Source organism: Geodermatophilus siccatus, from assembly GCF_900103785.1.
Classification (GTDB): Bacteria; Actinomycetota; Actinomycetes; order Mycobacteriales; family Geodermatophilaceae; genus Geodermatophilus; species Geodermatophilus siccatus.
On sequence record NZ_FNHE01000018.1, the window covers coordinates 1 to 56,633 of the forward strand.

Annotated in this window: 59 protein-coding genes and 1 pseudogene; 28 read left to right on the forward strand and 32 right to left on the reverse strand. The window is 75.3% G+C overall.

Annotated features, from left to right (window positions below; all coding sequences use genetic code 11):
- Positions 1-695: IS481 family transposase (locus tag BLS21_RS22985; RefSeq protein WP_139177267.1), on the forward strand; the 695-nt coding region annotated here is incomplete at its 5' end.
- Between the two features lie 81 nt (positions 696-776).
- On the opposite strand, the gene BLS21_RS22990 is transcribed toward BLS21_RS22985, so the two are convergent.
- The 5 genes from BLS21_RS22990 to mshA all read right to left on the reverse strand — a co-directional run bounded on the left by BLS21_RS22990 (position 777) and on the right by mshA (position 5,455).
- Positions 777-1,544: a phosphoglyceromutase gene (locus BLS21_RS22990; RefSeq protein WP_091224018.1), complete on the reverse strand. Its 768-nt coding sequence runs from the start codon at positions 1,542-1,544 to the stop codon at positions 777-779.
- Between the two features lie 40 nt (positions 1,545-1,584).
- Positions 1,585-1,887 (reverse strand): hypothetical protein, encoded by a 303-nt coding sequence (locus tag BLS21_RS22995; protein WP_139177268.1) that lies wholly within the window; start codon positions 1,885-1,887, stop codon positions 1,585-1,587.
- Between the two features lie 10 nt (positions 1,888-1,897).
- Positions 1,898-3,487: an MFS transporter gene (locus BLS21_RS23000; protein ID WP_091223919.1), complete on the reverse strand. Its 1,590-nt coding sequence runs from the start codon at positions 3,485-3,487 to the stop codon at positions 1,898-1,900.
- Positions 3,484-4,026: a type III secretion system chaperone family protein gene (locus tag BLS21_RS23005; protein ID WP_175479717.1), complete on the reverse strand. Its 543-nt coding sequence runs from the start codon at positions 4,024-4,026 to the stop codon at positions 3,484-3,486. The genes BLS21_RS23000 and BLS21_RS23005 overlap by 4 nt, the downstream gene beginning before the upstream one ends.
- A gap of 76 nt (positions 4,027-4,102) precedes the next feature.
- Positions 4,103-5,455: a D-inositol-3-phosphate glycosyltransferase gene (mshA, locus tag BLS21_RS23010; RefSeq protein WP_091223921.1), complete on the reverse strand. Its 1,353-nt coding sequence runs from the start codon at positions 5,453-5,455 to the stop codon at positions 4,103-4,105.
- Between the two features lie 82 nt (positions 5,456-5,537).
- Here mshA and BLS21_RS23015 point away from each other — a divergent pair, with 82 nt between their 5' ends.
- Positions 5,538-6,323: an SDR family oxidoreductase gene (locus BLS21_RS23015; RefSeq protein WP_091223922.1), complete on the forward strand. Its 786-nt coding sequence runs from the start codon at positions 5,538-5,540 to the stop codon at positions 6,321-6,323.
- A 96-nt stretch (positions 6,324-6,419) separates the two neighbouring features.
- Positions 6,420-6,887 (forward strand): nuclear transport factor 2 family protein, encoded by a 468-nt coding sequence (locus BLS21_RS26495; RefSeq protein WP_139177269.1) that lies wholly within the window; start codon positions 6,420-6,422, stop codon positions 6,885-6,887.
- On the opposite strand, the gene BLS21_RS23025 is transcribed toward BLS21_RS26495, so the two are convergent.
- On the reverse strand, positions 6,820-7,827 hold the full coding sequence (locus BLS21_RS23025; RefSeq protein ID WP_091223927.1) for a UDP-N-acetylmuramate dehydrogenase: 1,008 nt from the start codon (positions 7,825-7,827) through the stop codon (positions 6,820-6,822). The two genes, BLS21_RS26495 and BLS21_RS23025, sit on opposite strands and share 68 nt — an antisense overlap.
- A gap of 34 nt (positions 7,828-7,861) precedes the next feature.
- Between BLS21_RS23025 and BLS21_RS23030 the strand changes: the two genes are divergently transcribed.
- The 5 genes from BLS21_RS23030 (at position 7,862) to BLS21_RS23050 (ending at position 12,025) form a co-directional block, all read left to right on the forward strand.
- Entirely contained in the window at positions 7,862-8,734 is an 873-nt protein-coding gene (locus tag BLS21_RS23030) for a class I SAM-dependent methyltransferase (protein ID WP_091223929.1), read from the forward strand.
- 230 nt (positions 8,735-8,964) lie between these two features.
- Positions 8,965-10,101, forward strand: coding sequence for an EAL domain-containing protein (locus tag BLS21_RS23035; protein WP_091223931.1), 1,137 nt, complete (start codon positions 8,965-8,967; stop codon positions 10,099-10,101).
- Positions 10,102-10,146: 45 nt separating this feature from the next.
- Complete coding sequence (locus tag BLS21_RS23040) at positions 10,147-10,323, forward strand: DUF1059 domain-containing protein (protein WP_091223933.1); 177 nt, start codon at positions 10,147-10,149, stop codon at positions 10,321-10,323.
- Positions 10,324-10,356: 33 nt separating this feature from the next.
- Positions 10,357-11,115, forward strand: coding sequence for a maleylpyruvate isomerase N-terminal domain-containing protein (locus BLS21_RS23045; protein ID WP_175479718.1), 759 nt, complete (start codon positions 10,357-10,359; stop codon positions 11,113-11,115).
- 46 nt (positions 11,116-11,161) lie between these two features.
- Positions 11,162-12,025 (forward strand): spermidine synthase, encoded by an 864-nt coding sequence (locus tag BLS21_RS23050; RefSeq protein WP_091223937.1) that lies wholly within the window; start codon positions 11,162-11,164, stop codon positions 12,023-12,025.
- Here the strand turns inward: BLS21_RS23050 and BLS21_RS23055 are convergent.
- Positions 12,015-12,527, reverse strand: coding sequence for an O-acetyl-ADP-ribose deacetylase (locus BLS21_RS23055; RefSeq protein WP_091223939.1), 513 nt, complete (start codon positions 12,525-12,527; stop codon positions 12,015-12,017). The genes BLS21_RS23050 and BLS21_RS23055 overlap by 11 nt on opposite strands.
- Before the next feature lie 23 nt (positions 12,528-12,550).
- On the opposite strand from BLS21_RS23055, the gene BLS21_RS23060 reads away from it, so the two are divergent.
- Positions 12,551-12,757: a PspC domain-containing protein gene (locus tag BLS21_RS23060; RefSeq protein ID WP_091223941.1), complete on the forward strand. Its 207-nt coding sequence runs from the start codon at positions 12,551-12,553 to the stop codon at positions 12,755-12,757.
- A gap of 10 nt (positions 12,758-12,767) precedes the next feature.
- Here BLS21_RS23060 and BLS21_RS23065 read toward each other — a convergent pair whose 3' ends face one another.
- From BLS21_RS23065 to murD, 10 genes are all read right to left on the reverse strand, one after another.
- Complete coding sequence (locus BLS21_RS23065; protein ID WP_091223943.1) at positions 12,768-13,058, reverse strand: DUF2516 family protein; 291 nt, start codon at positions 13,056-13,058, stop codon at positions 12,768-12,770.
- 178 nt (positions 13,059-13,236) lie between these two features.
- Positions 13,237-13,974, reverse strand: a complete 738-nt coding sequence (locus BLS21_RS23070; RefSeq protein ID WP_091223945.1) for a hypothetical protein — start codon at positions 13,972-13,974, stop codon at positions 13,237-13,239.
- Positions 13,971-14,483: a helix-turn-helix domain-containing protein gene (locus tag BLS21_RS23075; protein ID WP_091223947.1), complete on the reverse strand. Its 513-nt coding sequence runs from the start codon at positions 14,481-14,483 to the stop codon at positions 13,971-13,973. Before BLS21_RS23075 ends, BLS21_RS23070 begins: the two co-directional genes overlap by 4 nt.
- An 86-nt stretch (positions 14,484-14,569) precedes the next feature.
- Positions 14,570-15,598, reverse strand: a complete 1,029-nt coding sequence (locus BLS21_RS23080) for an asparaginase (RefSeq protein ID WP_245700698.1) — start codon at positions 15,596-15,598, stop codon at positions 14,570-14,572.
- A gap of 8 nt (positions 15,599-15,606) precedes the next feature.
- The gene (locus BLS21_RS23085) at positions 15,607-16,197 is read right to left on the reverse strand and encodes an RsiG family protein (RefSeq protein WP_245700700.1); all 591 of its coding nucleotides are present in this window, start codon (positions 16,195-16,197) and stop codon (positions 15,607-15,609) included.
- Entirely contained in the window at positions 16,194-17,300 is a 1,107-nt protein-coding gene (gene ygfZ, locus BLS21_RS23090; RefSeq protein ID WP_091224024.1) for a CAF17-like 4Fe-4S cluster assembly/insertion protein YgfZ, read from the reverse strand. The genes BLS21_RS23085 and ygfZ overlap by 4 nt, the downstream gene beginning before the upstream one ends.
- A complete protein-coding gene (locus BLS21_RS23095) occupies positions 17,300-17,779 on the reverse strand; it encodes a Fur family transcriptional regulator (protein ID WP_245700701.1) in 480 nt (159 codons plus the stop codon). The genes ygfZ and BLS21_RS23095 overlap by 1 nt, the downstream gene beginning before the upstream one ends.
- Before the next feature lie 10 nt (positions 17,780-17,789).
- Positions 17,790-18,677, reverse strand: a complete 888-nt coding sequence (locus tag BLS21_RS23100; RefSeq protein ID WP_091223951.1) for a glutamate cyclase domain-containing protein — start codon at positions 18,675-18,677, stop codon at positions 17,790-17,792.
- Positions 18,674-19,993, reverse strand: coding sequence for a MurL-like N-terminal domain-containing (locus BLS21_RS23105; protein ID WP_091223953.1), 1,320 nt, complete (start codon positions 19,991-19,993; stop codon positions 18,674-18,676). The genes BLS21_RS23100 and BLS21_RS23105 overlap by 4 nt, the downstream gene beginning before the upstream one ends.
- A gap of 10 nt (positions 19,994-20,003) precedes the next feature.
- A complete protein-coding gene (gene murD / locus BLS21_RS23110) occupies positions 20,004-21,332 on the reverse strand; it encodes a UDP-N-acetylmuramoyl-L-alanine--D-glutamate ligase (RefSeq protein WP_175479719.1) in 1,329 nt (442 codons plus the stop codon).
- Between the two features lie 168 nt (positions 21,333-21,500).
- Between murD and nhaA the strand changes: the two genes are divergently transcribed.
- Both nhaA and BLS21_RS23120 read left to right on the forward strand, forming a co-directional pair.
- A complete protein-coding gene (gene nhaA / locus BLS21_RS23115; protein WP_091223957.1) occupies positions 21,501-22,886 on the forward strand; it encodes a Na+/H+ antiporter NhaA in 1,386 nt (461 codons plus the stop codon).
- Positions 22,887-23,290: 404 nt separating this feature from the next.
- Positions 23,291-23,902 (forward strand): hypothetical protein, encoded by a 612-nt coding sequence (locus tag BLS21_RS23120; RefSeq protein WP_245700702.1) that lies wholly within the window; start codon positions 23,291-23,293, stop codon positions 23,900-23,902.
- Positions 23,903-24,001: 99 nt separating this feature from the next.
- Here BLS21_RS23120 and BLS21_RS23125 read toward each other — a convergent pair whose 3' ends face one another.
- From BLS21_RS23125 to BLS21_RS23140, 3 genes are all read right to left on the reverse strand, one after another.
- Positions 24,002-25,720: a DUF885 domain-containing protein gene (locus BLS21_RS23125; protein WP_091223961.1), complete on the reverse strand. Its 1,719-nt coding sequence runs from the start codon at positions 25,718-25,720 to the stop codon at positions 24,002-24,004.
- Complete coding sequence (locus BLS21_RS23130; RefSeq protein WP_091223962.1) at positions 25,717-26,250, reverse strand: heme-binding beta-barrel domain-containing protein; 534 nt, start codon at positions 26,248-26,250, stop codon at positions 25,717-25,719. The genes BLS21_RS23125 and BLS21_RS23130 overlap by 4 nt, the downstream gene beginning before the upstream one ends.
- A 178-nt stretch (positions 26,251-26,428) precedes the next feature.
- Positions 26,429-27,358, reverse strand: coding sequence for an NAD-dependent epimerase/dehydratase family protein (locus tag BLS21_RS23140; RefSeq protein ID WP_091223966.1), 930 nt, complete (start codon positions 27,356-27,358; stop codon positions 26,429-26,431).
- Between the two features lie 127 nt (positions 27,359-27,485).
- Here BLS21_RS23140 and BLS21_RS23145 point away from each other — a divergent pair, with 127 nt between their 5' ends.
- Together BLS21_RS23145 and BLS21_RS23150 are read left to right on the forward strand one after the other, a co-directional pair.
- Positions 27,486-28,169, forward strand: a complete 684-nt coding sequence (locus tag BLS21_RS23145) for a TetR/AcrR family transcriptional regulator (protein WP_091223967.1) — start codon at positions 27,486-27,488, stop codon at positions 28,167-28,169.
- A 243-nt stretch (positions 28,170-28,412) separates the two neighbouring features.
- Positions 28,413-29,645 (forward strand): PP2C family protein-serine/threonine phosphatase, encoded by a 1,233-nt coding sequence (locus tag BLS21_RS23150; RefSeq protein WP_245700703.1) that lies wholly within the window; start codon positions 28,413-28,415, stop codon positions 29,643-29,645.
- Between the two features lie 162 nt (positions 29,646-29,807).
- On the opposite strand, the gene BLS21_RS23155 is transcribed toward BLS21_RS23150, so the two are convergent.
- The 6 genes from BLS21_RS23155 to BLS21_RS23180 all read right to left on the reverse strand — a co-directional run bounded on the left by BLS21_RS23155 (position 29,808) and on the right by BLS21_RS23180 (position 33,613).
- Entirely contained in the window at positions 29,808-30,101 is a 294-nt protein-coding gene (locus BLS21_RS23155) for a DUF1416 domain-containing protein (RefSeq protein ID WP_091223969.1), read from the reverse strand.
- Positions 30,102-30,103: 2 nt separating this feature from the next.
- A complete protein-coding gene (locus BLS21_RS26325; RefSeq protein WP_091223970.1) occupies positions 30,104-30,937 on the reverse strand; it encodes a sulfurtransferase in 834 nt (277 codons plus the stop codon).
- Positions 30,938-30,969: 32 nt separating this feature from the next.
- Positions 30,970-31,416: a DUF4395 domain-containing protein gene (locus BLS21_RS23165; RefSeq protein ID WP_091223972.1), complete on the reverse strand. Its 447-nt coding sequence runs from the start codon at positions 31,414-31,416 to the stop codon at positions 30,970-30,972.
- Positions 31,417-31,566: 150 nt separating this feature from the next.
- Entirely contained in the window at positions 31,567-32,028 is a 462-nt protein-coding gene (locus BLS21_RS23170; RefSeq protein WP_245700704.1) for a TlpA family protein disulfide reductase, read from the reverse strand.
- Positions 32,029-32,096: 68 nt separating this feature from the next.
- Positions 32,097-32,783: an LmeA family phospholipid-binding protein gene (locus BLS21_RS23175; RefSeq protein ID WP_091223974.1), complete on the reverse strand. Its 687-nt coding sequence runs from the start codon at positions 32,781-32,783 to the stop codon at positions 32,097-32,099.
- A gap of 11 nt (positions 32,784-32,794) precedes the next feature.
- A complete protein-coding gene (locus tag BLS21_RS23180; RefSeq protein WP_091223976.1) occupies positions 32,795-33,613 on the reverse strand; it encodes a hypothetical protein in 819 nt (272 codons plus the stop codon).
- Positions 33,614-33,836: 223 nt separating this feature from the next.
- On the opposite strand from BLS21_RS23180, the gene BLS21_RS23185 reads away from it, so the two are divergent.
- The 6 genes from BLS21_RS23185 (at position 33,837) to pstB (ending at position 39,892) form a co-directional block, all read left to right on the forward strand.
- A complete protein-coding gene (locus BLS21_RS23185) occupies positions 33,837-34,586 on the forward strand; it encodes a winged helix-turn-helix transcriptional regulator (RefSeq protein ID WP_091223978.1) in 750 nt (249 codons plus the stop codon).
- An 8-nt stretch (positions 34,587-34,594) separates the two neighbouring features.
- Positions 34,595-35,521, forward strand: coding sequence for a mycothiol synthase (mshD, locus tag BLS21_RS23190; protein WP_091224030.1), 927 nt, complete (start codon positions 34,595-34,597; stop codon positions 35,519-35,521).
- A 279-nt stretch (positions 35,522-35,800) separates the two neighbouring features.
- Complete coding sequence (pstS, locus tag BLS21_RS23195; protein WP_091223980.1) at positions 35,801-36,916, forward strand: phosphate ABC transporter substrate-binding protein PstS; 1,116 nt, start codon at positions 35,801-35,803, stop codon at positions 36,914-36,916.
- Between the two features lie 131 nt (positions 36,917-37,047).
- On the forward strand, positions 37,048-38,004 hold the full coding sequence (pstC, locus tag BLS21_RS23200; RefSeq protein ID WP_091223982.1) for a phosphate ABC transporter permease subunit PstC: 957 nt from the start codon (positions 37,048-37,050) through the stop codon (positions 38,002-38,004).
- Positions 38,004-39,089, forward strand: a complete 1,086-nt coding sequence (gene pstA / locus BLS21_RS23205; RefSeq protein WP_091223984.1) for a phosphate ABC transporter permease PstA — start codon at positions 38,004-38,006, stop codon at positions 39,087-39,089. The genes pstC and pstA overlap by 1 nt, the downstream gene beginning before the upstream one ends.
- 23 nt (positions 39,090-39,112) lie before the next feature.
- Positions 39,113-39,892, forward strand: a complete 780-nt coding sequence (gene pstB / locus BLS21_RS23210; protein ID WP_091223986.1) for a phosphate ABC transporter ATP-binding protein PstB — start codon at positions 39,113-39,115, stop codon at positions 39,890-39,892.
- A 233-nt stretch (positions 39,893-40,125) separates the two neighbouring features.
- Here the strand turns inward: pstB and BLS21_RS23215 are convergent, their stop codons facing one another.
- The gene (locus BLS21_RS23215) at positions 40,126-42,264 is read right to left on the reverse strand and encodes an LCP family protein (RefSeq protein WP_245700706.1); all 2,139 of its coding nucleotides are present in this window, start codon (positions 42,262-42,264) and stop codon (positions 40,126-40,128) included.
- 169 nt (positions 42,265-42,433) lie between these two features.
- Here BLS21_RS23215 and BLS21_RS23220 point away from each other — a divergent pair, with 169 nt between their 5' ends.
- Positions 42,434-43,510, forward strand: a complete 1,077-nt coding sequence (locus tag BLS21_RS23220; protein WP_175479720.1) for a hypothetical protein — start codon at positions 42,434-42,436, stop codon at positions 43,508-43,510.
- Between the two features lie 40 nt (positions 43,511-43,550).
- On the opposite strand, the gene BLS21_RS23225 is transcribed toward BLS21_RS23220, so the two are convergent.
- Both BLS21_RS23225 and BLS21_RS23230 read right to left on the reverse strand, forming a co-directional pair.
- Positions 43,551-43,982, reverse strand: a complete 432-nt coding sequence (locus tag BLS21_RS23225; RefSeq protein WP_091223990.1) for a DUF2795 domain-containing protein — start codon at positions 43,980-43,982, stop codon at positions 43,551-43,553.
- A gap of 40 nt (positions 43,983-44,022) precedes the next feature.
- Positions 44,023-44,232, reverse strand: a complete 210-nt coding sequence (locus BLS21_RS23230) for a hypervirulence associated TUDOR domain-containing protein (RefSeq protein ID WP_091223992.1) — start codon at positions 44,230-44,232, stop codon at positions 44,023-44,025.
- 278 nt (positions 44,233-44,510) lie between these two features.
- Here BLS21_RS23230 and BLS21_RS23235 point away from each other — a divergent pair, with 278 nt between their 5' ends.
- The 7 genes from BLS21_RS23235 to BLS21_RS23265 all read left to right on the forward strand — a co-directional run bounded on the left by BLS21_RS23235 (position 44,511) and on the right by BLS21_RS23265 (position 51,505).
- Positions 44,511-45,281, forward strand: a complete 771-nt coding sequence (locus BLS21_RS23235; protein ID WP_091223994.1) for a siderophore-interacting protein — start codon at positions 44,511-44,513, stop codon at positions 45,279-45,281.
- A gap of 99 nt (positions 45,282-45,380) precedes the next feature.
- On the forward strand, positions 45,381-46,103 hold the full coding sequence (locus BLS21_RS23240) for a response regulator transcription factor (protein ID WP_281241970.1): 723 nt from the start codon (positions 45,381-45,383) through the stop codon (positions 46,101-46,103).
- 65 nt (positions 46,104-46,168) lie between these two features.
- Positions 46,169-47,668 carry a sensor histidine kinase gene (locus BLS21_RS23245; RefSeq protein WP_245700707.1) on the forward strand — a complete coding sequence of 500 codons (1,500 nt, stop codon included), beginning with the start codon at positions 46,169-46,171 and terminating at the stop codon, positions 47,666-47,668.
- A gap of 30 nt (positions 47,669-47,698) precedes the next feature.
- Positions 47,699-48,412, forward strand: a complete 714-nt coding sequence (locus tag BLS21_RS23250) for a PaaI family thioesterase (RefSeq protein WP_091223998.1) — start codon at positions 47,699-47,701, stop codon at positions 48,410-48,412.
- Positions 48,409-49,158, forward strand: coding sequence for an inositol monophosphatase family protein (locus tag BLS21_RS23255; protein WP_091224000.1), 750 nt, complete (start codon positions 48,409-48,411; stop codon positions 49,156-49,158). The genes BLS21_RS23250 and BLS21_RS23255 overlap by 4 nt, the downstream gene beginning before the upstream one ends.
- 95 nt (positions 49,159-49,253) lie before the next feature.
- Positions 49,254-50,162: a sulfate adenylyltransferase subunit CysD gene (gene cysD / locus BLS21_RS23260; RefSeq protein WP_091224002.1), complete on the forward strand. Its 909-nt coding sequence runs from the start codon at positions 49,254-49,256 to the stop codon at positions 50,160-50,162.
- Positions 50,162-51,505, forward strand: coding sequence for a sulfate adenylyltransferase subunit 1 (locus BLS21_RS23265; RefSeq protein ID WP_245700708.1), 1,344 nt, complete (start codon positions 50,162-50,164; stop codon positions 51,503-51,505). The genes cysD and BLS21_RS23265 overlap by 1 nt, the downstream gene beginning before the upstream one ends.
- Positions 51,506-51,567: 62 nt before the next feature.
- Here BLS21_RS23265 and BLS21_RS23270 read toward each other — a convergent pair whose 3' ends face one another.
- The 3 genes from BLS21_RS23270 to BLS21_RS23280 form a co-directional block, all read right to left on the reverse strand.
- Complete coding sequence (locus BLS21_RS23270) at positions 51,568-52,425, reverse strand: FAD binding domain-containing protein (RefSeq protein WP_091224039.1); 858 nt, start codon at positions 52,423-52,425, stop codon at positions 51,568-51,570.
- Positions 52,426-52,498: 73 nt separating this feature from the next.
- On the reverse strand, positions 52,499-53,002 hold the full coding sequence (locus tag BLS21_RS23275) for a (2Fe-2S)-binding protein (RefSeq protein ID WP_091224004.1): 504 nt from the start codon (positions 53,000-53,002) through the stop codon (positions 52,499-52,501).
- Positions 53,002-55,278: a xanthine dehydrogenase family protein molybdopterin-binding subunit gene (locus tag BLS21_RS23280; RefSeq protein ID WP_091224006.1), complete on the reverse strand. Its 2,277-nt coding sequence runs from the start codon at positions 55,276-55,278 to the stop codon at positions 53,002-53,004. Before BLS21_RS23280 ends, BLS21_RS23275 begins: the two co-directional genes overlap by 1 nt.
- A 130-nt stretch (positions 55,279-55,408) precedes the next feature.
- Here BLS21_RS23280 and BLS21_RS26355 point away from each other — a divergent pair.
- Positions 55,409-56,449 (forward strand): annotated as a pseudogene (locus tag BLS21_RS26355) (MFS transporter); the annotation flags it as partial.
- Positions 56,450-56,633: the final 184 nt, after the last annotated feature.

Here is a 56,633-nt window from a genome sequence, read left to right on the forward strand (position 1 = left end):
CCGTGCACCGGGTGTTGGTGCGCTGCCGGATCAATCGGCTCTGGCATGTCGACCGGGTCACCGGCGAACCGATCCGCCGCTATGAGATGACCCGGCCCGGCGAGCTGGTGCACGTCGATGTCAAGAAGCTGGGCAACATCCCCGACGGCGGCGGCTGGCGCATCCACGGCCGGGCGCTGGGCAGCCGCAACAGCCAGGCCCATCGCAATCCCGCCCGACCGCGCAAGGTGCACGGCCGCGCCAACCTGGGCTACTGCTACGTGCACTCGGCCATCGACGGCTACAGCCGGCTGGCCTACTCCGAAGCCCTCGACGACGAGTCAGCCGCCACCGCACTGGCCTTCTGGGCCCGCGCCCGCAGCTTCTTCGCCGGCCACGGCATCACCGTCGAGCGGGTGCTCACCGACAACGGCAGTGCCTATTGCAGCCACGCCTGGCGCGAGGAACACCGGCGGCTGGGCATCCGGCACTCCCGCACCCGGGTGCGCCGACCGCAGACCAACGGCAAGGTCGAGCGGCTCAACCGCACCCTGCTGGAGGAATGGGCCTACCGACGGCTCTACACCTCAGAGACCGCCCGCCGGGCGGCCCTGTCAGCCTGGCTGCACCACTACAACCACCACCGGCCACACACCGCCCTGGGCAACCTCCCGCCGATCACCCACTGCACCAACGTCTCAGGTCAGTACAACTAGTCGGCCCACCGGCCGACTCCGTCGTCCGCACACGGCAGAGGCCCCCTCCCCGGACCGGGAGGGGGCCTCTGCCGTGTGCGACTACTTCTTGCCCTGGTTCTTGACGGCCTCGATGGCGGCGGCTGCGGCCTCGGGGTCGAGGTACTCGCCACCGGGCTTGGTCGGGCGCAGGTCGTCGTCCAGGTCGTACCGCAGCGGGACACCGGTGGGGATGTTGAGCCCCACGACCTCGTCCTCGCCCATGCCGTCCAGGTGCTTCACCAGCGCCCGCAGGCTGTTGCCGTGCGCGGCGACGAGCACGGTCAGGCCCGCGCGCAGGTCCGGCACGATCGCGTCGTACCAGTACGGCAGCATCCGGACGACGACGTCGGCCAGGCACTCGGTCTGGGGGCGCACCTCGGGGGGCAGCATCGCGTAGCGCGCGTCGCCGTCCTGGGAGTACTCGCTGCCGGGCTCGATGGGCGGCGGCGGGGTGCTGTAGGAGCGGCGCCAGACGGTGAACTGCTCCTCGCCGTACTCGGCGAGGGTCGCGGCCTTGTCCTTGCCCTGCAGCGCGCCGTAGTGCCGCTCGTTGAGCCGCCAGGAGCGCTTGACCGGGATCCACTGCCGGTCCGCGGCGGCCAGCGCCAGCTCGGCGGTGGCGATCGCGCGCTTGAGCACCGAGGTGTGCGCCACCTCCGGCAGCAGGCCGTGCTCGGCGAGGAGCTCACCACCCCGGGCGGCCTCGCCGCGGCCCTTCTCGGACAGGGGCACGTCCACCCAGCCGGTGAACAGGTTGGCCTTGTTCCACTCGCTCTCGCCGTGGCGGAGCAGCACGAGAGTGCCGGGGCGGGTCTGGGGCGAGGACATCGTCACGCGGCCATCCTGCCCGACGCGGACCCGGTCGGTCTCACCCGACGAGCAGCGGCCACAGCAGCCAGGCCTCGAACGCCGCCGGCGGCAGCAGGCCGGTGAGCAGCCACGGGCTGCGGACGGGGCGGTCGACGCCCCAGCGCAGCGCCGCGACGGCGGCCACGCTGCACGCCGCGCCGGCGGCCAGCCAGAGCAGGGTGCCGCCCAGGTCGACGACGAGCAGCTGGGCGAAGGTCAGCCGCACCGCGCACAGCAGCAGCGGGTACACCAGCGCGGTGGCGGCGAGCAGGCCCACGAGTGCCCGGACCTGCCGCTGCTGCTGACCGGGACCCTCCTGCACCGCCGTCACGCTAACCGCTGGCCGGCACCTCGGCCCCGGACCGGGCGCGTCGTCCGGGCAGCCAGACCAGGACGACGACGGCGGCCAGCGCGGTGGCCAGCGCCGTCCCCACGGCGGTGAGGTGCATCGCCGCGACGAACGCCTCCCGGGCCGGGTCGACCAGCCGGCCGGCCGCGCCGGCGGCCTCGGGGTCGCCGCCGGCCAGTGTCTGCCGCACCGCGCCGAGGGTGGCCACGAGCGAGGTGCTGGCCTCCTCGCGGAGGTCGGCCGGCAGCGCGTCGACGGCGTCGCCGAGCCGGGCCGCGTAGGCGTTGGCCAGCAGCGACCCGAGGATGGCCACGCCGAGCGCACCGCCGACCTGGCGCACGGAGTTGTTCACCGCGGCGCCGGCGCCGGCCTTGTGCCGGGGGACGACGGACATGATCGACTCGGTCGTCGGCGCCATGACCGTGCCCATCCCCAGGCCCTGCACCGACAGGACCACCAGCAGCAGCACCAGGGGTGAGGTCTCGTCCAGCAGCTGGAAGCCGCAGACGGCCGCCGTCAGCAGGCCGAACCCGGTGCCGACGACGGCCTTGGCGCCGAACCGCTCGGCCAGCCGCGAGCTGCCCGGCGCCATGACCGCCATGCCCAGCGCCATCGGGATCAGCGCCGCGCCGCTGACCAGTGGGCCGTACGCGAGCACGCCCTGCAGGTAGTAGACGAGGTAGAAGGTCGCGCCCATGAGCGCGAAGAAGTTCAGCCCCAGGGCGGCTGCGGCCGCGGAGAAGGCCGGGTTGCGGAAGAGCGTGACGTCCAGCGCCGGGTGGGTCGAGCGGCGCTGCAGCCAGACGAACAACGCCAGCAGGGCCAGCCCGCCGAGCAGCGGCACGAGGACGCCGGGCGAGCCCCAGCCGGCCCCCGAGCCGCCGTGGATGATCCCGTAGACCAGCCCGGCCAGCGCCAGCATAGACAGCAGCACGCCGGGCACGTCGAGCCGGCCCGGCGACGGGTCGCGGGACTCGGGGACGACGAGCAGCGTCGCGACGATGCCGAGGAGCGCGACCGGCACCGCGATGAGGAAGATCGCGCCCCACCAGTAGTTCTCGAGGACCGCGCCGCTGGCCAGCGGGCCGCCGGCCACGGCGATCCCCCCGGCGCCCGCCCAGACGCCGATCGCGCGGCCGCGCTCGCCCGGCGGGAAGACGTTGGTGATGACCGCCAGGGTGGTCGGCTGCACCGCCGCGCCGCCGATGCCCATGACCGCCCGCCAGGCGATCAGCTCGCCGGGGCTGCTGCTGAACGCGCCCAGCAGCGAGCCGGCCGTGTAGACCGACAGGCCGATGAGCAGCACCCGGCGCCGGCCGATCCGGTCGCCGATGACGCCCCAGGAGAAGAGCAGGCCGGCGAAGACGAGGATGTAGGCGTCGATCGCCCACTGCAGCTCACCCTGGCTGGCGCCCAGCTCGCGCTGCAGCGTGGGGATCGCGACGTTGAGGGTCGTGTTGCCCATGATCACCACGAGCAGGCAGACCGTCATGGTGGCCAGCACCCACCACCGGCGGGCGTGGCCGGGCCGCTCCTCGGCGGCCTCGCGGAGCGACCGTTCGGTCGCCGTCACGCCCCGCCGTCCGGCGTCCCGGCGGCGCGGGACCTCCGCCCCGGGTCGACGAAGTCGGCGAAGGCCTCCAGGTTGCGCAGGGACTCACCCCGCTTGACCCGCCACTCCCACTCCCGCCGGATCGACGTGCCGAAGCCGATCTCGAGCATGGTGTTGAAGTGGTCGTCGGCGTAGCTGAGCACCGCCCCGAGCACGCGGTCGAGCTCGTCGGGCGTGACCGCCGCGTGCGGCAGCCGGCCGGTCAGGTAGACGTCGCCGACGCTGTCGATCGAGTAGGCGACGCCGTACATGCGGGCGTTGTGCTGCAGCAGGTAGGTCCACAGCTGCTCGCGGTTCTCGTCCGGCTGGCGGCAGACGAAGGCCTCCACCCGCAGCGCGTGCTCGCCGACGATCAGCCCGCAGACGGTCTTGAGCTTCTGGGTGCCGGGCAGGTCGACCAGCCAGCGGCCGGCCGCCGGGTGCTCGTGCACCAGCTCGCTGTCGCGGAGCGTCTGCTCGATGACCGCGTCGAGCTCCGCGACGGTCCGCTCGCGGCTCACTGCGCCTCCCGTTCGCTCCCGCGCGGCGCTCCGCCCCTCGCTCGTTCCTCGCTGAGATGCCCACGCCCCTGTCCGCTCACTGCGCCACCTGTGCGCCGAGCGCCCGCACCCCGCCCAGCGCCCAGGCCGGGCGCAGCAGCGTGCCGGGGGCCGGTCCCTGGGATGCCATGGCCATCTCCTCCGCGGCGGCCGTGTACGCGGCGACCAGGCTGTCGACGGTGCGCTCCCAGGAGAAGGAGGCCGCGTGCCGGCGCGCACCGGCCGACAGCAGCTCGCGGCGGGCGAGCACCGCGCGGATGGCGGCGGCGTAGTCCGCCGGGTCCCGGCCCTCGACCAGCACCCCGGAGACGCCGTCCCGGACGGCCGTGCGCAGCCCGCCCACGGCGGCCGCGACGACCGGCGTCCCACAGGCCTGCGCCTCCAGGGCCACCAGGCCGAAGGACTCGTTGTGGCTGGGGACGACGGCGACGTCCGCCGCGCGGTAGTGCTCCGCGAGCCGCTCGGCGTGCACCGGCGGCAGGAACCGGACGAGGTCGGCGATGCCCAGCTCGGCGGCCAGCTGCTCCAGCTGGCGCGGGGCCTGCAGCCCGGTGCCGCTGGGCGCGCCGACGACGTGCACCTGCAGCCGGTCGCGCAGCGCGGGGTCGTCGGCGAGCATCCGCGCGGCCGCCTCGAGCAGCAGGTCGGGGGCCTTGAGCGGCTGGATGCGGCCGACGAACAACAGGACGACGGCGTCGTCGGCGATGCCGAGGCGGTGGCGGGCCGCCGTCCGGTCGCCGGGGGTGAAGCGGTCGAGGTCCACCCCGGGCGGGACGACGAGGGTGCGTCGCAGGTCGGCGCCGTAGTGCTCGACCAGCTGATGGGCCTCGTCGTCGGTGTTGGCGACCAGCCGGTCGGCCTCGGCGACGACCTGCTCCTCGCCGATGACGCGGGCCCGCGGCTCGGGCCGGTCGCCGGTGGCCAGGGCGGCGTTCTTCACCTTGGCCAGCGTGTGCGCGGTGTGGATCAGCGGCACGCTCCACCGGTCGCGGGCCAGCCAGCCGACCTGGCCCGACAGCCAGTAGTGCGAGTGGACGACGTCGTAGTGGCCCGGCTCGTGCTGGGCCTCCTCGCGCAGGACGGCGGCGGTGAAGGCGCACAGCTGCGCGGGCAGCTCCTCCTTGCCCAGGCCCTCGAACGGGCCGGCGCTGACGTGCCGCACGGTGACCCCGGGGCTCATCTCGACCACCGGCGGCAGGTCGCTGGAGGTGGCGCGGGTGAAGACGTCGACGGCGATGCCTCGCTCGGCCAGCCGCCGGGAGACCTCGACGACGTAGACGTTCATGCCGCCGGCGTCGCCGGCACCGGGCTGGTCGAGGGGGCTGGTGTGCACCGAGAGGGTGGCCACCCGCCGGGGCACGGCCGAGCGGGGACGGCGGCGAGCGGCCACGTGCGACCTCCCGCCTCGCTCCCAGGGCGCCGGGAGGCACCCGCTCGACATCGCAGTCTGCAACAGCACCAGGATGGGTCGCATGCCCGGCCCCTCCGCCCAGTCTCCCTCCGTACCCGCAGGTGCGCCCGGTGCGGGCCGGACCGCCGTCGTCACCGGCGCCTCCAGCGGCATCGGCGCGGCCACGGCCCGGAGGCTGGTGGCGGAGGGCTTCGACGTCGTCGTCGGGGCACGCCGCATGGACCGGCTGACGGCGCTGGCCGCGGAGACCGGCGCCCGGGCGCTGCCGCTGGACCTCACCGACCCCGACTCGGTGACGGAGTTCGTCGGCGCCGTCGGCCCGGTCGACGTGCTGGTCAACAACGCCGGTGGCGCGTTCGACGCCAGCCCGGTGGCCGAGGCCGACCTGGACTCCTGGGCCCGCACCTACGAGGTCAACGTGCTGGGCACCGTCCGGCTGACCAAGGCGCTGCTGCCCAGGCTGGTCGACTCCGGCGCCGGCGACCTGCTGTTCGTGGGCTCGACGGCGGGGCTGGTCAGCTACGAGGGCGGCGCGTCCTACACCGCGGCCAAGCACGCGGTGCACACGCTGGCCGAGACGCTGCGGCTGGAGCTGTTCGACCAGCCGGTGCGGGTGGTCGAGATCGCGCCCGGCATGGTGCGGACCGAGGAGTTCACCCTCAACCGGGTCCAGGACCGGGAGCGGGCGGAGGCGGTCTACCGCGGCGTGCGCAAGCCGCTGGTGGCCGAGGACGTCGCCGACTGCATCGCCTGGGCGCTCACCCGCCCGCACCACGTCAACGTCGACCTGCTCGTCGTCCGCCCCCGGGCGCAGGCCGCCCAGCACAAGGTGCACCGCGAGGTCTGAGCGGTGCTCCCCTCACGGGGAGGTCGCCCGGTCGCTGGTGGACCCCTCGGGACGGGACCACTGCCTCCGGTGCGGCAGCGAGGCACCATCCGCGGCATGAGCAGATTCGCTGCGCTGGTGGACGCCTTCGATGCCGGCCGAGTCCACGAACTGGTGGCAGACACCACCGAGGACCACCGCTACTCGGACCCCTTCTCCGGCGAACGCCGTGGAGCAGCGGCGCACGCGGCGCTCATGCACACGGTGCTGGAACGATTCCCTGATCGCCGGATGCACCTGCTCGAGTGCTGGGTCGCCGCGGGGGCAGAGGTCGCCGAGTACAGCTGGACAGGCACTCCGGCTGGCGGAGGGGACCCCGTCGAGGTCCTGTTCGTGGCCGTCCTCGAGTCTCCGGACAGAGCTGACCTGACCCCATTGCCGGGGCTCCTCGCGGGTTGCCGGTCCTGCAGTGCCGGCAGTGCACGAGGAACGCCGGAAGTGCCGGCCCCGGTGGTGGTCAGGGGCGGATGGCCGTGGGTTCGCGCTCCAGGGTCACGCCGAAACGCTCCTGCACCGCGGCGATGATCTTCTCGGAGAAGGCGAGCAGCTCCTCGGCGGTCGCCCCGGGCTCGGTGGTCAGCGCGAGGCTGTGGCGGGGCGAGGTCCCCACGCGCCCGTGGCGGGTGCCGCGACCGAAGCCGGCGTGCTGGACCAGCCAGGCGGCGCTGAGCTTGACCGTGCCGTCGTCGGCGGGCCAGCTCGGGCAGCCCTCGACCGCGCGCTGCACCGGGACGACGGGGTTGGTGAAGAACGAGCCCGCGCTGCGGCTGGTGGGGTCGGCGAGGTCCCAGACCATGCCCTTGCCCCGGCGCAGCTCCAGCACGGCGGCGCGCACGTCGGCCAGCGGGGCCCGTTCCCCCACCTCGACGCCGAGGGTGCGCGCCAGCTCCGCGTAGCCCACCGGCCGGGACAGCTCCCCCTGCTCCAGCCCGAACGAGACGGTCAGGACGACGTACCGGCCGGGCTCGCGCTTGAGCCGGCTGTCCCGGTAGGCGAACCCGCAGTCCTCCGGGGTGAGCACCTGCTCGGCGGACCGCGCGCGGTCCCAGACGCGGACGGCGGTGATGACCTGGCCGACCTCCTGGCCGTAGGCGCCGACGTTCTGCACCGGCGTCGCCCCGGTCGAACCCGGGATGCCGGACAGCGCCTCCATGCCGGCCAGCCGCTGCTCGACGGTGTACGCGACCAGGTCGTCCCAGGGCTCGCCGGCCTGCACGACCAGCCGGCTCCCGTCCCGCTCGACGCCCCGGCTGCGCACCACGACCACGTCACCGGGCCACCCGGCGTCCGGGGCGATCAGGTTGGAACCACCGCCGAGGACCAGCAGCGGCCGCCCGGCGGCGTCGGCGTCGCGGACGGCGGCGACCAGTTCCTCGGGGTCGGAGACCTCGACCAGCCGGTCGATGGGACCCCCCACGCCGAGGGTCGTCAGCTCCGCGAAGCGGGCGTCTCGTCGGACCTGCACGGCACCACGCTAACCGCGACTACGCTCCGGACCGGTGAGCGAGGCAGGAGGCCGACCCGAGAGAGGCGATGACCACAAGCGTCGCGCCAGCCTCCCGAGGAAGGCCAACCCGCGCCTGGCCGCCGGCCGGGCTCGCGCCCTGGGCCTGCCGACGCGCGGCACCACCAACGCCAACCGGTTGCGCCGGGTCGACCGCTGGCTGCTCGCCACCCAGGTGCCGCGGCTGCGCGATGCCGCCCGGCCGCTCGTGGTCGACCTGGGCTACGGCTCGTCGGCGGTGACCACGCTCGAGCTGGCCGACCGGCTGGGCCCGGAGGTGCACGGCCTCGAGGTGGTCGGCCTGGAGATCGACCCCGAGCGGGTGGCCGCCGTCGCCGCCGACCGCGATCCGCCGCGGGTCGACTTCCGGGTGGGCGGCTTCGAGCTCGCCGGCCTGCGCCCGGTGCTGGTGCGCGCGTTCAACGTGCTGCGCCAGTACGACGAGGAGTCCGCTGCCCACGCCTGGCAGACGATGTGCGCCGCCCTCGGTCCCGGAGGACTGATCGTGGAGGGCACCTGCGACGAGTGGGGACGCCGCTCGTCGTGGGTGGCCCTCGACGCCGACGGGCCGCTGACCCTGACGCTGTCGGCCCGGGTGTCGGACCTCGACCGGCCCTCCGACCTCGCCGAGCGGCTGCCCAAGGCGCTCATCCACCACAACGTGCCGGGCCAGCCGGTGCACGAGTTCCTCCGGGCGCTCGACACCGCGTGGGCCACCGCAGCCGGGCTCTCGACCTTCGGACCGCGCCAGCGCTGGACCGCGGCGGTGGAGTCGCTCGCCGAGCAGGGCTGGCCGTTCGTCGGCTCCAGCCGTCGCTGGCGGCACGGCGAGGTCACCGTGCGCTGGTCGGCCGTCGCCCCGGTCTGAGCGCGGCCGCACCCCGCGGGAGCGCCGCAGGACCGTCCGCCGGACCCGCGTGACGGACGACACAGCGCCCCTGACCTGCTGCCCCTGGGCGCCGTCCGGGGAGGCGTTCGGCAGCTGCGGCGGGAGGGGTTCCGATCCGCTACCGTCCGTACATGCGGGGCGACGGAGTCGGACTGCGGAGATAGGACTGCGGGCACCACCATGTACCTGCTGACCCCCGACGTCGGGCCATGACGCCCGCGAGGGCGTCGGCCGAGTGGCTCCGACGGCTGGAGTCGGTCCTCGCCGACCCGTCGCTGCTGCGACTGCTCTTCCAACCGATCGTCGACCTGCGACGCGGCGTCGTCGCCGGCTACGAGACGCTGGCTCGTTTCTGCGAGCCCGACGGGAAGCCGAGCCGGGTGGGCCCGGACCGCTGGTTCGCCGCCGCAGGCGCCCAGGGCACCGGGGCCCGCCTGGAGGGCCTCGTCGTCCGGCGCTGTCTGGAGCTGTTGCGCACGGTGCCGCCCAACTGCTTCCTCACCGTCAACGTCAGCCCGCACCTGCTCACGGACCCCGAGCTCGCCGACACCCTCCTGGCCGTCCCGGACCTCGCTCCGCTGGTCCTCGAGCTGACCGAGCACCAGGACGTGACCGAGCTGGAGCCCCTGCTCGACCTCCGCGACCGGCTCCGCAGCCGTGGTGCCCTCCTGGCGGTGGACGATGCCGGGTCGGGCTACTCCGGTCTCCAGCAGATCGCCGCCATCAAGCCCCAGATGGTCAAGCTGGACCGGGCGATCGTGTCCGGGGTGGACGGCGACGAGGTGAAGCTGGCGCTCACCGAGCTGCTCGGCGAGTTCGCCGGGCGGATCGACGCCTGGCTGCTGGCCGAGGGCATCGAGGCCTGGGGGGAGGTCGAGGCGCTGCTCCGCCTGGGTGTCCCCCTCGGTCAGGGCTGGCTCTTCGGCCACCCCGGCCCGGCCTGGCCCCGACTCGACCCGGGGACGGCCGCGCCGCTGCGCTTCCGCTCGGCGAAGGCCCGTCTGGTCGAGCACGTGGCCAGCCTGGTCGAGGAGGTGCCCGTCGAGGGCGGGCCGTCGGGAGGGGCGGTGCCCGAGGACCAGTCGGGGCTGCGCGTCGACTCCGCCGGCCGGCCCGTGGCGCTGTTGCTGCCGCGCCGTCGGGGCGACGACGAGCCGGGGCACCGGATCGCCCCGGTGAGCCTGCGCGTCCCCGCGCTCGCGGGGGTCCGTGAGGTCGCCCGGCGTGCCGCGGCACGCCCCGAGCACTCGCGCTTCGACCCGATCGTCTGCGTCGACGACGTCGGCGTCGCGGTCGGCGTCGTCCGCGTCGAACGTCTCCTGCTACGGCTCGCCGCCGATGGGTAGGAGCCGGCTGCCCCACCGATCCGTTCCACCACCCCGAGGGAAATCGTGAAGCAGTTCTCCTGTGGCGACGTCGTCCCCACCTGCACCCGACAGTTCATCGCTCCCACGGACGAGGAGATCCTGGCCGCCGTCGCCGAGCACGCGCGCACCGACCACGGCCTCACCGAGATCCCGCAGCACCTCATCGACCAGGTCCGGGAGCACATCCGCAGCGACTCGTGACCTCGTCGGCGGCCCTCCGGCACCATGGGCGCCGTGGCGGTCGACGAGCGCCTGCGGCGACGGTGCACCGAGGCCGTCGTCGAGGAGGGGGAGCGCTTCGGCGTCCTGGTGCAGGAGGTCGAGGCCGGGCTGACGGCTGCGCCCGACCTGCAGGCGCCGGTCCCCTGGGTGCCCGACTGGACGATCCGCGACCTCGTCGGACACCTGGGCGCCGTCCACCGCTGGGCGACCGCGATCGTGCGGGCCGGCACCACCGACCGGCCCGCCGCACCACCGCGGCCGCCGGACGGTGGCCTGCTCGACTGGTACGCCGCGGGCCTGGCCGACCTGGTGCACGCCCTGCGCGACACGCCCCCGGACGCCCCGGCCTGGCACATGAGCCCGGCGGCCGAGAAGACCGTCGGCTCCTGGGTCCGCCGGCAGGCGCACGAGCTCGCCGTCCACCGCATGGACCTCGAGGTCGCCGCGGGCCGGCCGGTCACCGCGGTGGACCCGGAGCTGGCCGAGGACGGCGCCGACGAGGTGCTGGGCGTCGTCGTCCCCCGGTGGGCGCACGTCGAGCCGGTGGCCTCCGCCACGGCGGCGGTCGTCGTGCGCAGCACCGACACCGACCGGGTCTGGACGGTGCGGGTCCGCCGCGGGGAGGTCGAGGTGCACGAGGGGGACGCCGGCGCCGCCGACGCCCGGCTCGAGGCACCGGCCGGTCAGCTGCTGCGCCGGCTGTGGGGCCGCCCGGCCGAGGTCGCGGTGACCGGCGACCCCGCCGCCGAGGCGCTGCTGCGCGGCCGGTGAGGGTGCCGGGCAGGATGGTCGGCGTGCGTCCCGTCCCCGTGACCCGATGAGCCGTCGCAGGCAGGCCGAGCCCGTCGTCCCGCCCGGTCCCACGCCCGTCGACGGCGGCACCGCCGAGCTGCTCGGGGACGCCGACCGCGACGGCTCCTGGGTTCTCGTGCTGGACGGGACGCCGCAGTCGCACGTCGACCTCGAGGACCCGACCCACCTGGAGTTCGAGTACGTGCGCCGGATGGGCCACGTGCTCGACCTCGCCGCCGCCGACGGCCGGCCCATCGACGTCGTCCACCTCGGCGGCGGCGCGCTGACCCTCCCCCGCTACGTCGCGGCGACCCGCCCCGGCTCCCGGCAGCGGGTCGTCGAGCTCGACCAGCCGCTCACCGAGCTGGTCCGTGCGCACCTGCCGCTGCCGCGCGACGCCCGCGTCCGGGTGCGCGCCGCCGACGCCCGCGAGGGGCTGGCCGCCCTGCCGTGCGCCAGCGCGGACGTCGTCGTCAGCGACGTCTTCGCCGGAGCCCGCACGCCGGCGCACCTGACCAGCGTCGAGTACGTGCAGGAGGCGCACCGCGTGCTCCGGCCGGGGGGCTCGTTCGTCGTGAACGTCGCCGACGGCCCGCCGCTGCGCTTCGCCCGCACCCAGGTGGCCACGCTGCGCGCGGTCTTCGCGCACGTCTGCCTGCTGGCCGAGCCGGGCACGTTGCGCGGCCGCCGCTTCGGCAACCTGGTGGCGGTCGCCTCGGACGCCGAGCTGCCGGTCCCCGCGCTGGTCCGCCGCTGCGCCGCCGACCCGATGCCCAGCCGGGTGGTCGAGGGTGCCGACCTGGACCGCTTCGCCGGCCGGGCCGGGCCGGTCCACGACGTCGACGCGGTCGCCTCCCCCGAGCCCCCGGAGGGCGTCTTCAGCCGCTGAGCGCGGCCTCGAAGGCCGCCAGCGCGCGGTCGTCGAACAGCACGAACCGCACCTCCTGGACGTGCTGCACCGCGGCCGCGCGGACGCCGGCCACCGCCTGCACCGCGGCGTCCTCCAGCGGCCAGCCGTAGACACCGGCCGAGATGGCCGGGAAGGCCACCGACCGCGCGCCCAGACCGTCGGCCACACGCAGGCTCTCGGTGTAGCAGGAGCGCAGGACGGCGGAACGGTCCTCGTCGGCCGACCAGATCGGGCCGGCGGTGTGCACCACCCAGCGGGCGGGGAGCCGGCCGGCCGTCGTCGCCACCGCCTGGCCGCGCGGCAGCCGGCCGCCGGGCAGCCCGGCCTTCAGCGCGCGGCACTCGGCCAGGACGTCCGGCCCTCCGGCCGCGTGGATGGCGCCGTCGACCCCGCCGCCACCGAGCAGCCCGGGGTTGGCCGCGTTCACGACGACGTCGACGTCGGCCCGGGTGATGTCGCCGCGGACGGCGCGCAGGAGCACGTCCCGACCGTAGGGTCGGGGACATGACCCCGCCTGCCCGCCTCCCGCTCCGTCGCGACACCCAGGACAAGGTCATCGCCGGTGTCTGCGCGGGGATCGCCCGGCGCTACGGCCTCTCACCGACCGTTCTGCGCCTGGCGTTCGTGCTCTCCTGCGTGCTGCCCGGCCCGCAGTTCATCGCCTACCTGCTGCTGTGGATCGTGATCCCGAAGGACACCCGGGGCTGGTGAGCCCGGCGGCTCACCAGCCGCTGCCGCCCCGGCTCACGCCGCGGACGGCGGGCCGGACGTCGACCAGGTAGACGACCGCGGCGATGATCGCCGGCAGGCCGAGGAAGCTCAGCGGGTTCTGGAAGGCGACGATGACCAGCACCGCGAGCCCCAGGATGGCCGCCCAGCCGGGCTTGGTGAGCTTGCCGGCAGCGACGTAGCCGGCGGCCGGGCGGATGAGGGCGTCGACGAGCGCCCACGCCGTGAGCCCCAGCGACGCGTAGAAGAGCACCGCGTAGACGAGACCCTGGAAGCTCAGCATGCCCGGCAGGGTACCCGCGCAGCGGCGTCCGGCCACGCTGCCGCGACCCCTCCGGGGGGTCCGGACGCGGCAGGGCCCCGGAGCGCTGCGCGCAGCTCCGGGGCCCTGGGTCGCGGGGCGGCCTCCCTGCAGGGCCCGCCGCGAGTTCGCGAGCGGCGGGGGGCAGGGAGGTCCTCGTTCAGTCGCGCTTGGTGGTGCGGGTGCGGGTCACGCGGGCGGAGGTGCCGGCCGGGGTGGACCTGCGGGCCGCGGAGGTCTTCTTCGCCGCGGCACGCTTGCGGGCCGGCTTGGGGGCCTCGGGCTCCTCGGCCGACTCCAGGGTCGCCTTGGCCGACTCGGCGGCCTCGTGCGTGGCCTCCTCGGCGGAGTCGATGGCCTTCTCCGCCTTCGCCGCCGTCTTCTGCGCGATCGAGGTGACCTCGTTGGAGGCCTCGGCGACCGTCTCGGCGGTCTCCTCGAGCACCTCCTCGAGGGTGTCCTCGACGGCGTCCACCGCGCGCTCGGCGCGGCCGACGACCTTGCGGACGACGGGCTGGCGACGCAGCTCCTCGACGACCTCGGCACCGCGGACGGCGAGGGTCTCGATGGTGGCGACCGTCTGGGTGCGGGCGGTGCTCACCAGGCCGGCCACCGTGCTGGCGACGGTGTCGGGGCGGACCGCGGAGGCGACGTGCTGGGCCGACGTGCGCGCGGTGCGGACGGCCTCCTCGGCGCGGGTGCGGGCCTCCTTGGCGGCCAGGTCCACCTGCACCTGGGCCTCGCCGGGCAGGGCCTCGACGCGCGAGCGCAGGGTGCCCACGACGGCGCGGGTGCGCTCGACGGCCAGGTCGCCGGCGCCGACGGCGGCCAGCAGCACCTGCTTGTTCTGGACGACGACGGTCTCGCCGTACTTCTTCAACGTGTCGGTGGCGGTCATGCCGACTCCTTCGCGGAACGGTTCGGGGTGGGATCAGTGGGGTCTGCCGGGGCGGACGCGTTCGTGGCGTGCTCCCGGGCGTAGGTCTCGTAGAGCTCGAGCAGCACGGCCTTGTGCCGCTCGGAGAGCGACGGGTCGGCGCGGATCGCCGCCACGGTGTCCGGGTTGCCGTCGCGGCGGTCGAGGATCCCGGCCTGCTCGTAGAGCGTCTCCGCCGAGATCTTCAGGCCCTTGGCGATGGCGGCGAGGATTTCCGCCGACGGCTTGCGCAGCCCCCGCTCCACCTGTGAGAGGTACGGGTTGCTCACCCCGGCCGTGCGGGCGAGTTCGCGGAGGGACACGCGGGCGGCGTTGCGCTGCTCGCGGATGAACTCCCCGACCTGGGAGCCGGTCGCCGACACCTTGGAGCGCTCGGCGGCCACCGTCTCCGCGACGCTGCTCGCGACCTGGTCGACCACGCCACGGACGGTGGTCACCTGCCCGCGGACGAAGTCGCTTGGGTTCTGCACACCCCGACGCTAGGCCGGGGTGCTAGCTGTTGCAAGCGGAGGAGCTAGCACCCGGCCGTGAACCGCCTCACACCCGGCGTGTCGGCTCACGCCGGCAGCGCTGCGGCTGCTCGCACCTCCCCGACCACGCCGTCCCCACCGGTGACCGGCGTCAGCGACCAGGGGGCCAGCCGCTCGGCCGGGACGCCGAGGTACCGCAGGCCGGCGCACAGGGCGGGCGTGCGGCCGCGCTCGCTCCCGTCGTCGAGCTTGAGGGCGACCGCGCCACGGCCGGGCAGCGCGGCGACGTGCACGCCGTCGGCACCGCCCTTGACCAGCAGGCCGTCGACGGCGCGCATGAGGTCGGTGTCCTCGCGGCCGGTGCCCGCCACGTACCAGGGGTGCGCCCGCATCGCGTCGGCGACCGCCCGGCCGGACGTGCCGGCCGCGGCCGCGACCAGCGAGACCACGCCCCGCGCCAGGCCGGTCAGCGGCAGCCCGTGCTGCGGGGCGCCGCAGCCGTCGACGACGACCGCCGCCACCGGCGTGCCCGCGGCCTCCCCGAGCCGGGCCTCGACCGCCTGCTGCAGCGGGTGCTCCCGCTCGAGGTAGCCCTCGGTGGGCCAGCCGGCGGCGACGCAGGCGGACAGCATCGCCGCGTGCTTGCCCGAGCAGTTCATCGCCAGCCGCTCCGGCGCCCGGCCCCCGGCCAGCCAGGCGGCGCGGGTGGCCTCGTGCGCGGGCAGCGCCGGCGGGCAACCGAGGTCATCCGGCGAGAGGCCGACGGCGGCGAGCATGCCGGCGACCAGCTCGCGGTGGCCGTCCTCGCCGGAGTGCGAGCCGGCGCCGATGGCCAGCTCCTCCGCCGAGCGCGGTGCCCAGCCGGCGGCCAGCAGGGCGGTGGCCTGCACCGGCTTGTTCGCCGAGCGCGGCAGCACCGGGCGCTCGACGTCCCCGACGGCGGACAGCACAGCACCGTCGGGGCCGACGACGACCAGCGCGCCGCGGTGCACCGACTCCAGGAAGCCCGAGCGCCACACCTCCACCAGCACCGGGTTCTCCGGCCACGGGAGGTGCTGGAACCGGCCCCCGTGCAGGGACCCGCGGGGCGAGCTCGCGAGCCGTGCGGGGGGCACGGGGGTCCTTACCGGCCCTCGTCGGCGAGCAGGGCGGCGACGTCGGCCTCGCCGTTGCGGTACCGGCGGCCCAGCTCGGCGGCCAGCCCGTCCATGACCTGCTGCACGCCGCGGCGGCGCTCGGACAGCGACCCCTCGGCCGCGGCCAGCGCGCGGGCGGCCTGCTCCAGATCGGCGTCCGACAGCTCGGGGACCGCCGACAGGTCGACGCCGGGGGTCAGCGAGTTGACCCAGCTCTCGTACTCCTCCGGCGCGGCCGGCTGCACGGTCTGGTGCCGGCCGAGGCCGTGGGCCGGGCCGCGGCCCTTCTCGGCCAGGATCTCCGGGAGCAGGTCGACCAGCGAGCGGCCGTCGTGCTCGGCGCGGCGCTGCAGCTCGCGGCGCACGATGTCCAGCCGCCCCTGCAGCAGCCGCCGGGTGTAGGAGAGGTTGACCTCCTCCTGCTCGGCCTGGCGGCGCAGCCGGCGCACGTCGGCCATCGGCCGCTGGACGGCGGCCTCGAGGAAGCCGGGGTCGAGCAGTGCGTCGACGGCGGCACCGCCGGCGCGGGTCGGGTCGGGGGTCACGGGGCGGGCCTCTCCGGAGGGGCGAGCGGTCACCGGGGGATGGTCCCAGATCGCACGGCCTGGACCCGTTCACGCGCCGCAGCCACCGTGTCGTCGAGCGCGGCCGGGGCGTCGTCGGGGTCGATCGCGGCGCGGGCGCCGGCCACGGTCAGCTCGGCGTCCATCGCCACCGACTGCTTGACCAGTGCCAGTGCCACGACACCGAGCTCGTGGTGGCGGACGACGGAGCCGATCCGGCCGACGTCGCGGGAGCCGAGCTGCACCGGCGTCCCGGCCTCGGGCAGCTGCTCGGCCAGCCCGTCGAGGTGCAGCAGCACCAGCCGGCGCGGCGGGCGGCCGAGGTTGTGCACCCGGGCGACGGTCTCCTGCCCGCGGTAGCAGCCCTTGGCCAGGTGGACGGCGCTGGTCAGCCAGCCGGTCTCGTTGGGGATGGTGCGGTGGTCGGTGTCGACGCCCAGGCGCGGCCGCCGGGCCTCGACCCGCAGCGCCTCGTACGCGTCCACCCCGGCGGGCGCGGCCCCGGCGGCGAGCAGGGCGTCGGCGCGGGCGGCCAGCTCGGCGCGCGGCACCAGCAGGTCGGCGACGGGCGCGCCGTCCCCGGTCGGCGGCATCCGGCGCACCCACCCGCCGCCGTCCAGGGCGAGCACCGCGTACGGCGCGGCGGGGACCGGCAGGCCGGCGGCGGCGAGGACCCCGTCGCCGCGCGGGCCGACCAGGGACAGCAGCGCCCACGAGTCGGTCACGAGCGCCGGCTCGACGCGGAGCATGAACCGCATCCGCTCCAGGTACGCCTGCAGTGCCGCGCCGGTGCCCGGCTCGACGTCCACCCAGGTGGTGCCGGCGAGCTCGGCGAGGACAAGGTGGTGCTCGACGTGCCCGTTCGGGGAGAGCTCGAGGGCCTCCGCGCCGGTGCCGTCGCCGAGCTGCTCGAGGTGCTGGGTGAGCAGGCTGTGCAGCCAGGTCAGCCGGTCGGCGCCGGGGACGACGAGCACGTCGCGGTCGCTGCGGTCGACCAGGCCGGCGCCCTCGGCGAGCTCGCGCTGCTCGCGCAGCGGGCTGCCGTAGTGCGCCGGGACGGACCCGTCCTCCACCGGGACGGCGCCGGGGCGCGAGAGCAGGGGGCTGGGGGTGGGCATCAGGACTCCGATCCGGCTCGGTCGCGGCACGCGCGGCACGTCCCCGACAGCGCGACGTGCCCCACGTCCAGCTGGAAACCCAGGTCGGCGGCCAGACGTTCCGCGGCGCCGTCGAGCAGGGCCGGGTCGACCGAGGAGACCTCCCCGCAGCTGGCGCACACGACGTGCAGGTGCGGGTGCTCGGCGGCGTGGTAGACCGGCGCGCCCTTGCCGAGGTGGGTGTGCCACACCAGCCCGAGCCGCTCGAGCAGCTCGAGGGTGCGGTAGACCGTCGAGGTGTCCGGCGCCGCGCCGTCCGGGCCGGCCTCCTCGCGCAACCGGGTGGCGATCTCCTCGGGGGTGGCGTGCTCGAGCGTGGCGACCGCGGCGAGCACCCGCTGGCGCTGGGTGGTCAGCCGCAGCCCGCGGGCGCGCAGGCGCTCGGCCAGCGGTGCCACGTCGCCGGGCGCGGCGTCGGGGTGCGGGTGCGGGGCGGGCACGCCGTCCAGCCTAGGTCCGTGCCATCGCCCGGAGACCGGCGAGCAGGTCGGCGTAGCCGGCCACCGGGACGCCGTCCACGCTGAGCCCCGGCAACCCGGTGACGCCGTCGATCGCGCCGGCCGCGGTGGCGGCCCCCAGCACTCGCGCGTCGACCTGCGGGTCCAGCAGCGCGGCCAGGGCGTCGCGGTGCCCGGGGGCCAGCCGCGCCAGCCCGGCGACCAGCCCGGAGCAGCCCCAGTTGGAGGTGCCGGCGACGACGAGCGCGTCCACGGGCACCCGGCAGGCGATCCGGTCGCCGTGCGCGACGCAGGCGGCGACGACGTCGGCCGGGACGTTGCCCATGCCGATCTCGTTGCCGCCGTCGCCGACCGCCCCGGTGACCAGGCCCGGCAGGTCGAAGGCCGCATGCAGCGGCGCCGTGGAGCCGGTGACGTCGAAGCCGCGCATCGTCAGCACCCGCCCGTCGGCGTTCGGCCCCAGCCGCTCCACCGCGACCAGGGAGGAGAGACCGAGGGCGGCCACCCGGTCCCGCACCCGCGCCTCGTCCGCGGACGGCGGCAGCACCTCCAGGCGCCCGGCGCCGAGCACGTCCACGCAGGCGGCGGTCACCTGCGCGCACGGCTCGTCGGTGAGCACCACCGGTTCGGCGCCGAGCTCGGCCAGCGCGGCGGCCAGGACGGCGGTGCCCACCGGTCCGTCGGTCTCGGCCGCCGGCGTGGGCGCCCAGGCGATGTGCACGCCGGTGACCAGGCCGACCCGGCCGCCGGCGCGACCGGCTGCGGTGAGCTCCGCGGCCAGCCGGGCGAGCTGCCCGGGGACGGCGGCGGCCAGCCCGGTGACGTCGCGGGCGCCGGGGCGCAGCAGCGCCCGCTCGACGTCCGCGAGCGGACCGCTCACCGCACCGGCGGGCGGGCCTCCGCGAGCGCCCGCCGCAGCGAGGTGAGGTACCGGTCGGGCACCGAGTGCTCACCCCGCGGCGGCAGGAAACCCTCGACGGTGGCGCCGGTGACCGCGGCGAACGAGGCCGCCTCCTCGCCGAGCGCGCGGACGACGGCGTGCTCGCCCCACGCGCTGCTGCGCGCCAGGTGGGCCATCGCGGCGGCGCTCTCGGCCCGCTCCCCGACGCAGTCGAACGGCTTCTCCGTGGCCCACAGCCGCCGGAAGCCGTCGACCAGGGAGAGGTCGGCCAGCGGGTCGCCGCCGAACATCGCCTGCGCCTCCTCCGGGGTCAGGAAGACCGCGAAGCAGAGGAAGGTGAACAGGCACTTGTCGCAGTGCAGGCACCAGCGCTGCGTGGCCTCGCCGCCCATGTGCGCCTGCGTGTAGCTGCGGTTGCAGCTGAGGATCTCACCGCGCAGGTCCGGCAGGGCCGCCACCGCCGCGACCGTGGCCAGCTCCGAGAGCTGCCGGGTCAGGCTGAAGTAGCCCACGCCCACCTCGGCCGCCGCGGCGGCGAAGAGCCGCTCGAACTCGTAGGACTTCGAGTACTGGTGGTTCACCCGCGCGCCGTTGACCGTCAGGGTCTCCTCGTCGGCCGACCGCTCGTTGGCGAAGACGACCGGGTCGAACCCGCCGAGGACGGCGACCAGCGTGGCGATCGCCGAGTTGATGGCGGTGACCGGCACGTGGCCGTTGAGGCCGCCGCCCCGCGTGCGCACGCCCAGCAGCGGGTCCAGCCGGCGGCGGACGCCGATGAGCGGCACCCCCGCGGCGCGGGCCACGTCCCGCTGGGCGTCGGTCGGGTTGACCGCGAGCGCGGTGGCCGGGGTGACCACGACCAGCGCCAGGGCGGAGTCCTTGCCACCGCCGACCGGCAGCAGCGCCTGGCGCCCGCCGCCTTCCACCGGCGCGGGCAGCTCGTCGGTCGTCCCCAGGTCGAAGGCGACCTCGTGCGGCACCGGCAGCCGGTTGACCGCGGCGAACTCGCCCAGCCCGTGCGTGTACGCGGCCTCGGCGACGGCGGCCTGGGCCTTGGTGACCAGCCGCTCGACGACGACCCGGCCCGGCGCCCGCAGCTTGTAATAGCTGGTGCCCATGACCAGGTGGACCAGGTCCAGCGCGGCGTCCACCCGCGCCGGGTCGGCACCGCCCAGCAGGTCCGGGTCCAGGGTGAGCCGCTCGGTGAACTCGTCACCGGCCAGCCGGTAGGTGAAGGCGGCCTCGCCGGTGGCGGGGTCGAGGGAGCGGCCGGCGACGACGAAGGCGTCGGACACGCCCTGCCCCTCAGACACGCGACGCCCCGGCGTCGAGGAGGATCTGCTCATAGGTGCGTGCCAACTCCTCGTAGTTGCGGAAGCGGTTGTAGCTGGGCGCGCCCGGCGAGAGCAGCACCAGACCGCCGGGCCGGGCGCTCCGGAGCGCCTCGGCGACGGCGTCGGCCAGGGAGCCGGTCTCGGTGACCGGCGCATCGACCCCCCTGGCGGCCGCGGCGGCGCGGATGTCGGCGGCGAAGCGGGCGCCGGTGTCCGGGATCGTCAGCACCCGCACCGTCCCGCCGCGGGCGACGACCGCCGCGGCCAGGTCGGTGTAGTCCAGCCCGCGGTCCTGGCCGCCGGCGATGAGTGTGACCTGCTGCCCGGCGAAGGCGTCGATCGCCGCGCGAACCGACACCGGGGTGGTGCTCAGCGCGTCGTCGACGAACGTGACGCCGTTGCGCGTGGCCACCGGCGAGAGCCGGTGCGGCAGCGCCCGGAAGTCGGCGACGGCGGCGCGGACGGCCTCGGCGGACCGGTCGAGGTCCACGCCCATCCGCACGGAGGCGGCCAGCGCGACGTGCAGGTTGGCGACGTTGTGCACGCCCGAGAGCCGCTCGAGCGGGAAGCCGGCCAGCCGCGCCCCGGGGACGACGTCGGCCGGGTCGACCAGCACCGCCGGGTCGAGGTGCTGCTCGGCGACCGGCCGGGCCTGGGGGCTCACGACCACCGAGCCCGGCCCGCAGGAGGCGAAGACGTGCAGCTTGTCGCGGTAGTACGTCGCGACGTCGCCGTGCCAGTCCAGGTGCTCCGGGGCCAGCGAGGTGACCGCGCCCCAGCCGGACCAGCCCTCGACCGCGGCCGCCTGGTAGCTGGACACCTCGACGACCAGCGCGGTGCCGTCGGTGACCACGTCGTCCAGGAGGACGTCGAGCAGCGGGGTGCCGATGTTGCCGGCGTGCACCGCCGGCCGGCCGGCCGCGGACAGCACGACGGCGGCCAGCGCGCTGGTGGTGCTCTTGCCCTTGGTGCCGGTGACGCAGAGCGTCGGCACGTCGCGGGCGGCGAACTCGGCCAGGGCCACGCCGGTTCCGGAGGCGAGGGTGGTCCGGGCGGCCAGCGCGCGAGCGTCCTCGCGGTAGGGGCTGATGCCCGGCGAGCGGAACACCACGTCGCAGCCGGCGAGCTCGGTGACGTCGCTGCCGGCCCGCACGCCCGGCGGCAGGTCCGTCGGCGGGACGGCGTCGACGACCACGACCGCCGCCGCACCCGCGGTCAGCGCGGCGCGCACCGCGGCGCGGCCCTCGCGTCCGTGCCCCCAGACGCCGACCCGGTGCCCGGCCAGCTCGGTGAGCCTCACCGGCCGCCCCTGGACGGCCGTGCGCAGCGGTGGGTCACGGCGCCCACTGTACGGAGCGGGGACCCTGGGGACGGCGTGCACGGCGGGTCGCCGGTAGGGTCCCCGGGCAGGTGCGCCGGGAAGTCTGGTCGGCAGTCCCCTCGCCGACCCCGTCACCTGGAGCCGCTCGTGCCGTCCACCTCCACCGCCCGTCTCTTCGGCCGGGGATCGTGGGCCGAGACCCGCCGGATCGCCGACATCCTCCGCAAGGAGACCGTCGGCGGGGCCCTGCTGCTGGCCGCGGCGGCCATCGCGCTGGTCTGGGCCAACTCGCCGTGGGGCGGAACCTACGAGACCCTCCGCGACACGCGCGTGGGTCCAGCGTCCCTGCACCTGGACCTGACCCTGGGCACCTGGGCGGCCGACGGGCTGCTCGCGATCTTCTTCTTCGTCGCCGGTCTGGAGCTCAAGCGGGAGTTCGTCGCCGGCGACCTGCGGGAGCCACGCCGTGCCGCGCTGCCGATCGCCGCAGCGGTCGGCGGCATGGCCGTGCCTGCGCTCCTGTTCGTGCTGTTCAACCTCGGCCGGGACGACGACGCGCTGCGCGGCTGGGCCATCCCCGCCGCTACGGACATCGCCTTCGCGCTCGCGGTCCTGGCCGTGATCAGCACCCACCTGCCGGCGGCCCTGCGCACCTTCCTGCTGACCCTCGCGGTGGTCGACGACCTGCTGGCGATCGTCGTCATCGCGGTCTTCTACACCGACGACTTCTCCGTCGGGTTCCTGTTCCTGTCGTTCCTCCCGCTGGCGGTCTTCGCCGTCCTCGTGCAGCGACGGGTCCGGTCGTGGTGGCTGCTCCTGCCGTTGGCCGTGGTGACCTGGGTCCTCATGCACGAGTCCGGTGTCCACGCAACGGTCGCGGGGGTGCTGCTCGGCTTCGCCGTCCCGGTCGTGCGCAGTGCGGCCGCGGGCGGCCCGGAGGCCGGCCCTGGCCTCGCCGAACACTTCGAGCACCGGTTCCGGCCGATCTCGGCCGGTGTCGCCGTCCCGGTGTTCGCCTTCTTCTCCGCCGGTGTCGCCGTCGGCGGGCTCAGGGGGCTGACCGAGTCGGTGACCGACAGCGTCGCCGTCGGCATCACCGCCGGGCTGGTCGTCGGCAAGGCGATCGGCATCACCGGGGCCACCTGGCTGGTGTCCCGGTTCACCCGCGCCGAGCTCGACGAGGCCCTCGGCTGGCCCGACGTCATCGGCCTGTCGCTGCTCGGGGGGATCGGGTTCACCGTCTCCCTGCTCATCACGGAGCTGGCCTTCGGCCTGGGGACGCCGACCTACGACCACGCGAAGGTCGGCATCCTGTCCGGCACCCTGCTGGCCGCGCTGCTGGCGACCGTCGTGCTGCGGCTGCGCAACCGCCGCTACAAGCGGATCCACGAGGAGGAGCGGGCCGACTTCGACCGGGACGGCGTCCCGGACGTGTACCAGCGCGAGACGGTCGACGACCGCGCCGACCACCATCCGGACCGGGAGGGGGCACCCCCGCCCGGGCGCACTCCCGGCGGTTCCGCCGAGGGCTGAAAAAGCGCGTTGCCGACCTCCCGGGAGGGACGTACCGTCGAGGTACACGAGAGAGGAGGTGGTCCGTAACTTGCATGCTTATCGGACTCGTGAGGTGGCTGTCCGCTAGCCGCCGTCCAGATGGGCCGCCCGTTCAGACGACAGTCTGAACGACGGCAGATCGCCCGTCCGTCGTACGGCGGCGAGCGAGAACCGGACAGTCACCCGACCCCCGGGCCGCCGGCATTTGTCCAGCCGGCCCGCGTGCTGCTCCCCTCATCGGAGGGCTGGGCGCCGCGGAGCAGCCCGGGGGTTGTCCGTTTCCCGGGGAGGTCCCCCTGTCCACCGACGCGGTCGGGACCGGCGACTCCCCCGGCACGTGGGTCGCCGCCGCCCTCCGGCGCGACCGCACCGTCGCCTCCCTCGTGCCGCCGGTGTTCGAGGCCTACGCCCGGGTGCTGCACCCCGCCGTGCGCTACGCCGGCGACGAGGACGTCGAGGTCCGCTGGGACGAGGTCGCGGCCCACAACGGCACCACCGCGCACCGGCTGATGCAGTGGCCGGCGATCACCGGGTCGTGGGAGTACGTCGGCGAGGACGACCAGCCCGGACTGTGGAACGACAGCCCGGCCGAGGGCCACCTGCCCGCCTCCGTGGCCGCTGCGCTGGCCGACCTGCTCGCCCCGTGGACGGCCACGCCGCAGGAGTGCTGGTTCGGCTGGTGCGACGACGGGCACCCCGGCCGCCCGCACCTGGCGCTACCCGCCTGCGACCTGCTGCTGCGTCGCGGACCGGTGACCCTGGCGTCGGCCAACTTCGCGCCCGAGCCGCAGGAGCAGAGCGCCGCCGTGTGGTGGCCGACCGACCGTGCCTGGTTCGTCGCCACCGACCCCACCCTGATGAGCACCTACGTCGGCGGGCCGGCCGGCGCGGTCGACGCCGTCCTGGGCTCCCTGCTGGAGGCGCACCCGGCCACCCCGGACGATCCGGTGGGCCACGACACCGACCCGGTCAACCCCATCCCCCCACGCGACTGAGCGATGACCGCGCTGCCAGCCGGTGACGTGCTGGAACGGCCACCCCTCGGGGGCCCTCCGCCTGAGCCTGCGAGGCGTGGGGAGAAGGGGGGTCCTCTCTCAGAGGACGGCGAGCTCCGCGGCCAGGTCGTCGAGCCCCAGCGAGCCCTGCGACAGCGCGGCCATGTGCCACGCCCTGCGGTCGAAGGCCCCGCCCCGCGCCCGCTGCGCCGCCGCGCGACCGTCCAGCCAGGCGCGCTCGCCGAGCTTGTAGCTGATCGCCTGCCCCGGCAGCCCGAGGTAGCGGACCAGCTCGCTGTCGAGGAAGGCCGGCGTGGCGCCGCTGTGCTCGCCGAGGAAGGCGCGGGCGAGCTCCGGCGTCCAGGGCCGGCCGCGGGAGTCGGCGAGGGTCCCCTCGGCGTCGTCCGGGACCGGCAGGCCGAGGTGCATGCCGATGTCGATGACCACCCGTACCGCCCGCAGCTGCTGGGCGTCGAGGAAACCCAACCGCGTACCCGGGTCGGCGAAGTACCCGAGCTCGTCCATGAGCCGCTCGGCGTACAGCGCCCAGCCCTCGACGTTCGCGCCGACCGAGCCCAGCGACGTCTGGTACGTCGACAGCCGCCCGGACACGTACGCCCACTGGGCCAGCTGCAGGTGGTGGCCCGGGACGCCCTCGTGGTACCAGATCGAGGTCAGGTCCCAGAGCGGGAAGCGCTCCCGGCCCATGGTCGGCAGCCAGGTGCGGCCCGGGCGGGAGAAGTCGTGCGCCGGCCGCGTGTAGTAGGGCGCGGCTGCGCTGCCCGGGGGCGCGATCATCGCCTCGACCCGGCGGACCGGCTCGGCGAGGTCGAAGTGGACGCCGTCGAGGGCCGCGATCGCCTCGTCCATCATCGCCTGCAGCCGTTCGCGGATCGCCTCGACGCCGTCGACGGCGGGACCGTGCACGTCCAGCCAGCGCATGGCCTCCATCGGCGTCCCGCCGGGCACGACCCGCTCGGCCTCGGCCCGCTGCTCGGCGAGGATCCGCCGGTGCTCGGCCCAGCCCCAGGTGTAGGCCTCCTCCAGGCCCTCGCCGGCGCCGAGGTCCGAGCCGGTCCAGCGGCGGGCGGCCAGGGCGTAGCGGTCGCGGCCGACGGCGTCCGGCGTCCCGTCCACCTGCGGCAGGTAGACGTCGCGGAGGAAGTCGCGCACCTCGGCCACCGCGCCGTCGGCGGCCTGGGCGGCAGCGTCCAGCTCACCGCGGAGCGCGTCCGGGCCGCCCGCGGCGAACCCGCCGAAGAACGGCCCGGCCAGCCACTCGCCGAGCTGCTCCACCACGGTCGAGACCTGGCGCGGGGCCACCAGGAGCCCGCGGCGGGCGCCCTCCTCGAGCGACGCGCGGAAGCCGCGGTACGCCTCGGGGACGCGGGCCATCCGCCGGGCCACGACCGCCCAGTCCTCGGCCGAGGACGTCGGCATGAGCAGGAAGACCTGCCGGATCGAGTGCACCGGGCTGAACAGGTTGGACAGCGCCCGCAGCCCCTCCCCGGCCTCGTGCCCGTCCAGCTCGGCGCCCAGCCGCTCGCGCAGCAGGCGGGCGCAGCGCCGCTCGACCGGGTCGTCGTCCAGGGACGGGTCGGCCGCCAGCACGCGGTCCAGCTCGGTGAGGGTGTCGCGGGCCAGCTGCGCCTCGGCCTCCAGCCCGGCAGGGCTGGGGTCGGGCAGCCGGTCGTCGCCGGGGCGGGTGCCCAGCGAGGTGGCCACGATCGGGTCGAGCTCGCAGACCGCGTCGACGTACCGGTCGGCGACCTGGCGGGGGGTGGCGGGGTGGGCGGACGGGTCGAGCGGGCCGCTCACCGGAGGCGCTCCAGCCGGGCCGACATGGTGGGCCGCAGCGGCTCGTCGCCGGCGGCGCGGTCGATCGCGTACATGAGCGCACCCTCGACGATGCCGTAGAGCCGCACGGCGCGGGACACCTCGGGGGCGTCGGGGGTGCGGGCGAGGACGTCGGTGCTCAGTTCCCAGCTGGTCGTCGTCCGGGCCCGGCCGACGTAGAGCTCGACCAGCCCGTCGGGGCTGGTGACCAGCAGCTCGACGTCGTCCCCGCCGCGGGGCCGCCAGAAGCCGGCCTCCCGGACCGCCGGCCCGACGACCTGCCCGTCGTCGGTCAGCCGCCAGGTGCGGGAGTCGTAGGCGAGGAAGCCGCGACCGTCGTGGCTGAACCGGATCCACTGGCCGAAGCGGTGATCGCCCGCAGGACCCGCGGCCTGCCCCTCGCCGTGCCACTCGCCGAGCAGCGGCAGGACGGCGAGCAGCTCCTCGGAGACCTCCGGTCCCGAGCGGACGTCGACGGTGTCGGCGACCGGCAGCTCGGTGTCGCCGGTCATCGGCGCGCCTCCCGGGGGCGGCGGGCGAGCCGGGCGGCGCCGAACCCGCAGCCGAGCGCCGCGAGCGACGTCAGGGCCACGAGGACCCAGGCAGAGACCATGCGCTCCACCGTAGGGCTGCCCGGCCCGGCCTCCCTGCAGGGCCCTGCCGCGAGCCTGCGGAGGACGGGGTCCTCCTTCAGGCGGTCGCCGGCGCCGCCCCGGCCGTCGCGGCCACCACCTCGTCCCACGGCGTGGGTGCCAGCCCGAAGGTGGCGGTCGTCGCCGACGCGTCGATCACGTACTCCCGGTCGAACTGGTGCCGGACGTCGACGACCTCGCGCAGCATCGGCGACACCAGTCCGATGCCGCGCAGGACGGACCACGGGATCCGGCCCACCCGGGCCGGTGGCGCACCGAGGGCCGCCGCCAGGTCGGCCAGCGCCTGCCGCTGCGAGCGCGGGGGTGCGCTCGGCACGTGCCAGGCCCGGCCGAGCGCCCGCTCGTCGGTCCCCAGCGTGGCCAGCGTCGCGGCGACGTCGGGCAGGTACGCCCAGCTGCGGAGGACGTCGGGGTCGCCGACCACCCAGGCTCGGCGGCCGCGGCGCAGCGCGGGCAGCTGCCGGACGAGGTGGGAGTGCTCGGCCGGCACCTGCGGGCCCACGAAGTCCGCGGCACGGGCCTCGGTCACCCGCACCCGGCCGGCCTCGTGCGCGGCCAGCGCCTCCCGCCACATCGCGATGCGCACCCGGCCCTTGCGGTCGGTGGCGGCCAGGGGGCTGTCAGGGCTCATCGGGCCGGTCGGGGCGCCGTAGACGTACAGGTTGGACATCGTGACCAGCACCGCGCCCGTCCGCTCCGCCGCGGTCAGCAGCGCCGTGGCGACCGGCGGCCAGTCGGTCGTCCAGCGGTGGTAGGCGGGGTTCACCGCGTTGTACAGCGCGGCCGCGCCATGCGCGGCCGCGGCGACCGCGTCTGCGTCGGCCGCCTCCACCCGACGGTGCTCGACGGCGTCCGTCGACGTCCCCCCGCTGCGCGACAGCACCCGGACCCGGTGCCCCTGGGCAGCCAGCAGGTCGGCGGTCGTCGTCCCGACCGGGCCCTTGCCCACGACCACGTGCAGTGCCATGACTCCTCCTCGAGATCTGACGAGAGCACTGCTCTCGGAGGAGGACGACGCTCGCACGGCGCCCGCGGTCGGTCAAGAGCAGCGCTCTCGTTTGCGTGCACCGATCACAGCGGGGAGGATCGGCCGCGTGCCGCCCACCGTCCGTGACCGCGTCCGCGCCGAGGTGACCGCCGAGATCACCGCCGTCGCCCGGCGGCAGTTGGCCGAGGTGGGGGCGGCCGGGCTCTCGCTGCGGGCGGTCGCGCGCGAGGTGGGCATGGCCTCGTCGGCCGTCTACCGCTACTTCGCCAGCCGCGACGAGCTGCTGACCCGCCTGATCACCGACGGCTACGACGCCCTGGGGGCCGCCGCGGAGGCCGCCGACGACCCGGGCGCGGCGCCGCGGGAGCGCTGGCTGGGGGTGTGCCGCGCCGTCCGGTCGTGGGCCCGGGCGCACCCGCACGAGTACGCCCTGCTCTACGGCTCACCCGTGCCCGGTTACGCGGCTCCGCGGGACACCGTCCCGGCAGCCGCGCGGGTGGGCGTGGTCCTGGGCCGGATCCTCGGCGACGCGGCCCGCAGCGGCGCCCTGCCGGAAGCCGCCGGGGGCGACCGGGACCCGGAGCTGGTGAGCGTCGAGACGGCCGCCGTCCTCGGCGGGGAGCACCCCGCGATCGACGACGCCGTCCGGGTGCGCGCGCTGCTCGCCTGGAGCTCGCTCTACGGGACCGTCAGCTTCGAGCTCTTCGGGCACCTCGCCGGCTCCGTCGCGGACACCGACCGGTACTTCGACATCGCGATGGGCGAGCTCACCGATCTCCTGGGGCTCTGACGTGCCCTCGACCGGGAGCCGCCCGGCCGCGGTGCGGCCGTTCGCGCGGACGCCGCTGTCCGCCTCGGCCCCGTCGCCGGGGCGGCTGCGCGGGAACGAGGCGCCGGTCGGCGACGTCCTGGTGGAGGGCCGATCCTGGTACGGCAGGCTGGCGGACCGCGGCGGTACCGGTCCGGACGCGAGGGAGGTGACGGGATCGTGGGGATGCTCGGCAACGGTGGGGGTGGCACGCTCCGCTCAGACGTGGAGGCCCTGCTCTCCCGGACCCTCGCCCGGTACGAGCGCGTCCTGGCCAACGTCGCCGACGGCATCTACGGCCTGGACGCCGACGGGCGCGTCGAGTTCGTCAACCCGGCGGCGGTGCGGATGACCGGGCTCGCCGCCGAGGAGCAGCTGGGGCGCGACCAGCACGCGGTGATCCACGGGCGCCGGCCCGACGGCTCGCCGTACCCGAAGCACGAGTGCCCGGTCTGGGGCGCGCTGCGGAGCGGCCGGACGATCACCGCCGAGCACGAGGTCTTCTGGCACCGCGACGGCACCCCCGTGCCGGTCGAGCTGATCGCCGTCCCGACAGTGGAGGACGGCGCGGTGACCGGCGTGGTGGTGTCCTTCCGCGACCTGACCGACCGGCTGGCCGCCCGGCGCCAGGCCGCGGAGCTGCGGCGGGTGACCGAGCGGGCCGCCGAGCAGCGCGCGCTGTCCGACCGGCTGCAGCAGGCGCTGCTGACCCCACCGCCGGAACCCGACCACCTGCAGGTCGCCGTGCGGTACCGCCCGGCCGCGCACGGGGCGCAGGTCGGCGGCGACTGGTACGACGCGTTCCTCCAGCCCGACGGCGCGACGATGCTGGTGATCGGGGACGTCGTCGGACACGACAGCGACGCCGCCGCGGCGATGGGCCAGCTGCGCGGCCTGCTGCGGGCGCTCGCCTACGACAACGACGAGCCACCGTCGGACACGCTGTCCCGGACCGAGCACGTGGCGCGCGGGCTCGCGGTGAGCACGATGGCGACCGTCGTCCTCGCCCGCGTCGAGCGGCACCCGGACGTGCCCGTGGCCGGCACGCGCGTGCTGCGCTGGAGCAACGCCGGACACCTCCCGCCGGTGCTGCTCGCCCCCGACGGCTCGACCACGCTGCTCGAGACCCGCCCCGAGCTGATGCTCGGCATCGACCCCGACGCACCGCGCACCGACCACACCGCCGAGCTGCGCGACGGGCACACCCTGCTGCTGGTCACCGACGGCCTGGTCGAGCGTCGGGACGCCGACCTGGACGAGGGGCTGGCGACGATGCGGGAGGTGCTGCGCGACCTCGGCGAGACGTCACTGGAGGAGCTGTGCGACACGCTCCTCGGGCGGATGCTGCCGGTGGACGGGGCCGACGACGTCGCGATCGTGGCCGTCCGCGCGCATCCGGAGGACCGTCCGCGGCCGCCCGAGGCCGGCCCCAACCGCCTCCCACCCGGCGTGGACTAGAGACCCCGGACACGACAGCGCCCCTCTCGCTCGTGCGAGGGGGGCGCTGTCGTGGACGGCCCGTCCAGGGGCCCGCCCCGAGCCCGCGAGGGGTGGGGAGGACGGGCGGCCCCGCTGCAGGGTCCCGCCGCGAGCTCGCGAGCGGCGGGGGCAGAGGGGTCCTTATGCGATGGCGACGGTGGTCTCGTTGAGGCCGACGTCGGCGGTGAGGACGCGCTCGCCCCTGCCGACCGGGGCCAGGGAGCGCAGCTTCCACTCACCCGGGGCGGCGAAGAAGCGGAACTCGCCCTCCGGGCTGGTGACCACCTCGGCGGTGAACTCGTCGGTCGAGTCCAGCAGCCGGACGTAGGCCCCGGCGACGGGGGCGCCGTCGTGCCAGACCTGGCCCTGGATCACCGTCTGGGTGCTCAGGTCGATCCCGGCCAGGGCACCGCCCTGCTTCGGAGCGCCGCACATGCTCAGGCCCCCTTCTCGATCGGGACGCCGACGAGGGAGCCGTACTCGGTCCAGGAGCCGTCGTAGTTCTTGACGTTCTGGTGACCGAGCAGCTCGCGCAGCACGAACCAGGTGTGGCTCGAGCGCTCGCCGATCCGGCAGTAGGCGATGGTGTCCTTGCCGGTGTCGAGGCCGGCCTCGGCGTAGAGCTTGGCCAGCTCCTCGTCGCTCTTGAAGGTGCCGTCCTCGTTGGCCGCCTTGCTCCACGGCACGTTCACCGCGGTGGGGATGTGGCCGGGGCGCTGCGCGCCCTCCTGCGGCAGGTGCGCGGGGGCGACCAGCTTGCCGGCGAACTCGTCGGGCGAGCGGACGTCGACCAGGTTCTTCTGGCCGATCGCGGCGACGACCTCGTCGCGGAAGGCGCGGATGGAGGTGTCGGGGTCCTTGGCCTGGTACTGCGTGGCCGGGCGCTGGACGGCGTCGGGCGACAGCGGGCGGCTGTCGAGCTCCCACTTCTTGCGGCCGCCGTCGATCAGCTTGACCTGGTCGTGGCCGTAGAGCTTGAAGTACCAGTAGGCGTAGGCGGCGAACCAGTTGTTGTTGCCGCCGTAGAGCACGACGGTGTCGTCGTTGCTGACGCCCTTCTCCGACAGCAGCTGCTCGAACTGCTCCTTGCTCACGAAGTCGCGGCGCAGCGGGTCCTGCAGGTCGGTCTTCCAGTCCAGCTTGACCGCGCCCTCGATGTGGCCCTTGTCGTAGGCGCTGGTGTCCTCGTCGACCTCGACGAAGACGATGCCGGGGGCGCCGATGTGCTCCTGGGCCCAGTCGGCGGAGACGAGCACGTCGTTGCGGCTCATGGGGGGTGGTCCCTCCTGTGGTGGGTGTGCGGTCAGGTGGTGCGCGCGGGACGGGCCCGGCGGACGGTCAGGTACAGCTCGCAGCCGAGGCAGAAGCCCGCGGCCGCGTTGAGCAGGGCCGCCACCAGCGCGAGGCCGGTCGCGACGGCGCCGACGAGCGGCGCGCCGGAGAGGTACCCGGCGGCGCCCACGACGGCGAAGACGAGGCCGACCAGCTGGGCGAAGCGCGCCGGCGCCTCGGGCTCCCGCTCGCGGACCGGACCCAGCCGCGGGGCGACGAGGACGCGGAACAGCACCCCGTAGGGGGCGTACCGCAGACCGGCGAACGCTCCGACGGCGAAGACGGCGGCCTGGAGGGCGACCAGGACGCCGCTGCCGGTCAGCAGGGCGACGGCGAGGACGGCGCTGGTGACCCACGCGGCGGCGCGCGGACCCCGGACGTCGACCTCGCGGCCGGTCGGCGGGTGTGCTGGGAGCATGGGGGCAGAGGGCTTCCGGACGGCGGTCAGGGCACGTCGGGACGAGGCTGGGCTCGCCCTAGGAGGCCGGACACAGGCAGCTGCCGACGCGGCACAGGTCCACTGTGCGGCGGCTGGTCAGCAGGATGCCCACGGCGCGAGGGTAACGGATCACAGTCCGCCCCCGTCCCGGGCCGGGGCCGGGGCGACGTGCGCCTCGACCAGCCGGGTGAGCTCCTCGGGCCGCGGGGTACCGCTGCTGCGGCCGATCAGCCGGCCCGCGCGGTCCAGGTAGAACAGCGTCGGGGTGCGCCGGACGCCCAGCTCACGGACGGCGTCGAGGTGGCTCTCGGCGTCGACGTCCACGTGCGCCAGCCCCGGCCGGGTGGCCTGCAGCTGCTGCAGCCGGGCCCGGGTCGCCCGGCACGGCCCGCAGAACGCCGTCGAGAACTGGACGACGGTCAGCTCGGCGTCGCCCGGGCGCACGCCCAGGCCCTCGAGCACGGCGGTCGCCGTCCGCTCCTGCCCGCCCTCCGCTGCGCGCACCGCGCCGTCCCTCCTCCGCAGCCACCAGGCCCCGACCGCCGTCAGCGCGAGGGCGACGCCCAGCACGCCGGCTCCGATCGGGTCCACGTCGGGCAGCAACCCGCCCGGCCCGCCGGCTGTTCCGGCTCCCCCGATCGGGGGACCGGGCGGGTGGGTCAGCCGGACAGGACCGTGTCGGTCGCCTCGACCCGCACCCGCACGCCGTCGTCGGCCGGTGCGACGCCGGTGACCTGCAGGCCGAAGGGCAGCGGCGGGATGCGGTAGCGCAGGTCCAGGGCGTCGCTGACCTGGTCGACGAGGTACCCCGGGACGTCGACGCCGGCGCTGGAGGCCTCGTCGACGTCGACCACCACGGTGCCGCCGTCGAGCGAGACCGTGCCCGTGGCGGCCAGGGGAACGCTCACCCCGGCGACCTCCACGGTGCGCTGCACCCGCAGGCCGTCGCCGTCCCGCGTCAGGGTCGTGCCCGGGCCCAGCTGGCCGGCGAGCAGGTCGTAGGACAGCGTCGCGGTGCCGTCGACCCGCTCCACCGGCACCTCCTGCACCGATCCGGACAGGACGTCGGACAGCGCCACGTGCACCCCCTGCAGCGAGACGTCGGCGCGGGTGCCCTCGGGCTCACCCAGGTCGGCGCCGGTCAGGGAGACCCGCACGTCCTCGTACCGCCCGCCGACCGCCTGGGTGAGGAACGGGAAGCCCTCGAACTCCAGGTCGGGTGCGCCGGCGAGCCCGGCCCGCTGGGCCACCACCCGCGCCACCTGGTCCTCGGCGATCTCCTCACCGATCCGGTCCGCGCCGACGACCAGGCCGGCCAGGAGCAGCAACACCACGAGCGCACGCACGGACCGGCTCCTCAGAGGACCTTCTGCAGCAGGACGGAGAACGCCACGGGGGCGGCCGCGGCGAAGGGCAGCACCGCCTGCAGCAGGGCCGCCGCCCACGCCCGGCGCGGGCCCGCCGCGACGACGTAGCCCGCGGCCAGCCCGGTGAGCGCGGCGACCGCGCCCAGCGCCAGGCCGGCGACGAGCGCCCCGAGGACCGTGGCCACGTCGTCGGCGCCGGAGCCGACCACCGCCACGGCCACACCGGCCAGCACACCGAGCACCAGCGCGGGCACCCCCTGCGGCACGCCGGCCGCGATCACCGGGCGGGGCAGCAGGAGGTCGACCAGGGAGCCCACCAGCAGCGTCGCCCCGACGACGAGCAGGGGGCTGACCGCGGCCGTCCCGTCGCCGGCGGCGGGCAGGAGCAGCAGGACGGCCAGGGCGGCGACCGTGGTGACCAGCAGGAGGACGCCGGCCAGCGAGCCGACGACGTCGGACCGCGGCGCCCGGCGCAGCATCTGGTGCAGCACCGCGGCGAGCAGGCCCAGGCCCGGGACGGCGAGCAGCGCGCCGATCTCCGGCCGCTCGGGCACCACGACCAGCAGGTCCGCGCCGGCCGCCGCGGCGAGCCCGAGGGCCGGCGCGCCGGCCCGCCCGGGGATCCCGGTCGCCGGAACCCACGCCGCGACCAGCGCCACCTGCAGGACGGCCACCGCCACCAGCCGGCCCGGCTCCCCCGCGACCGCGGGCAGCCCGACCAGCAGGGCCGTCGCGACGGCCGCGACGACGGCGGTGGACAGGTGCCACGCGCGGGCAGGGAGCCCGGGTCCCGCCTCGGTCGCCGTCACGGTCCGATCGTCGCAGACAGCCGGCGCCCGATCCGGCCGACGAGCGAGGGGTGGGTGTCGCGTCGCCGGGTCGCGCGCCGTCGTCCGTGGGGACGGTCACGTGTCGCGACCGGTTCGGGACGGGAACGGGTGGATCACGTCGGTTATCCTGCTGTCTCTTCGACAGCGCCGTCGTGGGCCCCCGGACGACGACCGTCGTCCCCGGCTCCCCTGAGGAGACGTCATGCGACTCGTGCTCATGACCGCCGCACGTCAGGCCACGACCGAGGTGCTGCCCGCCCTCGGCCTGCTGGGACACCACGTCCGCGTGGTGGCGCCGGAGCTGTCCAGCCTGCTCGACGGCGACTCCGGCGACGTCGTCCTCGTCGACGCCCGGCACGACCTCATCCAGGCGCGCACCCTGTGCAGCCTGCTGTCCTCCACCGGCGTCGCCTCCGCGCTGGTCGCCGTCCTCTCCGAGGGCGGCCTGGTCGCGCTGTCGGCCGACTGGGGCATCGACGACGTGCTGCTCGACACCGCCGGCCCGGCCGAGGTCGACGCCCGCCTGAAGTGGGCCACCGCCCGGCGGCTGGCCGCCACCTCCCCCGCCGACGGGCCGGAGGGCGGTGTGACCCAGGCCGGCGAGCTGGTGATCGACGAGCACAGCTACTCGGCCAAGCTGCGCGGCCGCCCGCTCGACCTCACCTACAAGGAGTTCGAGCTGCTGAAGTACCTGGCCCAGCACCCGGGCCGGGTCTTCTCGCGTGCCCAGCTGCTCCAGGAGATCTGGGGCTACGACTACTTCGGCGGCACCCGCACCGTCGACGTCCACGTGCGCCGGCTGCGGGCCAAGCTCGGCACCGAGCACGAGGCGCTGATCGGCACCGTGCGCAACGTCGGCTACAAGCTCGACCAGCAGGTCGCCGACGCCACCGCGGCCGCCGCGCGCGCCGCGGCCGAGACCCGGGCGCCGAACGACACCGAGCTGGTCTGAGGCCCCCGCTGTCCACTGCCCCCCTCGTCCGGGACGTCGACCGGCTCGACCCGGCCGACGTCGACGCCGTCCTCGCGCTGGTGCGCGCGGCGACCGCGGCCGACGGCGTCCGCCCGCTCTCGGAGGAGGCCGAGCTGCGGCTGCAGCACGGCGGTCCGGCCGGCGGTCGCGACGCGCTCGCCACCGCCGCCGACGGCACGCTGACCGGCTACGCGCGGTTCGAGGGCGGGGACGGCACGGGGGACGCCGAGGCCGAGCTGGTCGTCGCCCCCGGCGCCCGCCGTCAGGGGGTCGGCCGCACGCTGCTGGCCCACCTCGAGGCGCTGGCCGGCGACCGCCCCCTGCGGGTCTGGGCCCACGGCGACCTGCCCGGGTCGGCCGAGCTCGCGCGACGCCGCGGTTACCAGCGGGCGCGGGTGCTGCTGCAGATGCGCCGCGACCTGGCCGGCGTCGACCCCGAGCCCCGGCTGCGGCTGCCCGAGGGCGTCTCGGTGCGCACCTTCCGGCCCGGCCACGACGAGCAGGCCTGGTTGCGCACCAACGCCCGCGCCTTCGCCTCCCACCCCGAGCAGGGCAGCTGGACGACCGAGGACCTGCTGCTGCGCGAGGCCGAACCGTGGTTCGACCCGGCCGGCTTCTTCCTCGCCTGGGACGGCGACCGGCTGCTGGGGTCGCACTGGACGAAGGTGCACCCGCCGGGCGACGAGGGGCCGGAGGCGGTCGGCGAGGTCTACGTGCTCGGCATCGACCCCGACGCGCAGGGCCTGGGCCTGGGCCGCGCGCTCACCGACGTGGGGCTGGCCCACCTGCGCGGCCTCGGGCTGCGCCAGGTGCTGCTCTACGTCGAGGAGGACAACACCGCGGCGGTGACGCTGTACGCGCGCAGCGGGTTCACCCGGCACGCGGTCGACGTCTCCTGGCGCCGCGCCCGCTGAGCGAGGCCCCCGGCCCGCCACCACTCGTGAGAGGACCCCGTCCTCCTCACCGCTCGCAGGCTCGCGGTGAGCCTGTGGACCGGGGTGCGCCAGTCGGCGCGCCCGCGTTCACCCGATGGACGTGATCCGGCCCACACGACGTGACACAGGCCTCGGCCGCCGTTCACCCCGCGTTCATCGGTGCACCGGGAGGCGTCCACCTCGGCTCCCTAGCGTCGGTCCTCGTTGGTTCCGCGCTGCCCGGCGGATGGCCCGGGCACACGTCGAAGGGCCCCTTCCTTGAAGCTCAGCACCACGCCGCGCGCCGTCGTCCTCTCGACCGCGCTCGCCGGCACCCTCGCGCTGACCGCCTGCGGCGCGGCGAACGAGGAGAGCGCCGGTGGCGGCGGCAGCACCGGCACGGGCGGCGCCACGGAGCTCAGCGGCGCCCTGGACGGCGCCGGCGCCAGCAGCCAGCAGGCCGCCATGCAGGGGTGGACGGCCGGCTACTCCGGCGCGCAGCCGGGCGTGACCGTGAACTACGACCCGGTGGGCTCCGGCGGTGGCCGTGAGCAGTTCCTCGCCGGTGGCGTGGACTTCGCCGGCTCCGACGCCGCGCTGGACGAGGAGGAGCTGACCGCCGCGGCCGAGCGCTGCGGCGGCGGTGAGGTCTTCGAGCTGCCGAACTACATCTCGCCCATCGCGGTCGTCTACAACCTCGAGGGCGTCGACGAGCTCAACCTCTCCCCCCAGGTGATCGCCGGCATCTTCGACCAGAAGATCACCACGTGGAACGACCCGGCGATCGCTGCGGACAACCCGGGCGTGACGCTGCCCGACCTGGCGATCACCCCGGTGAACCGGTCCGACGAGTCGGGCACCACCGAGAACTTCACCGAGTACCTGGCCGCTGCTGCCGGTGGGGCGTGGCCGCACGAGCCGGACGGCAACTGGCCGGTCGCCGGCGGCGAGGCCGCCCAGGGCACCTCCGGCGTCATCAGCGCCGTCAGCGGCGGCAACGGCACCATCGGCTACGCCGACGAGAGCCAGGCCGGCGACCTGGGCGTGGCCAACGTCGGGGTCGGCGAGGAGTTCGTCGCCCCCACCCCGGAGGCGGCCGCGGCGGTCGTCGAGAACTCCGAGCGGGTCCAGGGCCGGGGTCAGTACGACTTCGCCATCGAGCTGGCCCGCGACACCACCGAGTCGGGCAGCTACCCGATCGTGCTGGTCAGCTACCACATCGGCTGCGTCCGGTACGACGACCAGGAGACCGCCGGACTGGTGGCCGACTTCATGGGGTATGTGATCAGCGAGGAGGGCCAGCAGGCCGCGGCCGAGGCCGCGGGTTCCGCGCCGATCTCCGACGCGCTGCGCCAGCAGGCCCAGACGGCCGTGGACGCCATCACGGCCGGCTGAGCGACGATGTCCGGCAACGGCCCGGGGCGCCCGACGGCGCCCCGGGCCGTTGGCGGGCCCGGCCCTGGCCGGGCGCCCGAACCACCCTCCGCCGGGTCCCCAGGCACCGGCCCACACACCACGGAGCAGCGGTGAGCAGCACCAGGACCACACCCCCGTCCCCCGCCGGGACCGGACGGTCGGTCCGCCGTCCCGGTGACCGGGTCTTCGCCGGTACCGCCAAGGGCGCCGGGATCCTGATCCTCGTCATCCTCGCGGGGGTCGCCGCGTTCCTCGTCGTGGAGGCGGTGCCCGCGCTGACCGCCCCGGCCGAGGACATCCCCGGGGGCGGCGGCCTGGCCTCCTACATCGCCCCGCTGGTCTTCGGCACCCTGCTCGCGGCGGTCATCGCGCTGCTCGTGGCGACGCCACTGGCCGTGGCGATCTCCCTGTTCATCGGCTACTACGCGCCGCGGCGGATCGCCCAGGGCCTGGGCTACCTGGTCGACCTGCTCGCCGCGATCCCGAGCATCGTCTACGGCTTCTGGGGCATCTTCTGGCTGGCGCCGAAGCTGGTGCCCTTCTACCAGTGGCTCGAGCGCGACCTCGGCTTCATCCCGCTGTTCGCCGGCCCTGCCTCGACCACCGGGCGCACCATGCTGACCACCGGCCTGGTCCTCGCCGTGATGATCCTGCCGATCATCAGCGCCATCTCCCGCGAGGTCTTCCTGCAGGTCCCGAGCCTGCACCGCGAGGCGGCGCTCGCCCTGGGCGCCACCCGCTGGGAGATGATCCGGATGGCGGTCCTCCCCTACGGCCGCTCCGGCGTCATCGGCGGCGCCATGCTGGGCCTCGGCCGGGCACTCGGCGAGACCATGGCCGTGGCGATCGTGCTGTCGGTCTCCGGCGGCATCACGTTCAACCTGATCAGCAGCGGCAACCCGTCGACCATCGCGGCGAACATCGCGCTGGAGTTCCCCGAGTCCTCGGGCATCGACATCAACACGCTGATCGCCAGCGGCCTGGCCCTGTTCGTCATCACCCTCGCGGTGAACATGCTGGCCCGCGCGATCGTCAACCGGCGCGCCGACTTCTCCGGAGCGAACTGATGAGCCAGACCTCCACCGCGCCGGCGCCCACGGGGAGCAGCGCCCCCGCGCCACGCCGCGGCGAGCGCGCCCGTCGGCTGCCGAACTGGTCGCCCTGGGCGGTCTTCCTGGGGGCCGCCGCCGTCGTGGGCGTGCTCTGGCCGGTGTTCGACCTCAACATCGCGCTGTTCGTGCTCTACACCGTCGTCCTCGGGACGCTGGCGGTGTACCTGCTGACCCGGACCGTGGAGGGCCCCCGGCGGGCCACCGACCGGCTGGTGACCTGCCTGGTGGTCAGTGCCTTCGGGCTGGCGATGGTGCCCCTGGTCTCCCTGGTCTGGGAGGTCGTCAGCCGCGGCGCCGCACGGCTGGACGGCGAGTTCTTCAACTCCTCGCTCGTCGGCATCGTGGGCGAGGGCGGCGGCGCCTACCACGCCATCATGGGCACGCTGATCATCACGGCCCTGACCACGCTGATCTCCGTGCCGATCGGCCTGATGACGGCGATCTTCCTCGTGGAGTACGCCCGCGGGCGGCTGAAGCGGGCGATCACCTTCCTGGTCGACGTCATGACCGGCATCCCGTCGATCGTGGCCGGCCTGTTCGCCTACGCGCTGTTCGCGATCTTCTTCGGCCCGGGCATCCGGCTCGGCGTCATGGGCGCGATCGCGCTGTCGGTGCTGATGATCCCGGTCGTCGTCCGCTCGGCGGAGGAGGTGCTCAAGCTGGTGCCCAACGAGCTGCGTGAGGCCTCCTACGCGCTGGGTGTGCCGAAGTGGCGCACCATCGTCAAGGTGGTCATCCCGACGTCGATCGCAGGCCTCGGCACCGGCGTCACCCTGGCGATCGCCCGCGTCGTCGGCGAGACCGCTCCCCTGCTGATCACCCTGGGCATCACCAACGCCACGAACCTCGACGCGTTCGACGGCCGCATGGCGACCCTGCCGGTCTACGCCTACTACCAGCTCACCCAGCCGGGCGTCCCGCCGCAGTTCGCCACCGACCGGGCCTGGACGGCGGCCCTCGTCCTGATCATCCTGGTGATGGGTCTCAACGTCGTCGCCCGGCTCATCAGTCGCTTCTTCGCTCCCAAGACCGGTCGCTGACCGGCAATCCTGGAGGACCTCCTGTGGCCAAGCGCATCGACGTCTCCGACCTCAACATCTACTACGGCAACTTCCTGGCGGTCGAGAACGTCAACGTCTCGATCGAGCCGCGCAGCATCACCGCGCTCATCGGGCCGTCGGGCTGCGGGAAGTCGACCTTCCTGCGCTCGATCAACCGGATGCACGAGGTCATCCCGGGCGGGCGGGTCGAGGGCAAGATCGTCATGGACGGGCAGGACCTCTACGGCGCGGACGTCGACCCGGTGGACGTCCGGCGGCAGATCGGCATGGTCTTCCAGCGGCCCAACCCGTTCCCGACCATGTCGATCTACGAGAACGTCGCCGCGGGCATCCGGCTGAACAACAAGAGGATGAGGAAGTCCGACCTCGACGACCTGGTGGAGCGCTCGCTCCGGGGAGCCAACCTGTGGAACGAGGTGAAGGACCGCCTCAACCGCCCGGGCGCCGGGCTCTCCGGTGGTCAGCAGCAGCGGTTGTGCATCGCCCGCGCGATCGCCGTCGAGCCCGACGTCCTGCTCATGGACGAGCCGGCCTCCGCGCTGGACCCGATCTCCACGCTGGCGATCGAGGACCTGATGGCCGACCTCAAGGAGCGGTTCACCATCGTCATCGTCACCCACAACATGCAGCAGGCGGCGCGGGTGAGCGAGCAGACCGGCTTCTTCAACCTCAGCGGGGTCGGCCAGCCGGGCCGGCTGATCGAGTTCAACCCGACCGAGAAGATCTTCAGCAACCCGGACCAGAAGGCGACCGAGGACTACATCTCCGGCCGCTTCGGCTGAGCCGGTGACACCGTCGTCCTACCGGACGACACCGCGGCCACGCGCCGTCCCCGACCGGCGCTGAGCTCCACCCGTCGCTCCTCGGGAGACCCTCCGGGCCCCCGCTCGTCACGACACCGCGGCCACGTGCCGTCCCCGACCGGCGCTGAGCTCCACCCGTCGCTCCTCGGGAGACCCTCCGGGCCCCCGCTCGTCACGACACCGCGGCCACGTGCCGTCCCCGACCCGTCCGCTCAGCAGCTGGCGGCCGCGACCGGCTCGGCGGACGGGGTGGCAGGCGCCGCGGGGGCGGGCGTCTCCGGGGCCGCGACCGGCGCCGGGGGGATCTCGACCGGCACGACGCTGGAGAAGCCCGGCCCGATGACCAGCTGGACGGCCCCGCCGGTCGCGTCGCTGGGCTGCAGCACCGCACCGGGGACGGCGGCGGCGACGGTGCGGGCCTGCTCCTCGGCGCCGGGACCGAAGCGGACGACGGTCTCGTTGACCACACCGGGCTCGTTGCCGACCTGACCGACGCCGAAGCCCTGGGCCCGCAGCTGGTCGGCCACGGTGGCGGCCAGCCCGCTGGTGGCGGTGCCGTTGAGGACGTCGAGGGTGATCCCCGCGGGCGCGGCGGTCAGCGGCTGCTCGGCGGGCGTGGTGACGGGCTGCTCGGCCGCCGCGGGGGCGGGCGCAGCGGCCACGGCGGCGGGGTCGGGGGCGATCAGCTCCTCGGGGAGCCGGCCCTCCTCGATCACCTGGTCGAACAGGGAGCGGGAGGCGGTGGCGTCGAGCACGACGTGGGCCTGCTCGCTGCCCGCCGGCACGTGACCCACCTGGGCCACCGGCAGGCCGATCCGCTGCACCGCGTCGCCGGAGAGGTCGCCGAGCGTGCCGGCGAGGGTGCGCAGGTCGCCGAGGGTGGTCGTCCCGTCGACGGTGAGGGCGTCGGAGGCGCGGGTCAGGAACCGGGTGAGGGTGGCCGGGTTGCCGAGGGTCCCCGCCGACATCGCCGTCCGCAGGGTGGAGGTGAGCACCAGCTGCGCGCGCTCGGCGACCGCCTCGCCGGTGACGTCGGCACCGGCGTCCCCCGGGGCGAGGTAGCCGGTGACGCGGTCCCCGGACATGGTGCTGGCGCCGGTGGGGAGCGGCTCGGCCGAGGCGGTGACCGCCGGCGTCGCCACGGGCAGGCAGACGGCGACGCCGCCCAGGGCGTCGACCATGCCGGGCAGCCCGGCCAGGTCCACGCCGAGGTAGTGGTCGACGCGAAGCCCGGAGAGCTGCTGCACCACGCGGACCGTGCACGACGGCCCGCCCTGCAGCAGCGAGTCGGCGAAGGACTCCGTGACCGCCTCGCGCACCTCCCCGTCGGCGCCGACGCAGGCGGGGGTGTCGACCAGCGCGGTCGGCGGGATGCTGACCAGGACGGCCCGCTCCTCGTCCGCGGTGACGTGCGCCAGGAGGGTGGCCACCGAGGCCGGCCCTTCCGCGCCGGGCAGGCCCGTGCCGACGACCAGGTAGGTGGCCGCGCCCTCCTGCAGCCGGGGAGCGAGCACCTCGGCGCCGTCGGGGGTCAGCGCGTCGACGCGCTCGATGCGGTGGTCGACGTAGAAGTACAGCCCCAGGTGGTAGGCGAGGACGACGCCCAGGACGGCCGCCAGACCGACGGCGGCGCGGACGAGCCGGCGGCGGCCGGGGCTGCGGGCGGCGCGGCGGGCGGCCCGGCGCTCGCGTGGCGAGGGCGGCGCGAGCCGGGTGGCACCGGACAGCGCGGCGTCCCGGCCCGGGATCGGCGGCAGCGGCGCGATCGGCCGGGACGGGCGGTGCCCCGCCCCCTCGTCGAACGGCGGGAAGAGCGGCACCGACGGGCGGGCCGACGGCGGCACCGGCGGCAGCCCGCCGCGCGGCGGCTCGACCGGGGGCTGGGGCTGCGCGGTCGGTACCGGCGGCGGGGGGACGGCGGCCGGCGTCCCGGCGACCACGGGCGCGTGCCCGGCCGGGACGGGGGGCAGGCCGCGCTGCGGAGCCGGGGTGTCGTCGACCGGCCGGGGGACGTCGCCGGCACGCCGCCCGGAGGGCAACCGGGCCGCCGGGAGGGCGGTCGGGGCCGATGGGTCGGCGGGCACCGGGGGCAGGCCGCGCCGGCGCTCCGGGGCCTTCTCTCCGGTAGCCAGGGGCAGCGGGATCTCGCCGGTGCGGGCGGCCCGGCGGCGGCCGACCTCGCCGCCCTGGCGGGCGATCAACTGCTCGACGGTGATCGGCTCACGGGCCGGCGTCCCCTCGCCCGCGGCCGGGGACGGCGCGGCCGGGCGGCGCCGGCCGCGGAGACGCCCGGACGACCGGGCCTCTCCCGCGTCGTCGCGCGTGCGCTCGTTCCCCACCCGTGCCGACATCCCATCGTCGAACCACCGCCCTGACGGGCACCGTCGTCCCCGGCCCACGCGCGGAGGTACCGCTGCGCAGTCGGGCAGTCACCCACGATACGGGCGCGGAGGGCTCCTCCCGGGTGGGACGCGCGGGATCGGCGGGCGGGACCCTGCGAGCCGTCGTAGCGTCCCCGAGGTGAGGTTGCCGTTCGTGCCGGGTCCGTCCGACGTGGTCTCCGCGGTGGAAGGACTCCGCGACGGCGTCACCGAGGCACTGGCGCTGGTCCCGCGGCTGGCGGCGGTCGTCGGGCGCGTGGAGTCGCTGCTCGACCGGGTCGAGGGTGTGGTGGACCGGGCGGACGCGGCGATCACCGCCGTGGAGGGCACGCGCCGACGGGCGGACGACGCCGTCGCCGCCGTGCAGGTGACCCGGCAGAGGGCCGACGACGAGATCGCCGCCGTGGACGGGACCCGGCGGAACGCCGACGACGCCGTCGCGGCGGTGGGGCACACCCAGCGCAAGGCCGACGAGGCGATCACCGCGGTCGGGGACACCCAGCGCAAGGCCGACGAGGCGATCACCGCAGTCGGGGACACCCAGCGCAAGGCCGACGAGGCCATCCTGGCGGTGAGCCGCACGGTCGCCCGCTCCGACGACGCGATCACCGCGATCGGACGGACGATCTCCCGTTCGGACGACGCCGTCGCCGCCGTCGGCGAGACCGTCGCCCGCTCCGACGACACGATCACCGCCGTGGAGGCCACGATCGGGCGGTCCGAGGGCGCCATCACCGCTGTGGAGGGCACCATCGCCCGCTCGGACGACGCGATCACCGCCGTCGGGCGGACCATCTCCCGTTCCGACGAGGCGATCGCCGCGGCCGGCGGGACGATCTCGGCCGCGGACGGCGCGGTGGGACGGGCGGAGGGGCTGCTGGGCCGGGTCGACCCGATGGTCGACGTCTTCCAGGAGCCGCTGACCGCTCTCGCACCGGCGGTGCGCCGTCTGGCGGCGAGCATCGACCGGGACGAGGTCGAGGCGGTGGTCGCCTTCATCGACCGGCTGCCCCAGCTGATGACGCACCTCGACGAGGACATCCTGCCGGTGATCGGGTCCATGGGATCGGTCGGCGAGGACGTGCACGACCTGCTCGACACCATGCAGGACCTGCGGCACGTGGTGAAGGGCTTCCCCGGCTCCCGGCTGTTCCGCCGGCGGGGCGCCGAGGAGATCGCGGAGGACGAGGAGCGGGAGGCCGCCGAGGGAGGGTGACGGCCGGGGACCGGTGCACCCGGCCCCCGACCGCCGCGCGTCAGGTCTCGGTCGGGTAGCCGAGCGCGCGGACGACGTCCCCGATCCGCTCGTAGGTCTCGCCCTCGGGCAGCCGTCGCAGCTCGTCGACGACCGCGTCCGGGGCCCGGTGGTCCAGGGCCGCTTCGACGAGCGTGGGCCCGTCGCTCGGGAAGTCGGCCCGGTCCAGCCAGCGGGCCAGCTCGGCGCGGGCGACGACGGCGTCCTCGGTCATGCCCACCGGGACGCCGCCGACCAGGGTGCCCGCGGGGGTGCTGTCGATGTCGGGGTCGCCCTCCGCCTGCGGCTCCACCTCGCGCCACTCCTCGGCGCGGGTGGCGCGCTCGGCCTTGAGCATCCCCTGGATCTCGTGCTCGAGCTCCTCGTCAACCCGTGGGCTGTGCTTGGTGCTGCGGGCCGACGTCCCGGCGAACTGGTCTCCGGTCTCGCTCACGGTCGTCCTCCTCCTGGTGCCTTCATCTGTGCCGCGCCGGTCACTTCTCGTGCAGGGCGCCGGGCTTGTGCACCGCGGTCTTGCCGGTCTTGTCGCTCTCGACCTCGTACTGCGGCTCGTCCTCGCTGGCCTTCACCTTCCGGCCGGCCGCCTTCGTCTCGGACGTGATCTCGCGCTTGACGGTGCCCTCGACCTCCTGGCCGTGGCTCTTCCAGGTGACGTGGTCACCCTTCCCCAGGTCGTCCGACACGTGGTCCTCCCGGCTGCTCGGTGCGGTCCCCCCGCCACTGCCCGGCGCGGGCCCGGGACACACATCACCCGTCCGGGAGGACCAATCACCCGTGCGGGCACTGACGCACGCGCGATCGTCACGTAGCGTTCTGCCCGACGGGGAGCGCCACGTCGTTCTCGCTGCTCAAAGCGGGGGGAACGAACACTCAGCGTGACGGCTCCGTCCTCGATCGCCGGCCCGGTCGACCCCATTCCCCCGGGGTCGGCCGGGTCGGCCCGCATCTACGCTCGGGTCCCGTGACCGTCCCAGACCCCACCCGGCCGGTCGACGTCCTCACCGTGACCTCGGTCCACGACGTCACCCCCTCGGTGCGCCGCATCCTGCTCTCGGGCACGCCCGCGGCGGCCGCGGCGGCCGGCCCCACGATCTCGCTGCTGGTCCCCCGGGTCGGCGACCCGGCGCCGCGCTGGCCGTCGGTGCAGCGGGACGGGCGGATCGTCTGGCCCGAGGGCGCGCACGGGGTCAGCCTGCGCAGCTACACCGCCCGACGGCAGGACCCCGAGCGCGGCGAGGTGGAGATCGACTTCGTGCTGCACGGCGACGGCCCGGCGGCGGCGTGGGCCGGGGCCGCCGTCCCCGGGACGACGGTGGCCGTCGCGGGCGGTGGCCCGCTGGGCGACCGCCCGGCCCGGTGGCTGCTGCTGGCCGGCGACGAGACGGCGCTCCCGGCGATCACCCGCATCCTGGCGTCGGCGCCGCCCTCGACCCTCGGCGTCGCGCTGGTGGAGGTCGCCGACGCCGCCGAGGAGCAGCCGCTGCCGGCACCGGAGGGGGTGGAGGTCCGCTGGCTGCACCGCGACGGCACCCCGCCCGGTGAGGGGACGCTGCTGGCCGACGCCGTCGCGGCGCTGGAGCGGCCTGAGGGCGAGGACCTCTTCGCCTGGGTGGCCGCGGAGTCCGCGACGGTCCGGGCGGTGCGCGCCGACCTCCGCGGCCGGTGGGGGCTGGGCCGGGCGCAGCACCACGCGATCGGCTACTGGCGGCGCGGACGGGCGATGGGCGGGTGAGCGCCGTCCAGACTCCTCACAGGGAACGCCCAGGGCTGCTCCAGCAGCGGGCCGCACCCTCGTGACATGACCACCGCAACGCGTTCGACGGGAGGCGCTGTGAGCAGCACCGGCAGCGGCTCGGCACCGGAGGCCCGCCTCCTCGTGGTGGACGACGAACCCAACATCCGCGAACTGCTGTCGGCCAGCCTCCGCTACGCCGGCTTCGAGGTGGCCACGGCCGCGGACGGGCAGCAGGCGCTGGCGATGGCCGCGTCCTTCCGCCCCGACCTGCTGGTGCTCGACGTGATGATGCCCGGGCTGGACGGCTTCGGCGTCGTCCGCCGGCTGCGGGAGAGCGGCCGGCACACCCCCGTGCTGTTCCTCACCGCCCGCGACGCGGCGGAGGACAAGGTGTCCGGGCTGACCCTGGGCGGCGACGACTACGTGACCAAGCCGTTCAGCCTCGACGAGGTGCTGGCGCGGATCCGGGCGGTGCTGCGCCGCAGCACCGGGCCGCAGCGTCCCACGGAGTCCCCGCGGCTGTCCTTCGCCGACATCGAGCTCGACGAGGAGTCGCACGAGGTCGTCAAGGCCGGTGAGGTGGTCAGCCTCTCGCCGACGGAGTTCAAGCTGCTGCGCTACCTGATGGCCAACGCCGGGCGCGTGCTGTCCAAGGCGCAGATCCTCGACCACGTGTGGAACTACGACTTCAACGGCGACGCCAACGTCGTCGAGTCCTACATCTCCTACCTGCGCCGCAAGGTCGACACCACCGAGCCGCGGCTGCTGCACACCATCCGCGGCGTGGGCTACACGCTGCGGCTCCCCCGCGGTTCGTGACGAACCGGCCGCCCCTCGGGAGCGCGGCGCCCGCCCCGCGACCGGGACGGGCGCCGCGCTTCCCGTTGCGCATCACCCTCGTGGCGCTGCTCATGGGGCTGGTCGTCATCGCGCTGACGGCCACGGGCATCACCGCGACCTCCCTGCTCAAGCGCTACGTGGTCGATCAGCAGGACAAGCAGCTCGTGTCCACCCTCGCCCGGTACCAGGGTGAGCCGTGGTTCGAGGAGGCCTGCGAGGGAGACAACTCGTGGTCCCGGGGCGGCCGCCCGCAGTACAGCACCTTCTACGTCGCCTGCCTGTCCCCGAGCGGTCGGGTCGTCGACCTCGCCGTCCCGCTCGAGGCAGAGACAGGGGAGGTGACCTTCTCCAGGCGGAACGCCAGGTTGGTGCTGGCCGGTATCGGCCGCCCCGTCACCGTGCGGTCGGACGACGGGAGGCTGTGGCGGCTGATCAGCGAGGACGTGGGCGGCGGGAACACCGCGGTGGTGGCGAGCGACATCGAGGCCGACGACCAGGTCATCGGCCGCCTGGTGGTCATCGAGGTGTTGGTCGGGCTCGTCGTGCTGACCGTCCTCGGGGCCGCCGCCTACGTGCTGGTCCGCAACAGCCTGCGCCCGCTGACCGAGGTGGAGCGCACCGCCGCCGCGATCGCCGCCGGCGACCTCTCTCAGCGGGTACCGGCCGGGGACGACCGCACCGAGGTGGGCCGGCTGTCGACCGCGCTCAACGGCATGCTCAGCCGCATCGAGTACGGCTTCCGGGCGCAGCAGGCCTCCGAGGAGCAGGCCCGCGCCTCCGAGACCAGGATGCGCCGCTTCGTCGCCGACGCCAGCCACGAGCTGCGCACCCCGCTGACCTCGATCCGCGGCTTCGCCGAGCTCTACCGGCAAGGTGCGGCGCGCAGCCCGGAGGAGACCGCCCGGCTGATGCAGCGCATCGAGTCCGAGGGCGCCCGGATGGGCCTGCTGGTCGAGGACCTGCTGCAGCTGGCCCGCCTGGACCAGCAGCGCCCGCTCACCCTCACACCGGTCGACCTGGCCGAGGTCGCGGGCGACGCCGTCCACGACGCCCGCGCCGTCCAGCCCGACCGGCCGGTCACCCTGCACCTGGACGAGGCGCTCAGCGAGGTGCCCGTGGTCCTCGGCGACGAGGCCCGGCTGCGGCAGGTCGTCGGCAACCTGGTGACCAACGCCCTGGTGCACACGCCACCGACCGCACCGGTCACGGTCAGCGTCTCCGACGAGCCGGCGCCGACCGACGGGACGGCGGACGGCGACGACGGCGGCGTGGTCGTGCTGCGGGTGTCCGACCAGGGCCCGGGCATGGCGCCCGAGGACGCCGCGCGGGTGTTCGAGCGCTTCTACCGCGCCGACCCGTCCCGGGCCCGGACGGCGGGCGGCACCGGACTGGGGCTGGCCATCGTCAGCGCGCTGGTGCACGCGCACGGCGGCACGGTGCACCTGGACACCGCCCCCGGCCGGGGCGCGACGTTCACCGTCCGGCTGCCCCGGTCCGGTCCGGGCCCGGCGGCCCCGCCGGTGCCGGACGGCCCGGCGGCCTGAGCCTCCGGGCGGTCCGGTTACCGTCCGCGGGTGACCTCCGACGCGGGCGGGCAGCCCTACGACGCCGACCTGATGGCCGCGGTGACCGAGCTCGGCACGGCCCTGCGGGAGCTGGTGGACGCCTCCGTGCTCACCACCGTCCCGGCCGACCAGCTGAGGGCCGCGGCCGCCGACGCGCGGGCCGTCACCGCCCGCCTGGCCGCCGCGCAGCGGCCGGTGACGCAGCTGCCCGTGCTGGACGACCCGTTGGTCTTCCGCCGCGTCTACAACCCGGTGAGCGGGGTGGGCAGCGCCCTCGCGCCGCCGGTGCGGATCCGCCGGGTCGAGGGCGGCGTCGTCGGCGAGGCCCTGCTCGGCCCGGCCTACGAGGGTCCGCCCGGCTACGTGCACGGCGGCATGAGCAGCCTGCTCATGGACCAGCTGCTCGGGTCGGCGGCGATCGCCGCGGGGCTCTGGGGCATGACCGTCCGCCTGGAGGTGGACTACCGGCGGCCCGTGCCGCTCTCGACCCCCCTGACGATGCGGGCGCAGGTCACCGAGGCCGCCGGGCGCAAGTGCGCCGTCACCGGCACGATCGCGACCACGGCGGCGCCCGATCGGACGCTGGTCGAGGCCCGCGGCGTGTTCGTCATGCCCCGCGAGGAGCTCCGCGCCGACTACTTCGGTGCGATCACCGACGCCTCCGGCCAGCACCGGCCACCGGGGCGCCCCACCGACGCCACGGCCCTGTCCGACCGCCCGTGAGGGACGTCGAGGTCGCCGCCGCCGCGGCCCGGGCAGCCGCCGCCGTCCTCACCGGGCTGCGCGAGGAGGGCCGGCTCACCGGCCGGGCGCTCGGGGACGCCGGCGACGCCGCCGCGCAGGCCGCGATCGCCCGGGTGCTGGCCGAGCAGCGTCCGGACGACGCCGTGTTCAGCGAGGAGGCCGTCGACGACCGCCGCCGGCTGACCGCCGACCGGGTGTGGATCGTCGACCCGCTCGACGGCACCCGCGAGTACGGCGAGGCGCCGCGGCCGGACTGGGCGGTGCACGTGGCGCTGTGGAGGGCCGGCGAGCTGCCGGCTGCCGCCGTGGCGCTGCCGGCGCTGGGCGAGGTGCTGGTGACCGACCCCGCGCCCGTGGTGCCCCCGCCGGGAGGCGGGCGGCCGCGGATCGCGGTCAGCCGCAGCCGCCCGCCCGCGGTGGCCGCCACCGCGGCGGCGGCCCTCGACGCCGAGCTGGTGCCGATGGGCTCGGCCGGGTGGAAGGTGACCGCCGTCGTCCGCGGCGAGGCCGACGCCTACGTGCACGCCGGTGGCATGTACCAGTGGGACTCGGCCGCACCGGTCGCCGTCGCCCGCGCCGCGGGGCTCACCGCCGTCCGGCTGGACGGCTCGGCCCTGGCCTACAACGGCCCGGACGCGTGGCTGCCGGACCTGCTGGTGTGCCGCCCGGAGCTGGCCGACCGGCTGCTGGCGGCGGTGCGACCGGGGTCACAGCCGCTCACGTAGGGCGATGACGGAGACTGGTACCCGGGAATCTCCCCCGGACCGGTGCGGTTGCTGCTGGTTCCGGCCTTGTCCCCGACCTCCCGGAGCCCCAGCTCGTGACCACACCCGACTACCGGCTCTCCCAGCTGGAGACGCTGGAGGCCGAGTCCATCCACGTCATCCGCGAGGTGGCCGCGGAGCTCGAGCGCCCGGTGCTGCTCTTCTCCGGCGGCAAGGACTCCATCGTGATGCTGGAGCTGGCTCGCAAGGCGTTCGCGCCGGCCCGCATCCCGTTCCCGGTCATGCACGTCGACACCGGGCTGAACTTCCCCGACGTGCTCGAGTTCCGCGACAAGCGGGTCGCCGAGCTCGGCGTGCAGCTGATCGTCGCCTCCGTCCCGGACGCGATCGCGGCCGGCACGGTCAGGGAGGAGCCCAACGGCTCCCGCAACCGCATCCAGACGCCGGTGCTGCTCGACGCGGTCGAGGAGCACGGCTTCACCGCGCTGTTCGGCGGCGCCCGCCGCGACGAGGACAAGGCGCGCGCCAAGGAGCGGGTGTTCTCCTTCCGCGACGAGTTCGGCCAGTGGGATCCGAAGAACCAGCGCCCCGAGCTGTGGGACCTCTACAACGGCCGCATCCACCTCGGTGAGTCGATCCGGGTCTTCCCGCTGTCGAACTGGACCGAGCTGGACATCTGGCAGTACATCGCCCGCGAGCAGATCGCCATCCCGCCGCTGTACCTCGCCCAGGAGCGGGAGGTCGTCGAGCGCCAGGGGATGCTGTACGCGGTCAACGAGTTCATCCGCCCCAGGGACGGCGAGCAGCCGTTCCGGGCCACGGTCCGGTACCGCACCGTCGGCGACGCGAACCTGACCGCCGCCGTCCGCTCGGAGGCCACCACGGTCGCCGACGTCATCGCCGAGATCGCGGTGACCCGGATGACCGAGCGGGGCGCCACCCGGGGCGACGACAAGGTCAGCGACGCCGCCATGGAGGACCGGAAGAAGGAGGGCTACTTCTGATGGCTCCCGCCGACACGTACCCCACCGTGACCGACGCCGACGAGCCGGTCGACGTGCACTCGGCCGTCGCCGAGCACGCCGTGGAGCTCGCCACCGCGCGCAAGGACATCCTGCGCATCGCGACCGCCGGCTCGGTGGACGACGGCAAGAGCACGCTGATCGGCCGGCTGCTCTACGACAGCAAGGCGATCTTCGAGGACCAGTACGAGGCCGTGGCCCGCGCCAGCAAGGGGGACCACGTCGACCTCGCGCTGCTCACCGACGGCCTGCGGGCCGAGCGCGAGCAGGGCATCACCATCGACGTCGCCTACCGCTACTTCGCCACCCCTCGGCGCACGTTCATCCTGGCCGACACGCCGGGCCACGTGCAGTACACGCGCAACATGGTCACCGGCGCCTCGACCGCCGACCTGGCGATCGTGCTGGTCGACGCCCGCAAGGGCATGGTGGAGCAGAGCCGCCGGCACGCCTTCCTCGCCTCGCTGCTGCGGGTGCCCCACCTGGTGGTCGCGGTCAACAAGATGGACCTCGTCGAGTGGTCGGAGGAGGTCTTCGAGTCGATCGCCGACGAGTTCAGCGCGTTCGCGGCCAAGCTCAGCGTGCCGGACCTGACCGTCGTCCCCATCTCGGCGCTGCACGGCGACAACGTCGTCACCCACTCGGCGAACACGCCCTGGTACGAGGGCCCGACGCTGCTGCACCACCTCGAGCACGTGCACGTGGCCAGCGACCGCAACCTCACCGACGCGCGGTTCCCGGTGCAGTACGTCATCCGCCCGCAGACCGAGGAGCACCACGACTACCGCGGCTACGCCGGCACCGTCGCCAGCGGGGTCTTCCGCGTCGGCGACGAGGTCACGGTGCTGCCCAGCGGCCTGCCGACGACGATCGCCGGCATCGACGGCCCGCGCGGCCCGGTCGACGAGGCCTTCCCGCCGATGGCGGTGACGCTGCGGCTCGCCGACGACCTCGACGTCTCCCGCGGCGACCTGATCGGCAAGCCGGAGAACGCCCCGACGGCCACTCAGGACCTCGACGCGCTGGTCTGCTGGATGACCGACGAGCCGCTGCGGCCGCGCCAGCGGATCGCGGTCAAGCACACCACCCGCACGGCGCGCGCGATGGTCAAGGAGCTGGCCTACCGGCTCGACGTGAACACGCTGCACCGGGACCGGGAGGCCACCGAGCTCGGCCTCAACGACATCGGCCGGGTGCGCCTGCGCGTCACCCAGCCGCTGTTCGTCGACGACTACACCCGCAACCGGGTGACCGGCCGCTTCATCCTGGTCGACGAGGCCACCAACGCCACCGTCGGCGCCGGGATGCTCACCCCCGCCGGCTGAGAGGAGGGCCCCCTGCCCCCACCGCTCGCAGGCTCCCGGCGGGACCCTCCAGGGGGCCTTCCTCAGGCTGCGGCTGCGGGAGCTCCCGCCGCCTTCTCCAGCGCCCGACGGGTGAGCAGCCGCGCCAGGTGCCGGCGGTACTCCTGGTCGGCGTGCATGTCCGCCCCCGGGCTGGTGCCCTGGTCGGCCAGCGCGGCGGCCTCCTCGATGGAGGCTCCCCGCGCGAGGGCCTCCTCCGTCGCGGTCGCCCGTACGACCGCCCCGGCCATGTTGGCCAACGCCACGCGGAGCGGTCCGCCCGCCCCACCACCCCGGCTGCCGACCGCGGCCGCGGCGACGATCGGCCAGTCGTTGGCCCGGCGGGTGAACTTCTCGTACGCCCAGCCGGCCGACCCGGTGCGCGGCACGCGGATCTCGACGATCAGCTCGTCCTCGGCCAGCGCGGTCTCGAAGAACCCGAGCCAGAAGTCCGTCAGCGGGATCGAGCGCCGACCGTTCGGGCCCTGGACGACGACCGTGCCGCCCAGCGCCAGCAGCGCGGTGGGCAGGTCGGAGGCCGGATCGCTGTGCGCGACCGTGCCGCCGATCGTGCCGCGGTGGCGCACCTGCGGGTCGCCGACCTGGCTGGCGACGTAGGGCAGGATCGGCACCTCGGCCGCGGCGACGGCGTCCTTCTCCAGCTCGTGGTGCCGGGTGCCCGCGCCGATGGCGACCTCGTCGCCGTCCACCCGCACGTAGGACAGCCCCGGGATGCGGCTGATGTCGATGAGCACCGCCGGCATGGCCAGGCGCAGCTTCATCAGCGGCAGCAGCGAGTGCCCGCCGGCGAGGACCTTCGCGTCGTCCCCGTGCTCGACGAGCGCGGCGATCGCCTCCTCGACCGATGTCGGCCGCACGTACTCGAACGACCCCGGGATCATGCCCACTCCTCGCTGGCGCTCGTCGGGCGCACGACCCGGGGTGCTGTGCCCTCGGATGCCCTCGCGAGCCCGGTCATCGGGCCACCTCCTGCGCCTGCGGGACCTGACCGGCGGCAGGGCCGGCACCGGCCGCGCTCTGGACCGCCCGGACGATGTTGTGGTAACCGGTGCAGCGGCAGAGGTTGCCCTCCAGCCCCTCGCGGATCTCGCGGTCGGTGGGGTCGGGGTTGTCGGCCAGGACGCCGATGGCGGCCATCACCATGCCGGGGGTGCAGAACCCGCACTGCAGGCCGTGCTCCTCGCGGAAGGCCTTCTGCACCGGGTGCATCTCGCCGTCCGGGCCGGTCAGGCCCTCGAGCGTGGTCACCTGCGCGCCGTCGGTCTGGGCCGCCAGGACCGTGCACGACTTCACCGACAGCCCGTCGACGATGACGGTGCACGCGCCGCACGAGGTGGTGTCGCAGCCGAGGTTGGTCGCCTTGAGCCCGCAGACCTCGCGCAGGTAGTGCGCCAGCAGCAGCCGGGGTTCCACCTCGTCGGTGCGCTGCTGTCCGTTGACGGTGATCGAGATCTGCATCAGTTGCCTCCCTGGGCCTGCTGGACGGCCCGGAACACGCGCATCGGGGTGGTCGGCATGTCGATGTGCCGGACGCCGAGGTGGGCCACGGCATCGATGACCGCGTTCTGCACGGCCGGGGTGGCGCCGATCGTCCCCGCCTCGCCGATGCCCTTCGCACCGAGCGCGTTCATCGGGGTCGGCGTGGCCATCTCGACCAGTTCGAAGCTGGGCAGCTCGGTGGCGGAGATGAACGGGTAGTCGGCCAGCGTCGAGGTGGTCGGGTTGCCGTCCTCGTCGTAGAGGACCTCCTCCAGCAGCGCCTGCGCCACGCCCTGGGCGTAGCCGCCGTGCCGCTGCCCCTCGGCCAGCAGCGGGTTGAGGATCGTGCCGGCGTCGTCGACCGCGATCAGCCGGGTGACCTGGGCCTTGCCGGACTCGACGTCCACCTCCACGACCACCACGTGGGCCCCGAAGGGGAACGTCGGCGCCGCGGCGGTGAACCGGGTCTGCACCAGCAGCTGCTCGTCCGCGGCCAGGTCGGCGAAGGTGACCCCCGTCCCCGGCGTCCCGCGGACGGCGAGCCCGGCCAGACCGAGGTCGACGACCAGGTCCTCGGGGTCGACCTCCAGCTTCTCCGCGGCCCGCTGCCTGGCCAGCTCGACGAGCTCGCCGGCCGCCTGGTGCACCGCCGCGCCGCCCTGCTGGAGGCTGCGCGACCCCATCGTGCCGCCGCCCTCCGGGACCCGATCGGTGTCGCCGTGGACGACGGTGATCTTCTCCACCGGGATGCCGAGCTGGTCGCTGGCGATCATCGCCCACGCGGTGGCGTGGCCCTGGCCGTGCGGGGAGGTGCCGGTGAGCACCGTCGCCGTGCCGTCCGGGTGGACCTCGAGCGAGGCCGCCTCCCCGGTGCCGGCGCCGTTGTCGGCCCCGGTGATCTCGACGTACACCGACATCCCGATGCCGAGCTGCCGCACGTCACCCCGCTCCCGGCGCCGGGCCTGCTCGGCCCGGAGCTCGGCATAGCCCGCGGCCTCGAGCGCCTTGTCGAGGGCCGCGGTGTAGTCGCCGTTGTCGTAGGTGGCGCCCATCGGTGTCCGGTGCGGCTCGCTGAACGCCGGCAGCAGGTTCTTGCGGCGCACCTCGGCCGGGTCCATCCCGATCTCGGCGGCGAAGAGGTCGATCGCCCGCTCCAGCGCCGCGGTCGCCTCCGGGCGGCCCGCGCCCCGGTAGGCACCGATGGACGTCGTCGTGGTGGCCAGTGCGCGCGCCTGCGCGTGCACCCGCGGGAAGCCGTAGACCCCGGGGGCCATCAGCATGGTCAGGGTGGGCAGCACCGTGCCGATCCGGGGATAGGAGCCGCAGTCCTGGTCCACCACGAGGCTGTAGGCCTCGATCGTCCCGTCCCGGCGCCCCCCGATGGTGACCACCTGGTCCTGGGCCCGGCCGTGGAGCATGCCGATCAGGTTCTCCGACCGGTTCTCCGCCCAGCGCACCGGCCGGCCGACGTGCTTGGCCAGCCAGGCGATCAGGGCGTACTCGGGGTCCGCGCCGATCTTGGCGCCGAAGCCGCCGCCGACGTCAGGGGTGATCAGGTGGATCAGGTCGGGGTCCATCTTGAGCCAGTCCCCGAACTGCCCCCGGGCCTGCTGGGCACCCTGGTTGGTGCACCAGACGGTGACCCGGCCGTCCTCGCCCCAGGCGGCGGCCGCGGCCCGGCTCTCCAGCGGCACCGGTGCCACCCGCTGGTTGACCATCGGCTGGGTGACGACGACCTCGCAGCCGTCGAAGAAGTCCGCCGGCGCGGGTTCGCCGAACGAGGCCATGACGTTGGTGCCCGCCTCGGGGAACAGCAGCACCTCGTCGGCGGCCGCCGCCGCGGTGCCCACCACCGCGGGCAGCGGGTCGATGTCGACGGCGACCATCTCGGCGGCGTCCTCACCCTGGTACCGCTCCTCGGTGAGGACGACGGCGATCGGGTCGCCGACGAACCGGACGCGGTCCGACGCCAGCCACGGCCGGGTCATCGCGCGGTTGACGAACGGGAAGGGCGGTGGGATCGGGACGAGGTCGGCGACGTCCTCGGCCGTGACCACGGCGACCACGCCCGGCGCCTCCAGGGCGGCGGAGGTGTCGACCGACAGCAGCCGGCCGTGCGCGACGGTGGACCGCACGAAGGTCGCGTGCAGCGCCCCGGCGAGCCGGTCGTCGGTCAGGTCGTCGGTGTAGGTCGCACCACGTGTGAGGAACAGCGGGTCTTCGGTGCGGACCACTCGCGTACCGAGGATGCTCATGCGCTCACCTTCCGTGCGGCGGGGTGATCGCGGACACTATCGACGATCGAGCGCGCCTCCGCCACCCCATCCTCCTGCGGGCCCCCGGTGCCGGGCCGCCGGTCGCCCCGGGTGTGGTGAGCTGACCGGGATGGACGACCAGGGGACGACGCGCTCCCGCTGGGCCGCGCTGCTGTTCGTCGCCGCCGTCGTCGCCGTCGCGCTGAACCAGCGACCGGCCGTCGTCGCCGTGGCCCCGCTGCTGGGGGACCTGCGGGCCGACACCGGCCTGTCCCCCGTGATGGCCGGGCTGCTCACCACGCTGCCGGTGCTCTGCTTCGGCGCCTTCGCCCCGCTGGCGCCGCGCACCGCCCGGCGGGTGGGCCTCGAGCTCGCCGTCGCGGCGTCGTTGCTGGTGCTGGCCGCGGGCATCGCACTGCGGCTGCTCGCGCCCGTGGCCATGCTCTACGCCGGCAGCCTGCTGGCGGGTGCGGCGATCGCCGTCGCGAACGTGCTCATGCCCGCCTACGTCAAGCGCGAGGCGGCCCGGCCGGGCCTGGTGATGGGGTCGTACTCCGCGTCGCTCAACGTCGGGGCTGCCGTCGGGGCGGCGGCCACCGTCCCGTTCGCCGCGGCCGTGGGCTGGGGGTGGCGCGGCGGGCTGGCCAGCTGGCTGGCCCTCGCACTGGCCGCCCTGGCGCTGTGGCTGCCGGTCGCCGGCACCGGCCGCGCGCACCGGGCCGCTCGGGACGCGGTGCCCGACGGCGGGTCCTGGGCGCTGCTGCGCCGGCCGCTGGCCCGCCAGGTGACGCTGTTCCTCGGCCTGCAGAGCGTGCAGTTCTACTCGATCGGCGCCTGGCTGCCGACGCTGCTGGTCGACGCCGGGGTGCCGGTGTCCGAGGGCGGGCTGCTGCTCGGGCTGAGCAACGTCGTCGGAGCCGTGGGGGCGCTGCTGGCGCCGGCCCAGGCCGGGCGGATGCGCGGCCAGCGCCCGCTGGTGCTCGCCGTCCTCGCCACCTACGTCGTCGGCCTGGGGGGCCTGCTGCTCGCGCCCGGGCAGGGCACGCCGGTCTGGGTCGCCGCCTTCGGCCTGGCGCAGGGCAGCGGCTTCGCCCTGGCACTGACCCTCATCGTGCTGCGGAGCCCGAGCCCGCTGGCCGCGGCCCGCCTCGGCGGGGTGGCCCAGTGCGTGGGCTACCTGTTGGCGGCCGCCGGCCCGCTGGTGCTGGGCTGGCTCTACGACCTCACCGGCGGCTGGACCGCCCCGGTGCTGCTGCTCGCCGCCTGCCTGGCGCCGATGACGTGGGCCGGCTGGGGCGCCGCGCGCGACGAGGTCCTCAGCACCGGGGAGCGGCCGCGGCGGCCAGCCCGGCGCG

Coding starts and splice junctions, on each gene's coding strand:
- BLS21_RS22990 (WP_091224018.1), bottom strand. CDS start 1,544: ATGTCCTCGCCCCAGACCCGCCCCGGCACTCTCGTGCTGCTCCGCCAC.
- BLS21_RS23015 (WP_091223922.1), top strand. CDS start 5,538: ATGCCCGGCCCCTCCGCCCAGTCTCCCTCCGTACCCGCAGGTGCGCCC.
- BLS21_RS26495 (WP_139177269.1), top strand. CDS start 6,420: ATGAGCAGATTCGCTGCGCTGGTGGACGCCTTCGATGCCGGCCGAGTC.
- BLS21_RS23035 (WP_091223931.1), top strand. CDS start 8,965: ATGACGCCCGCGAGGGCGTCGGCCGAGTGGCTCCGACGGCTGGAGTCG.
- BLS21_RS23050 (WP_091223937.1), top strand. CDS start 11,162: ATGAGCCGTCGCAGGCAGGCCGAGCCCGTCGTCCCGCCCGGTCCCACG.
- BLS21_RS23060 (WP_091223941.1), top strand. CDS start 12,551: ATGACCCCGCCTGCCCGCCTCCCGCTCCGTCGCGACACCCAGGACAAG.
- BLS21_RS23065 (WP_091223943.1), bottom strand. CDS start 13,058: ATGCTGAGCTTCCAGGGTCTCGTCTACGCGGTGCTCTTCTACGCGTCG.
- BLS21_RS23070 (WP_091223945.1), bottom strand. CDS start 13,974: ATGACCGCCACCGACACGTTGAAGAAGTACGGCGAGACCGTCGTCGTC.
- ygfZ (WP_091224024.1), bottom strand. CDS start 17,300: ATGCCCACCCCCAGCCCCCTGCTCTCGCGCCCCGGCGCCGTCCCGGTG.
- BLS21_RS23130 (WP_091223962.1), bottom strand. CDS start 26,250: ATGACCGGCGACACCGAGCTGCCGGTCGCCGACACCGTCGACGTCCGC.
- BLS21_RS23140 (WP_091223966.1), bottom strand. CDS start 27,358: ATGGCACTGCACGTGGTCGTGGGCAAGGGCCCGGTCGGGACGACGACC.
- BLS21_RS23155 (WP_091223969.1), bottom strand. CDS start 30,101: ATGTGCGGCGCTCCGAAGCAGGGCGGTGCCCTGGCCGGGATCGACCTG.
- BLS21_RS26325 (WP_091223970.1), bottom strand. CDS start 30,937: ATGAGCCGCAACGACGTGCTCGTCTCCGCCGACTGGGCCCAGGAGCAC.
- BLS21_RS23165 (WP_091223972.1), bottom strand. CDS start 31,416: ATGCTCCCAGCACACCCGCCGACCGGCCGCGAGGTCGACGTCCGGGGT.
- BLS21_RS23185 (WP_091223978.1), top strand. CDS start 33,837: ATGCGACTCGTGCTCATGACCGCCGCACGTCAGGCCACGACCGAGGTG.
- pstA (WP_091223984.1), top strand. CDS start 38,004: ATGAGCCAGACCTCCACCGCGCCGGCGCCCACGGGGAGCAGCGCCCCC.
- BLS21_RS23215 (WP_245700706.1), bottom strand. CDS start 42,264: ATGTCGGCACGGGTGGGGAACGAGCGCACGCGCGACGACGCGGGAGAG.
- BLS21_RS23265 (WP_245700708.1), top strand. CDS start 50,162: ATGGCTCCCGCCGACACGTACCCCACCGTGACCGACGCCGACGAGCCG.
- BLS21_RS23270 (WP_091224039.1), bottom strand. CDS start 52,425: ATGATCCCGGGGTCGTTCGAGTACGTGCGGCCGACATCGGTCGAGGAG.
- BLS21_RS23275 (WP_091224004.1), bottom strand. CDS start 53,002: ATGCAGATCTCGATCACCGTCAACGGACAGCAGCGCACCGACGAGGTG.
- BLS21_RS23280 (WP_091224006.1), bottom strand. CDS start 55,278: ATGAGCATCCTCGGTACGCGAGTGGTCCGCACCGAAGACCCGCTGTTC.